Genomic DNA, 57,671 nt, shown 5'->3' on the forward strand with positions numbered 1-57,671 from the left:
TACTGCAGCGGTTACCTCCCGTGGCTTCAAAGAGCAGGAGCTGACAGAAGTGGGCGAAATCATCGCTTCTGTACTGAAGGATCCGGAAAACGAAGCAGTGCTCAAGGACGCACGCAGCCGCGTGGCGAAGCTGACTGCTGCCTTCCCAATGTACGAAGACGAATAGGCGCGAAGCCCTGTTTTGGGGCTGTCCATCCATTGCGGAGGGCGGCCCCTTTTTGCGGGCAGAAAGAGAAAAAACGGCTTCGGGCGCGCTGCGTAAAGCATAATGATCTGGCGTGCCTGCGTCGTCCTGCCATTCCTGCCGGCTAAATCCCGTCTTGCAGAGAGGGGCCTGGTACGGTAGAATACGCAAAGGAAACGAAGCTGAGGAGCGTGATAGTGATGGCAAAAGTATACGTGTTCGACCACCCGCTGATTCAACATAAACTTTCTTACATCCGTAACGAAAAAACAGGCACGAAGGAGTTTCGCGAGCTGACGAATGAGATCGCCGGTCTGATGGCGTTCGAAATCACCCGTGAGCTGCCGCTGCAGGAAGTGCAGGTTCAGACGCCTGTCGCTGAAGCAACGTGCCATACGATTGCCGGAAAGAAGCTCGGCATCGTGCCGATTCTCCGCGCCGGTCTCGGCATGGTGGACGGCATGCTGGAACTTATTCCAGCTGCTAAAGTCGGCCACGTCGGTCTTTACCGTGATCCGGAAACACTGAAGCCCGTCGAATATTACGTGAAGCTTCCGAAAGACACGAGCGAGCGTGACTTCATCGTCGTCGACCCGATGCTGGCTACAGGCGGGTCTGCCATTGAAGCGATCAACGTCATGAAAAAGCGCGGCGCTCAAAACATCAAGCTCATGTGTCTCGTCGCTGCACCAGAAGGCGTCGAAGCAATGAAGGAAGCCCACCCTGACGTCGATATCTTCCTCGCAGCGCTTGATGAAAAGCTGAATGAAAAAGGCTATATTGTTCCAGGTCTCGGCGACGCCGGCGACCGCTTGTTCGGAACAAAGTAAAAGTCGCAAGGCAGAAGCTCTGTACGAGGGCTTCTGCTTTTTTTTGACAGGAGAAACGGTTAATCAAAGTGTTCAACTTTTCCTGGCAAATCATTAACCTTGCGTGTGAAAGCTTCAACTTTCCCTTTGAAAGCTTTATCATTGGCAGGTAACTGTTTACGAGCATCAACTTAAGACTGTTATAACGAAAAAAGCATCATTTGCTCCCGGCAAATGATTAACTTCGGCATGCAAGCGTTCAACTTTTTCTGCGCCGCCAACATGAGCGACTGCTGCTGCGTCCACAAACCGTGTTCTTCTTCCAAAAAGCACTTTACATACCCTCTTTGCTAAATCGTAAACGACATTTCCGCTCATTTACCGAATGGATTTTCCTGTAAGCGGACAAACTTCCTGCTATCACAGGCGGAGAGCCTGATTCTTCACAAAAAATTCACATTTAATTTTCTCCCACATATAAAAGACATTTTTCACAATCTTATGTATAATAGGAGGCGTGCGAAAAAGGTTAAGGACGGAATCCGGTGGGTTCTGAAGAGGCGGTCGGACATTGCACAAGCCCTTGATACGTCGGCGTTGTTGACGTTTTCACTGTATTGACAGACAGGGGGGCGTGTTGTACGATGACTAAGGGTATCGGGTGAACAACCCATTTTTTGTGAGCGGGGAGTCATGCGGTATGCCGAACGAGCCAAAGCGATCACCTTATCGATCCGTTTTGAAAGCCTTTGCGCTTATGTCGACGATATCTTCCTACATTATAGGAGCGGTATTGTTAGGTGTCTTTGGTGGCAGATGGCTTGATCAATGGCTAGGGACCGGCAGCGTATTTCTGATCACCCTGCTTCTGGCGGGACTGATCACAGCGATGTACGGCATTTACACCACAGTGATGAGATTTACGGAGGACAACGATGACCATGATGTATAACCTTGCCAGACGCTACACAATTTACACGGCGGTTATCATCGTCCTGTTGCTCATGACTGCTGCGGTGACGTCGTTTTCGACGTTTTTCCTTGGAATGGCATTCGGCACGGCAGTAAGCCTGTTGAATCTCATCAGTACATATTTCCAGACGAAGCGGGTTCTTGATTCGCACGCTTCGGGCAGGTACAGGTTTTCTATCGGAACGCTCGGCAGGATGGTTGGTGTCATCATCGCATTAGTTATTGCGCAAGCTTTTCCCCAGTATTTCGATATGATTGGTGTAATTGCAGGCCTCGCAGTTACGTATGTCATTCTTCTGATTGATCCCATTTTCCAAAAAAAACATTTCCAGTAGTGCGGCTTTTGCAAAGCGGAACCGTCTGAAATGCATCAAAGAGAGGTGAATTTACGATTGGATAATCAATTCTTAACGGTCGATCTGTTTGGTATTCCATGGATGACGGTCAACGTGCCGAACATTCTGCTGATTACCGCAGCGATGGCCATCGTCTTTTTCGTCGTATTCTTTATGACACGACGCATTGAGATGTATCCGACCGGCGCGCAGAATGCCATTGAGTATCTCGTGCAGTTTATCAAAAACATCATCAGCAGTACGATGGACTGGGAACGCGGCAAAAATTTCTTTATGCTGGGCATCACGCTCATCCTTTACGTGTTCGTAGCGAACATGATGGGTGTTCCGTTTGAGCTTGCGACTGCCGGAGAGCACTACGTCTGGTGGAATTCCCCGACATCAAATCCGGTTCTGACCCTTTCACTGGCCCTGTTCGTAATTCTGCTTACGCATTATTACGGCATTAAGCTGAAAGGACCGAAAGAATACGGGAAGGATTACCTCCGTCCCGTCGGCTTCTTATTACCATTTAAGCTGATTGAGGAGTTTTCCAACACGGTCACGCTTGGTATGCGACTTTTCGCAAACATTTATGCGAAAGAAGTTATCATCGTCATGCTCGTCGGCCTTGGTACGTCAAGTTTGTTCTGGGTGTTCGGTGCGTTTCTGCCGCTCGTTATTTTCCAGGCATTCAGTGTCTTTATTGGTTCCCTTCAGGCCTTCATCTTTGTCATGCTGACGATGGTGTACATGGCTCACAAAGTAAACGAGGAACACTAATTTTCGTGAATAATGACCCTGCAAGGGCGTATTCTTCATACATCTATCACACATAATTCTAAGGAGGATTTTCAGAATGATTGAAATTGGTCTTATTGGTATTGGTATTGGTCTAGCAGCTGGACTTGCAGCTATCGCAGGTGGTATCGGGGTTGCTATCGTTGTTGCAAACACGCTTCAGGGTGTTACTCGTCAGCCTGAGCTCCGCGGTCCGCTTCAGACAGTTATGTTCATTGGTATCCCGCTCGTAGAGGCCCTTCCGATCTTTGCGATCGTTATCTCCTTCCTGCTCCTTGGTCAAATGTAGGTTTAACACATTCAATCTGGCGGAGAAGTTTTAACTCGCTTCGCCATTCCTTATGTAGATAGAGGGATCCAGCGCGTCTGGATTCCCTTTTCCCACAAGACAGCTTAGGAAAAAGGAGGCGACCCTGTTGTTTGATATCAATGAAATTGAATGGATTAATGCGCTTTATCAAATAGCAGCATTTTTCGTTCTGCTTCTCCTGCTAAAGAAATTTGCCTTCGGTCCTGTTATGGGAATGATGGAAAAGCGGGAAAAACATGTAGCTGACCAGATCGCTACGGCAGAAAAGAACCGCGAAGAGTCTGAAAAGTACCTGCAGGAGCAGCGTGACGCCATTCAGACAGCGCGTGAAGAAGCGAAAGAAATCGTGGAAAACGCGAAGAAATCAAGTGAAAACCAGGCTGCGGACATCATGCAGAACGCACGCCGTGAATCAGAACGAATGAAAGAAAACGCGAAACAGGAAATCAACACAGAAAAAGCACAGGCTATCTCCGCGCTTCGTGAGCAAGTTTCCACCCTGTCTGTCCTTGTCGCATCCAAGGTAATCGAGAAAGAACTGGATGAACGGGAACAGGAGAAACTCATTCAGGAAACACTTAAAGAAGTTGGCGAAGACCTATGATGAGACATCCAATCGGTGTGCGTTATGCCACTGCGCTGTTTGAACTGGCGCAGGAGCAGGGGACGCTGGACACGACTCTGGAAGATCTTGATACCGTAGCACAGGTTACGCAGGACACGAACCTTCTTGACGAAGTGTTCCGCCATCCAAAGATGACGAACATCCGTAAAAAAGAGATCCTCGACCAGGCCTTTTCCGGCAAAGTCAGCCAGCAGGTAGTGAACCTGCTGAAGGTTCTCGTGGACAACCAGCGCGAATCGCTGTTTTCAGCCATTGCGGACAACTTCAAGGCGCTTACATATGAAGCGCAGGGCGTTGCCGAAGCGGTCGTACATTCAGCAAAGCCGCTCAGTGAAGCTGAAAAGAACGCAGTTGCAGACGTATTTGCAAAGCGTTCCGGCAAGCAGAAGCTGACGATCCATAACATTACGGACAAAGACGTCATCGGCGGGCTGCGCGTACGCATCGGAGATACTGTGTATGATGGCACTGTCGCGAATCAGCTTGCACGCATTCATGAACGCATGACTGCAGGCATCAGTAGATAGGGGTGAACGATATATGAGCATCAGAGCCGATGAAATCAGTTCGCTGCTGAAGCAGCAGATTGCAGGCTATGAATCTGAAATGGAAGTAAATGATGTCGGTACCGTCATCCGTGTCGGGGACGGGATCGCCGTTGCTCACGGCCTGGAGAACGTTATGGCCGGAGAACTGCTCGAGTTTTCCAATGGTGTCATGGGTATGGCCCAGAACCTCGAGGAGAACAACGTAGGTATTATCATTCTCGGACCGTATGTTGATATTCGTGAAGGAGACGAAGTCAAACGTACAGGACGAATCATGGAAGTACCGGTAGGGGAAGAGCTCCTCGGACGCGTTGTAAACCCGCTCGGTCAGCCGCTTGACGGCAAAGGCCCGGTAGCAACATCTAAAACACGTCCGATTGAAAGCGCTGCTCCTGGTGTTATGGACCGTAAGTCTGTACATGAGCCGCTTCAGACGGGCGTAAAAGCAATCGATTCCCTCATTCCGATCGGCCGCGGCCAGCGTGAGCTGATCATCGGGGACCGTCAGACTGGTAAAACAGCGATTGCCATGGATACGATCATCAACCAGAAAGAAGAGGACATGATCTGTATTTATGTCGCAATTGGTCAGAAGGAATCAACGGTTGCAGGCGTGGTAGAAACACTTCGCCAGCACGGCGCACTCGATTACACGATCGTCGTCACAGCAAGTGCTTCCCAGCCGGCACCGCTTCTTTACCTCGCGCCGTACGCCGGGGTTTCCATGGGTGAAGAATTCATGTACAACGGCAAGCACGTGCTTGTTATTTACGATGACCTCACGAAGCAGGCAGCAGCCTACCGTGAGCTTTCCCTCCTGCTCCGCCGCCCGCCGGGTCGTGAAGCATTCCCAGGGGACGTTTTCTATCTTCACTCTCGTCTGCTTGAGCGTGCTGCAAAGCTCAGCGACGACAAAGGAGCAGGCTCTCTGACTGCACTGCCGTTCATTGAAACACAGGCAGGCGATATCGGAGCCTACATTCCGACAAACGTGATCTCGATCACGGACGGTCAGATCTTCCTGCAGTCCAACCTCTTCTTCTCCGGGGTACGCCCGGCCGTTGACGCAGGTCTTTCCGTTTCACGTGTAGGTGGTTCCGCCCAGATTAAGGCGATGAAGAAGGTAGCCGGTACACTCCGTCTCGACCTTGCCTCTTACCGTGAGCTTGAAGCTTTCGCTCAGTTCGGTTCCGACCTCGATGCCTCGACAAAGTCGAAGCTCGACCGCGGTGCCCGTACGGTAGAAGTGCTCAAGCAGGGCCTCAACCAGCCGCTTCCGGTTGAAAAGCAGGTCTTCATTCTATTCGCACTGACGCGAGGACATCTCGACGACATCGAGGTGGAAGATGTACGCCGCTTTGAAGCGGAGCTGTACACGTTCCTCGAGCACAATAAAAAAGATCTTCTGTCTCACATCAAGGACACCGGCGCGCTCGCAGATGACGAAGCGATGACAGGTGCGATTGACGAATTCAAGAAGACGTTCCAGTCCTCAAACTAATGTAAAGACAGCGGGGGAGGCATTCCTCCCCGGCTTTTCCGCAGTAAAGGTGGTGAAGAACGTTGGCATCTCTGAAGGATATTAAAACACGGATCGGCTCCACGAAAAAGACGAAGCAGATTACGAAAGCCATGGAAATGGTCTCCGCTGCCAAGCTTAATCGTGCCCAGGGGAAAGCTGAACAGTTTCAGCCGTACCAGTCGAAAATCCGTGAGGTAGTCGCAAGCATCGCCAAGGGCTCCGAAGACGTGTCCCACCCGATGCTTCAGGAGAGACAGGAAATCCGCAAAACCGGCTACATTGTCATCACGTCCGACCGCGGACTTTGCGGCGCGTACAACAGCGGACTTCTCCGTGAAACGTACCAGCTGATCCAGGAGCGTCATAACTCCGAGGATGAGTACGGTCTCGTTGTCATCGGAAAAGTCGGCCGCGACTTCTTTAAGAAGCGCAACATGCCGATTGTCCAGGAAATCGTCGGTCTCGCTGACCAGCCGGAATATGCGGAGATTAAAAATATAGCGGAAACAACGGTGCAGATGTTTACCGATGAAGTGTTTGACGAAGTGTTCATTCACTACAACCACTTTATCAGTGCGATCAGCCAGAAGGTAACAGAAGCGAAGCTGCTTCCGCTGACAAGCCTTGTAGAGGAGGCTGAGGAGCCGAAAGAGGAATCTTCCGGACGCCTTTCCTACCTGTACGAGCCGGATGCCGAAACGATTCTCGAAAAGCTGCTCCCGCACTACGCAGAAAGCCTGATTTACGGCTCCCTGCTTGATGCAAAGGCCAGTGAGTTCGGCGCCCGAATGTCCGCAATGCGCTCTGCAACGGATAACGCAGACAACCGCATCAGCGAACTGACACTCAGCTACAACCGCGCCCGTCAGGCAGCGATCACGCAGGAAATCAACGAGATCGTCGGCGGAGCCGCAGCACAAAGCTAAGACAGCTAAGGTGGAGGAGGAAAGACCATGATGAAAGGACGCGTCACGCAGGTTACCGGTCCGGTAGTAGACGTTCAGTTTGAACGAGGCCACCTGCCTGAAATTTATAACGCCATCACGATTTCCGAGCAGGCGCAGACAGAAGGCGAAGTCAGCATTGAACTGACGCTGGAAGTTGCGCTGCACCTCGGAGACGATACAGTCCGCACGGTTGCGATGTCCTCTACAGACGGACTCGTCCGCGGAACAGAAGTACTCGACACGGGAAGAGCCATTTCCGTACCAGTCGGGGACGCTACGCTCGGCCGCGTCTTCAACGTACTCGGTGAAAACATCGACCTCGATGAAGAAATCGCAGCAGACGTACCGCGCAACCCGATTCACCGTCAAGCTCCTGCTTACGATGAGCTACAGACGGAAACGGTAATTCTTGAAACAGGTATCAAAGTCGTTGACCTGCTTGCCCCATACGTAAAGGGTGGTAAGATCGGTCTGTTCGGCGGTGCCGGAGTAGGGAAGACCGTTCTGATCCAGGAGCTTATCAACAACATCGCTCAGGAGCACGAAGGTATTTCCGTATTTGCCGGCGTAGGGGAGCGTACCCGTGAAGGGAACGACCTCTACTTCGAAATGAAGGATTCCGGCGTTATCAACCAGACGGCGATGGTTTTCGGCCAGATGAACGAGCCGCCGGGTGCACGTATGCGTGTAGCCCTGACCGGTCTCACAATGGCAGAGCATTTCCGTGATAACGAAGGAAAAGACGTACTGCTCTTTATCGACAACATCTTCCGCTTTACTCAAGCCGGTATGGAAGTATCCGCCCTCCTTGGACGTATGCCTTCCGCGGTAGGGTATCAGCCGACACTCTCTACGGAGATGGGTCAGCTGCAGGAGCGAATCACGTCGACGAAGAAAGGTTCTGTTACATCGATCCAGGCGATCTACGTCCCTGCCGATGACTACACAGACCCTGCACCAGCAACGACGTTCGCACACCTTGATGCAACGACGAACCTGGAGCGTAAGCTTTCCGAGATGGGTATTTACCCGGCGGTGGATCCACTCGCATCGACGTCCCGAGCACTTTCCCCGGAAATCGTCGGCGACGAGCACTATGCGGTGGCACGTGAAGTTCAGGAAACGCTGCAAAAGTACAAGGAGCTTCAGGATATTATCGCAATCCTCGGTATGGACGAGCTGTCTGAAGAAGACAAGCTGACTGTATCCCGTGCGCGCCGTATCCAGTTCTTCCTGTCGCAGAACTTCCACGTAGCCGAGCAGTTCACCGGGCAGAAAGGTTCTTACGTACCGGTTAAAGAAACAATTAAAGGCTTCCAGGAAATCCTCGAAGGTAAGTATGACGATATTCCGGAAGATGCCTTCCGTCTCGTCGGCCGTATCGAAGAGGTTGTCGAAAAAGCGAAGCAGATGTCCTAATACACGGCCTCACGTCCGGCACGAGCTGCCGGCACGATGCCATCAGCAAATCGAAGCGCCCGCTTCTGCTTAACGGCAGAAGGCGGCCTTTCGAGAAGGAGGGTGACCGGTGAGTACGATGCAAGCGAACGTCGTCACTCCAGACGGCACCGTATTTGACGGAGAAGTGAACATGATCAGCGTGAGAACGATCGAAGGCGAGCTCGGCATCCTGCCGCGCCACCTTCCGCTCGTGACTCCGCTCGATATCGGACCAGTCCGCCTCAAGCAGGATGGCAAGGTCCAGCTCATCGCACTGAGCGGCGGCTTCATGGAAGTCCGCGGCGATGAGGTCAACGTGCTTGCTGAATCCGCAGAGCTGCCGTCTGACATTGATATTACCCGGGCCCGCGCCGCGAAGGAACGCGCCGAGCGCCGACTCCAAGAGGCGAAAAAGGAAAACATTGATTTCCGCCGCGCCGAGCTGGCATTAAAGCGCGCGTTGAACCGACTCGACGTCGCCCAGGGTTAAAAAGAAGACCGGACGCCTTACCAGGTGTCCGGTTTTTTAGGCTGTTGAAAAAGTCTATTAGCTGCCATGTTTATTCGTTTAGTTGTATTTCCTCTCTGTTTACCGGAGGAAACTTGCCGTGGGCTGGTCTTCAGCTATTTCTCAGGGTGACCCTCGTATGCGTTGATGCCGTTAGCAGATCTGAACGGCACGGAATCTTCAGGCTGCGCGGCTTCCACGGGCACGCCGGACACATCGGGAAAACGGCTCTGATTCTTAGAGAATAATGTCATAATAGGCAGACGCGACTATTTTATAACTTTTATCATGAATTCTGGGAAGTACTAGCACTCCTATTCAACATCGAAACGTCTCATTAGGAAGGTTCTATCTGTATGGAAGCCGATTGTGCAGTCATAACCAGGCATTTGAAACGCACAGCCAGCTGCCGACATCGAAGGACCTCGACTCCTGGAGGATCAGAACGTGGCGAAGATCCAGCGCTTCCGAAAGCAGGAGGAAGCGGTTAGCGTGTGCCCGTTCCCTCCGGAAAGCGAGTGTCCGCAGATACAGGCAGATTCAACGTTATTCACCTATAATCATGCTATCAACACTCTGAAAACCGGACGCCTTACCAGGTGTCCGGTTTTTTCTATGCGCTGGGATATGATAACTTGCCCTGGAGAATGATAACTTCATGAGAGGAAATGAAAAGATTTTCTGTATAGCGAACGCCGAATGATAACCGTAATACGTTTCCCGTCCAGATTGAAAAGTTTGAGCCTCCAAATGATAAGATTACAGCTCCGTTTAATAAGTTCAACGCCGGAAATAATAACTTTCCGGCAAAGCAGCGGGCGCTGAGATTCGCCAGAAGAATAACCGCTGACCGTCCCCTTCCCCTGTGAAAGAAAATATTCCAAACTTCCCGTAAAATATCCGATAAAGTGAAACGTCTCGAACCATAACTCGTCTAATGAGATGCAGAATCAGGATGAAACGCTTCCTTTGCCTCATACAGCGGCTTCTTTCAGCAAATATTACATTTTAATAACAAAAAGAGGGTTAAATTTGCTGGAAATAGTGAATGAGAGTATTAAGTGCTTTTTAGGCAAAATAGCGCTGTTTTCTGGCTTTTCTGTGCAACTATCAGCAAAATTGGTAAATGTGTCCGAAAATCGTTCCAAATACCTAGCATTTTCTCGCGATTTATGCTTATAAGCGGTTTTCGCCAAGACATTTTTTCGTTATGATAGAGGTTGTGCCAGTCTGGGGTTCGTGCAGACTTTCACAAGAAAACGCACAGCAGAGCGTATTCGGAGGGTATGAGATGATGTTTGAATCACTGGGACAGCAGTCACTGTTCAGCATTTTAATCAGTCTGATGGTGCTTGTCATCGTCTGGTGGTGTATCCAGTCCTTTCGATTTGATGTGTTTGTCAAAGATCCTGACGGGATCAAAGTGAAAACATTGATGATTCTTACGACGCTTGCACTGACCCATCTGGTAACCGGATTTATTCTGAACTACCTGAACTGGGCAACATCCCTGCGCTATATGTTTTGACCGGCCGACTTGAGACCCGTACATATAAACGTACGGCACCATCATGAACCGGGGAGCATGCCGGCTGCATCAGCTACTATGATGCCGGAACAATGCATTGTTGTACAGGGGTACAGCATTGCTCAAACAACGCGCAGAAAAAAATCAGCTTTAAAATGAACCAGACACTGTCTTTAAACGTTGTAATTAATAAGAAGCGACACGACTACCAGTTGTAAAACGCAACATGGATACGGAGGGGAAAGCATTGGAAAAAATTATTGTACAAGGCGGCCAGCGTCTGAGCGGTTCCGTGCGAATTGAAGGAGCCAAAAACGCTGTACTGCCGGTTATCGCAGCATCCATTCTTGCCAGCAAGGGAACGAGCAACATTTACGACGTTCCGGCACTTGCAGATGTGTATACGATCAGTGAGGTGCTCCGCAATCTGAACGCTGATGTCGACTATAATGGAACGAACCACATTCAGGTAAACGCAGAACGCGACCTCGCAGTGGAAGCACCGTTTGAATACGTGCGGAAAATGCGCGCATCCTTTCTCGTTATGGGGCCGCTTCTCGCACGTGAAGGCCACGCCCGCATTGCACTTCCAGGCGGATGCGCAATCGGATCCCGTCCAATTGACCAGCATCTGAAAGGCTTCGAAGCAATGGGAGCGGAAGTGGAAATCGGCAATGGTTTCATTGAAGCGAAAGTGGACGGACGACTCAAAGGCGACAAAGTGTACCTTGACTTCCCCAGCGTTGGCGCAACGGAAAACATCATGATGGCAGCTTCTATGGCTGAGGGCACGACGATCATTGAAAACGCAGCAGAAGAGCCGGAAATTGTCTGCCTTGCGACGTACCTGAACGCGATGGGAGCAAAGGTTCGCGGTGCAGGAACAGGCACGATCCGGATTGACGGGGTAGAAGAACTTCACGGAGCGAATCATACGATCATTCCGGACCGTATCGAAGCAGGAACGTACATGGCAGCCGCTGCTATCACAGGCGGCAACGTGCTGATCGAAAACGTTCTGCCGGAACACCTTCGTCCGGTCATTGCAAAGATGACAGAGATGGGGGTTCACATCGAAGAAGAAGGAACCGGTCTTCGCGTGATCGGACCGGATAAGCTGAAGGCAGTCGACATTAAAACAATGCCGCATCCGGGCTTCCCGACTGATATGCAGTCGCAGATGATGGCGATGATGCTGATCGCAGAAGGCAACAGCGTGATCACGGAAACGGTATTTGAGAACCGCTTCATGCACGTGGAAGAATTCCGCCGCATGAACGGAGATATTAAAATCGAAGGCCGTACGTCAATCGTAAACGGACCGGTTGCGCTGCAGGGAGCAGAAGTAGCCTCTACGGACCTCCGCGCAGGTGCTGCACTCGTTCTCACAGGTTTGGTCGCAGAAGGCCGGACGCGCGTGACGGAGCTGAAGCATATCGACCGCGGCTACGTTGGCTTTACGGAAAAGCTTCTCGCTCTCGGTGCAGACATTGAACGAGTGGGAGACATGGAAGAAGTACAGGAAGAAGCAGCGGCTACGGTTGAAGCGTCAGAGGAAACGGTCAGTTTTAAGGCGTAATATCATTCATACCGCACTTATTCTTTAGAGCCCGGGCCAGGTGCCCGGGCTTTTCATTTCCCCGGAAATATTGCCAGGAACAGCACAAAAAGAGCCAGACGAGGTGCATCACCTCCGTCTGGCTTCTTTTTCGTGCGTTTACATGCGATCCTGCAGCTTTTTCGCGATGTCATAGAAATAATCAACGTCATAGCCTGGTGCGAATTCTTCTGTCTTCGCTTCGAAGTCCGGCTTTTCGCCACCCTCCGGCATGCCAATTTCCACTTCCAGCGGCTTGCCGTCATCCGGATGGTTCCCGACCCAGATTTTATCGATGTCGCGGTAGTCATCCGGGCTGAACGTAAACAGCTTACGATGAAGTCCCTGCATTTCAAATGCCTCGGCTTCTGCATATTTACTGTTGTCGAGATCCGGGATCGGCATCATCTTCTTCACGTCTACGCCGGTCAGCTCTTCAAGGGCTTTTGCGTAAGCGAGCGTATGCACACCGCCGCGTACGAGCAGGTAGCCAATCATTTCCCGCGCGACCGGGTGGCTCGTCATCTCATACACGCGCATTTTATGTGTACGGGCTCCGCACTCCAGGAAGAAGTTGTGGAGAAGGTCCAGCACGAGCGTGCCGCTGTTAAATACGTAGTCACCCTGCCAGGGAATGTTCATGGAGTTTCCGGGAATGCTGGTCTGTGCGTTAACGATAAAGTGGTGGAGGTTCGGCCCGTCAAGGCCGTTTGCGAGCGGAGCATCCGGGTCCGGACTATCATCCGTCGCGCCTTCCATGAGAGAGTTAATCGTTGCGGAAACGAGCTCTACGTGTCCGAGCTCCTCACCGGAAATACTGCTGATCAAATCATAAAACGGCTTCAGCTTCTTTTTGCGCCGGAAGTTAAAGGACTGAGTCATGTAGTTCATCAAAGTCGACATTTCGCCAAAACGTCCGCCCATCAGTTCCTGAACGGCTGCCGCGGCTTTCGGGTCTGCTTTGTCTGGCATCGGAAGATCAATTTGCAGCTTGTCAAAACGTTGGAACATTGTCTTCACTCCTTTATAGGTTATCAAACACGAACGGTTTACTAGTACCCGATCTTTCATATAAATAACGAAATTTTCTGAAAATCCATCTTTTGGCATAGGTGCCAATTCCAATACAGGCAGCTGCAGACGGAACAAAAGACCCGGGTATTTTCGGTAAAAGAAATAGCTGTCGATTCCCGTCTTATGGTAAAATGATAGAATGAGCGGATTTGTGTGCCTGCATACACGTCCTGTCTATAGAGCGGGAGTACATATTTATTAGGAGGCTTAGCTACATGTTTGGACGAGATATCGGGATCGATTTAGGAACTGCTAACGTATTAATACATGTGAAAGGCCGGGGCATCGTTCTCGATGAACCGTCCGTCGTTGCAATTGAAACCGGTTCCGGGCAGGTGCTCGCAGTCGGAGAAGAAGCATTTAACATGGTAGGCCGCACGCCTGGAAACATTGTCGCGATTCGTCCGTTAAAAGACGGTGTTATCGCGGATTTTGATACGACAGAAGCGATGCTGCGCCACTTTTTGCAAAAAATTAACATGCGTGGCTGGTTTTCCAAGCCGCGGATTTTAATCTGCTGTCCGACAAACATCACTTCGGTCGAGCAGAAGGCGATCCGGGAGGCTGCTGAAAAAAGCGGCGGCAAGCAGATTTATATGGAAGCAGAACCGAAAGTAGCCGCAGTCGGCGCCGGGATGGACATCTGGCAGCCAAGCGGAAACATGGTCGTCGATATCGGAGGCGGTACGACGGATGTAGCGGTGCTGTCAATGGGGGATATCGTCACAGCGGAATCGATCCGCGTAGCAGGCGACCGTTTCGATCAGGACATTTTAACTCACATTAAGAAGAAGCATAAGCTCATGATCGGGGAGCGCACGGCAGAGCTGATTAAAAAAGAAATCGGCACCGTTTCCCCGCAGGGACGCGATGGAGATATGGAAATCCGCGGCCGTGACATGGTCACCGGGCTTCCGAAAACGATTATGGTTACAGCGCAGGAAGTAAAACAGGCGATGTCAGAATCCGTTTCCCACATCGTTCAGGCAGCAAGAACGGTCCTGGAAATTACACCGCCTGAACTTTCTGCCGATATTATAGACAGAGGGATCACGATCACAGGCGGAGGAGCCTATTTGCACGGCATCGATGAGCTGCTGAGTGATGAGCTGCTCGTACCGGTTTTTGTCGCAGAGGAGCCAATGCAGTGTGTCGCAAAAGGCACCGGAATTTTACTTGAGAACCTCGATAAAGTCCGCCGCAACCGCTGATCCAATAAGGAGGAATCTGTCACGATGCTAAGAGGACTTTACACGGCGGGGGCCGGGATGATTGCCCAGCAGCGCCGCCAGGAAATGCTGACCAATAACATGGCCAATGCCGAAACGCCCGGATATAAAGCCGATCAGGCTTCGATGCGGACATTCCCGAACATGCTTCTCGAAGCAAGAGGAGGAAACGGCCCGCACGGCCAGATCGGAGCGCTCTCAACCGGCGTATATATGCAGGAACGAACGCCGAATTTCCGGCAGGGTGACGTGCAGGAAACGGGAAACAGCCTCGATGTGGCGCTGCTTGAAGGAGCGCTTCCAGAAGGAGCTGCGCTTATGTTCGAAACAGTGTCGGAAGATGGGGCACGCTATACGCGGAGCGGCAGCTTTACGGTTGATGCAGAAGGGTTTCTAACGACTCCTTCCGGTCACTACATTCTCGATACGGACGGAAATGAAATAGAAGCCAGCAGCGAACAGATCACAGTGACGCCCGAAGGCCATGTGCTCGATGCGGATGAAAATGAGATCGCACAGCTGAGTATCGTGGTGATTCCGGAGGCGGCCCAGCTCGTCAAAGAAGGCGAGGGACTGTTTGCGTATGAAGGGGAAGAAGCAGCTGTGACCGCGGTCGGGAACGAGGAAGCACCGTACACGCTCGAACAGGGCTTCATTGAACGGTCCAACGTCGACTCAAGACAGACGATGACGGAAATGATGAACACGATGCGAACGTTTGAAGCAAATCAAAAAATGCTGCAGGCCTATGATCAGAGCCTGGAGCGCGCCGTTAACGACATCGGCCGCGTTCAGTAGCGAAAGGCAGGGATTTCATGAACCAGTCGATGATAAATTCAGCGGTGACGATGGGACAGGTCCAGTACAAGCTGGACAACGTCGGTCATAACCTGGCAAACGCCGACACGACCGGCTTTAAGCGCAGAGATACTTCCTTTGCCGATCTGATGTTCCGCCAGGTGCAAAATCAGCGCGTCGGTCCGTATGAAGAAGGGCGGGATACTCCTGCAGGCATCAGACGCGGCAGCGGAGCCGGTGTCGCTCAGACGGCCATTCGCTTTGAGCAGGGAACGCTTCAGCAGACAGGCAGGGATCTGGATGCGGCCATTACCGAACCAGGGTTTTTCTTTGAGCTTGCAGCAGCTGAAGACGGCACGCGCCGATTTACGCGGGACGGCGCGTTTTACCTGAGTCCGGCGGAAGACGGAACGAATCAGCTCGTGAATGGAGAAGGCGAGTATATTCTCGGAGCAGACGGAGCTCCTGCAGCGATTCCTGAAAACTATGCCGGGTTGCGGATTGATGAAACGGGTGGTATCTTTGTAACGGATGAAGATGGCACAGAAATCGCAGCTGGTGCCCTGCAGACAGTCGAAATCACAAAACCGCAGCTGCTGGAACAGCAGGGCGGAGGCATCGTTTCTTTCCCGGATTTAGAGGAGCTTGGGGCAGCTGAAGCGGACGTTCTGGCTGACGGAAACGGGGCACAGGTCGTCCAGCAGCAGGCGCTTGAAATGGCAAACGTCGATACGGCAAAGCAAATGAGTGATATGGTTGCCGCGCAGCGCCACTATCAGTTCAACGCGAGTGCTGCAAACATGACCGATCAGATGATGGGAATGGTCACGAACCTGCGTTAACAGGAACAGCTTGAAAGACAGGGAGCATCGATACGTATGAATGATGAAACCAAATACCGCACGTCCAGCGGAAAAGAGGAAGAACAGCACGATAAGCCGGCAGAGCCTGCGGCGAAAGAGAAAAAGCAGCGAAGCGGATGGTTCTGGCGGCCGATCCGCTGGGTGCCGATCTGGCTGCGTATCGTGCTCGCACTCGTTTTAATTGCCGTATCCGGCGTGGTCGGTGCGATGATCGGCTATACGATCATCGGCGAAGGGACCGATCCGATGGAGATTTTTGAGCCGGAAACGTGGCAGCATATTTATGATATTATTTACGGAGACACAGAGGGTGACGGCGGCAGCTGACACCCTTTTATGCGTCTAATGAACCGAAAGGATGGATACAGATGCTTTCAACAGAAGAAATCAAAGAAATTATTCCGCACCGCTACCCTTTTCTGCTTATCGACCGGATTCTGGAGGTCGAAGAAGGAAAACGGGCAGTCGGCCTGAAAAACGTTACCGCTAACGAGGAATTTTTTAACGGTCATTTTCCGGACTATCCGGTGATGCCCGGCGTACTCATCATTGAAGCGCTCGCTCAGGTCGGAGCGGTAGCTATTTTAAAGAAAGAAGAAAACCGCGGCAAGCTGGCCTTCTTTGCAGGGATCGACAGCTGCCGGTTTAAAGGACAGGTAAAGCCGGGTGATCAGCTGGAGCTGGAAGTCGAAATCACACGGCTGCGCGGGCCGGTCGGCAAAGGAAAAGCCCAGGCTAAAGTAGACGGTAAGCTCGTTGCAGAAGCAGAGCTTATGTTTGCGTTAGGAGACAGCTGAATAAACGTGACAGAAGCCGGGGAGCCATCCCCCGGCTTTTTGCGTGCTGCTTAACAACCGTCGAAGGAAGAAAGTCCGGTAAACGGAATCCGGAGAAACGTATCGTAAACCGAACACAAACGAGGAGGAAAGCAGGCAAAAATGGGAAACGAGACTGGCTGGAAGAGCACCTGTTCCCGCTTTCCTGAGACTTTGGTACTTTATGAGAGGAATGTGGGAGATTGTCCAATCCCGGTTAGATACGTTTTACAGAAGGGAGGGAAGGTAATAGACAGAACAGAGCGCTCGGGAGAGAAGAACCGGCGCCTGTGATAAAAAATGCAATTATTCCAAGGAGGAATTTATAATGAAGAAGAAAATGATGATCAGTGCACTATCCAGTATGTTCGTAATCGGTACACTCGCAGCGTGCGGAGACAACGCTGAGAACGACCCAGCCAACGATCCTGCCGGCAACAACAATGGCATGGAAAACAACGGCATGGAGAACGACATGGAAGATGACGGCATGGACAATGACATGGATAACAACATGGAAGACAATGGCATGGAAGATGATGCTGAAGATAACATGGAAAATGACGGTATGAATGATGATATGGAAAATGATATGAACAATGACGGTATGGAAAATGATGACATTAATGACGACATGGACAATGATATGGATGACGACATGAATGATGATATGGACGATGACATGAACGACGATATGAACGATGAGGACAACGAAGATTACTAAAATCGAGTCCTTCCTAAGAAAATGAGGGAACGCATATGAAGCTTGTGTCTTTTGTATCCTTTGCTGCAGCAGCTCTGCTTACTCTGGCTGCCTGTGGTGACGGAGCCGAAAATCTGGAGTCGGAAAACGTCAATGAAGATCCGATGATTGATGACGATGCTGACATGAACGAAGGTCTCAACGAACCGGTCAATGAAGCAGACGAAACATGATGATTCATTCACCGGGTTGTTAACAGCCCGTTGAGATAAATTTTTCTTAAATTCTACAAAGGAGTGGTAAACATGAAAAAGAAACTGATGGTTACAGCACTTGCATCTATGTTTTCAGTCGGAGCACTTGCCGCCTGCGGAGATATGGAAGGAAATGAGATCGAAAACGAGCCAATGGAGAATAACGGCATGGAAAACGACGGCATGGAAGATAACGACGCGGATATGTAAAACCTTTAGCCTCTCCTTTTGTGGAGGGGCTTTTTAGTTTGTTCGGAAAGGGCTGTCCGGTGATTTCCGCTGCGCGGGTAAAAACATAGCAGCGGGTCACCTCGATAGATGCGGGAGCTGGCTCCGGGCTTTGGGAAAGTGTTTAACTTTTGCCGCAAAAAGCATTAACCTCGCTCCCGAAATGAAGCTAGTAAAGCTTCAACTTTGGCTGCAAAAGCGTTAACCTCGGATGGGAAATGTTTACGAGCATCAACTTAAGACTGTTATAACGAAAAAAGCATCATTTGCAGCGGCAAAACGTTCAACTTCCGCCTGCAAAACGTTAACTTTATCAAAAACAGGAAGACGGGACTTCTACCATTGCTTCCTCAGCATACGATTATTCGTATACTTTCCCACGATTGGACGTGCATTTTTTCACAACATTGTCGCAGATCGTGGAACAGTTTGCAAAAAACACAGAATCTATTGAAGCAGGTCCTTCTGCACGGTATGATAACGTCAGTCCACGCAGGACATGCGGCGGATGAGCGTTATAATCAAGATCCAAACTCAGGAGGAATTAACAATGAAGAAAAAGTTAAGCCTATCTATTCTTACAAGCGTATTTGCAGTTGGGATGCTCGCAGCATGCGGCGGCAATGATGCAGACAACGGACTTGAAAACGATCCAGCTGAAAACAACACGACTCCGGTCGAGGATAACGCAGATGTAGAGGACGACATGGAAAACGATCCTGCAGAAGAAAACAACGCAATGAATGAAGAAGACAACATGGAGAACGACCCTGCAGAGGACAACATGGAGGAAGATGACGCCATGAACGAAGAAGATCCTGCAGAAGATAACATGGAAGAAAACGAAATGGAAGAAGACGCTGAGTAAACTCAGCTGTTTTTCTCCCCCTGCGTCTTAACCCCTTTTGACGCAGGGGGTTATTTGTGTTTAAAAACGACTGTGCCGTGGGCGTTTCTGCGGGCTCATACCCTCTTAACCATCATAATCAAACCTCAAAATCAGCAACAAACTTCCTGTTTTTAGGACCTCATAAATATTCTGAAAATGGGACGTTTGGAACTGTTAAGACCTGGTCTAAATCACCGATAATAGAAGAGGTTTTATCTTTTCATATATATTTTGATCGAGTTCTATGCCAATTTATGTCGCTCAACTGATGGAATTTTCGTAATAGCTGAAGGAGGATTGCCGAATGAAAGTGGAAATGAGCAGTGTCAGAACAGCCGTCGTCTCAACAGTCGCAGCTACCGGTGTTATGTTTGCCGCCCCAGCCGTCACAGAAGCAGCTTTTGGAGATCAGACGCTCCGTGTGGGGATGTCGAACAGTGATGTCAGCACGCTGCAGGAAAAGCTTAAAGAAAAGGGCCACTATACATACACCGTAGATGGCGTCTTTGGGCCTCTTACCAGACAAGCAGTCAGAGATTTTCAGCGCGCTAACAACTTGCAGGTAGACGGGATTGCCGGTCCGCAGACGTTCGGAGCACTAGGAACGTCAAGCTCTTCCAGCTCCAACAGCAGTTCTAACAGCTCCAGCAGCTCGTCAGGCTCATCCTCCCAGAAGAGCATTTCCAGTGCGTCAGCTGCGCAGATGAATGCGTCGCAGGTGCTGCGTCCGGGATCATCAGGCAGTGCGGTGGAGCAGTTGCAGATCAATCTCGGCAAAATTGGCTTTTATAAACAGTCGCAGACGACGGGAAGCTACGGTAACTCCACAAGAGACGCCGTCCGTGATTTTCAGCGCGCCCGCAATCTGTCCGTAGACGGTATTGCCGGACCACAGACGCTTGGCCAGCTGAATCGGGAAGTGAACGCCTCATCAGGCTCCTCTTCTTCAGGCAGTTCGTCATCCGGAAGCAGCTCGACGATTTTAAGATCCGGCTCATCCGGCGAACAGGTGCGCAGCCTGCAAAACCGGCTGAAGGAGCTGAACTACTTCAGCGGCAGCGTAAACGGAAGCTATAACTCGGCTACACAGCAGGCTGTTCGCGATTTTCAGCGTGCCGCAGGTATCGGAGTAGACGGTATTGCCGGCCCGCAGACGTTTGGTGCTCTTGAGAATGCTAGTCCAAGAAGCTCCGGTTCATCGGGTAACGCATCGTCCGGTTCTTCCAGCTCCGGAAGCTCGACAAGTACCGCAACGCTTCGCTCTGGCTCAACGGGTGAGTCAGTTCGTTCACTTCAGAGAACTCTGACCGACCTGAACTATTACAGCGGGCCAATTTCATCAACGTTCGGACCACAGACGCAGCAGGCGGTCCGCGATTTTCAGAGGGCTGCGGGAATCGGCGTGGACGGTGTGGCAGGACCGCAGACGTTCCGGGCGCTTGAAAATGCGAGTCCGAGAAGCTCGTCAGGAAGCAGCGGCGGCAGCAACGCCTCAAGCGGCTCGTCTTCTAATACAGTGCTTCAGCACGGCGCCCGTAACGATAACGTGCGTGAGCTTCAGGACCGCCTGAAAGCAGCCGGATTTTTCTCCGGTACATCGACCGGCTATTTCGGGGATGTCACAAAACGTGCCGTTACTCAGTTCCAGCAGCGCTGGGGACTGACGGCCGACGGCATTGTCACGACCTCCACGTGGAACAAGCTGGAGGAGGTTTCCTCGATCCACCAGGGGAACGCAACTCCAGGAAGCTCTGGCGGAGGCTTTAACGTCACTAACCTGATCGCAGACGCTTCGGCGCTGATCGGAGTGCCGTACCGCTGGGGCGGTACGACGACTGCCGGATTCGACTGCAGCGGCTTTATCCAGTACGTGTTTAAGCAGAACGGCAAAAACCTGCCTCGTACCGCTGCGCAGCAGCATGCAGCCGGTTCACACGTATCAAGCTCAAACCGCCGCGTCGGCGACATCGTCTTTTTTGAAACGTATACGTCCGGTCCGTCCCACAACGGGATCTACATCGGTAATGGCCAGTTTATTCACGCCGGAAGCTCCACAGGCGTTACGATCGCAAGCCTGAGCTCGAGCTACTGGAGCCAGCGATACCTCGGCACACGCCGCCACTAAAATTAAAAAAGAAGGCCTCTCAGCGCTATCAGCAGCTGAGGGGCCTTCTTCTACATAAACATATAAAAGGAAAAGGCAGCCATACACCTTGGGACGGAGGTGCAGGCTGCCTTATTCCTTCGCCAGAATAACTAAGTATTGCCGGCATTTTTTCTATCAAAAATGATAGGGGGGAGAGATGAAAGTGGTGGTTTCAACTCTTAGTAGAGGTGTTCCCCGGGACAGGGGTTATTAAACATAAAACGGAAACTTTTCGCGAATTAATTTTAAAACAGTTTTATCAAGCATGCTGCAAAGAATCTGCAGACAGGAGGTTTCGCTTTTATGAAGCAGGTGTAACGTTACGTTGCAACCAATTCGCAAGTGGCGAAGGACATGCCGAGTTGTAGATGGTATCTCTGACTGCAGTGCAATGTACAGCGTAGGATGATCCGTGTGGTGCGGAGAAAAAGCGTGCTTGTGCGACCGGCACATCGTATTTCTTCCTGTCATTTCCTGAATCCGCTATACTAAACAGAGATACTTTTTGAAGCAGGGAGGCAGCTATGTATGACTGATTATTCGATCCGAACCTTGACAGGAGAAGACATTGACCTTTACCGAAGCATGGATACCGGCATAGAAGATGATTATGTCGCCCGAATATTTTACCGGCTGACAGGCGGACGGAGTGAAATGTACGGCTTGTTTACAGATGACCGGCTGATCAGCACGGCCGGCTATACGGTCTTTGCAGGGCGCTACGCAATGCTGGGACGTTTACGGAGTGACAGGCGCTACCGGGGCCGATCGTTTGCGACAACGCTCATGAGCCACGTTAAAGAGGAAGCACTCGCCCAACCTCACATTCACTGGGTCGGCGGCAACACGGAAGAACAAAACACGCCAGCCAGAAAAGTGCTCGCCAATATCGGTCTGAATCAGCAGGCGACCTTGCAAATTGCAGCAGCCGATGATGTAAGCAGGCTTGCAAACGGCTATACACCATGGCAGCAGATCACGGATGGAGAGCGAAAGCGGAGCTGGCTTAGGGAAACGTTTCTGGAAGCGGGTGGTGTTTTTCCATACGAATGCTACTATCCGTTTCCCGCAACAGATGCGCTCTTCAGTCATGAGAACCTGAACACATGGCGCTTTTACGAAAACGATGCGGGAACCCGCTACATGCTGACGAAAATCGATACGAAAGACCGCTCGTATCTGCACGTCGTCTACCCATGGAACGACTATAACGATCAGCCGGGTCTGTGGGAGACGATTGCCTCTGCACACGTACAGAGCGAGCAGCAGCTGCAGGAGCCCCTTCAGGTGTGGCTCGACATCCAGGAAGCCGACGCTCTGCCGGCTGGCCATCCGTTTGAGCTGCGATCGAGGTGGACGCTGTATGGACATATGAAAAAATAAGACTACCTTGAAAATAGCTCGTTCAACCAACGTACATCAAGCTGTTTCACTCTCGGCGAAGGCTTACCCAAGGCTTGTTCTCGACTACTATTGGCGAAAGAGCGTGTCGCCAACATGGACTCTCGCACTGCGCTGATCCTTTGGGTGTCCTCGCCTTCGTTCCACAGCGTTCGTGATGTTCATCTTTCATGGTGCAGGTTGTCATTGCAGGAGTGGCTCTGTTACGATTCATTGTTGGTAGAAGGCCGCGTCACTGCAGCTCGGCAAGCTTGTCGTGGACGAGGTCCTCCGCTTCCTCGCTACGCTGCGGGACCTTCCCGGCTCACAGGTGTCCGCCGATTTCCGCTTCGCTCTTGCTTTGCAAAACAAAAGCCATCGATGGTTTTTTTCTCTGACTCCTATATCCCAAAAATGAAAAACGCTTTTCAAGACGCCTGTGGAAAACAAAAGCGTGAAGAACGTCCCGGACGAAAGAAGGGTTAGCTGAAGGATTTCTCCGTAGCAAGCAAAGAAAAATGAGCCACAGGCATACTTCTTTCATCTTAGCACCAGGCTTTAACAGAGCAAAAATAAAAAACAGCTCCCGCCGGAGTAAAATGTACCCTATAGAGTAGACACTTAAAAAAAGTCTACCTATAGGGTGCTTTTTTGTATAATAAATAACATTACTACTAGAGAAATACATGATGAGATGGGAGTACATAATGAGTAAAAAGGACTTTACTAAAAACGAGATTAAGCGATTATCATCAAATAAGTACGTTAGATCTGTTAGTTCAAAAAGCATCACTTATACAGATGAATTTAAACACATATTTATAGCGGAAAAAGAGAAAGGGAGGTTTGCCAGAGACATATTTGAAGGATGCGGATTTGACGTTGAAGTTTTGGGAACAGAAAGGGTTAAATCAGCGAGTAAAAGGTGGCAAAAAGCTTACAATCAAGACGGATTAATGGGACTACGTGACACGAGAGCTGAAAATTCAGGGCGTACAAAGGAAAAGGAGCTTTCCATGGAGGAAAAGAATGCTCGCTTAGAAGCTCAAATTAACTTACTAAAGGGGGAAAACGAACTTTTAAAAAAGATTCGGTTCGCGGAAAGGGGGATGAAGAAATAGTCCTTCCCCCTAGCCAGAAGTATATCCTCATTCGTACCGTGATTGAAAAGTATCAACTGAAACAGATGGTTACCTATCTTTGTGAATTAGCGGGTGTCTCAAGAAGCGGGTACTATCATTACTTTTCATTAAAGTCACAGGAACACAGGAAACAACGAGAGAAAGCCGATCAAAAAGTGAAGAAGATCATCCTAAAAGCTTTCCACTTTAAAGGTCGTAAGAAGGGGGCACGTCAAATTAAAATGACATTGGCGGGTCAATTTAGTGTTGTCTACAATTTGAAGCGGATCCGACGAATCATGAAGAAATACAACATTATTTGTCCTATTAGGAAGGCCAACCCTTATAGACGAATGATGAAAGCTACACATGAACATCGGACAATGCCAAACTTATTGAATCGGGAGTTTAGGCAAGGTGTTCCAGGAAAAGTCCTCTTAACAGATATCACCTATTTATTTTACGGTAAAAATCAAAAGGCTTACTTATCAACCATAATAGATGGTACCTCTGGACAAGCTTTGGCTTATCATGTGTTAGACCGCCTAACGATGGACTTAGCTACAGACACACTTTTAAAGTTAAAGAAGAATAGAACCTTCAAGAAAGCAAAGGATGCTTTTATTCACTCGGATCAAGGCGTTCATTACACCCATCCTGCCTTTCAAAAGTTAGTGAAGAAGATGGGGTATCATCAGTCAATGTCAAGAAGAGGAAACTGTTGGGATAACGCCCCTCAGGAATCTTTCTTTGGCCACCTTAAGGATGAAGCCTCTATTAAAGAATGTTCAACTCTAGATGAAGTAAAAAAAGAAATGAAACGATATATGACCTACTACAATCACTATAGATACCAGTGGAATAGAAATAAGATGACCCCTGTTCAGTACAGAGATCATCTTATGAAGGCTGCCTAGGCTTTTTTTAAATGTCCTTTACAAAGGGTACACTTTAGATTGAGGCTGGGAGCTCTTTTTATGAAAGCTTAACGGAAATACTGAATGAACCCGTCTCGAATTGCCTCTGCTGCACGCTGGCGATATGCGTCAGAGCGCAGCTTTTCCGCATCAGGGGCGTAATCCTTAAAGCCGATTTCAAGCAGTGCGCTTGGAATCTGTGTCTCGCGAATCACGTGGTAATTTCCGTGATCGACTCGGCGGTAATGGGTCCCCATCTTCGCAACCGTATTGTCCTGCATCACGTGAGCGAGACGCTCGCTGTTTGATGCCTGGAAGCGGCTGTGCCAGAACGTTTCCGTTCCTCTGGCCGAACCATTGAATACGTTCGTGTGAACACTCAGAAATGCATCTGCGCCGGAGCGGTTCGCGATAAACGCCCGCTGGCTTAGAGACAGGAAGATATCGGTGCGGCGAATCATAATCACTTCAGCACCTGCTGCACGAAGCAGTTCTTCCGCACGGAGACTGATATCGAGTACGACATCCTTTTCCCGCATGCCGCCGCCAATACCGCCCGGGTCCTGAGCGCCGTGGCCGGCATCAATAATGACCGTTCGGCCGGCAAGCGGTCCGGAGCTTGCTGGTGTTTTCGTAGCCAGCTGAACATACCCGGCAGAGACATAACCGGTTTTATTGCCATCATAGCGGATCTGGTGCCAGCTGTTGGCAGACCCGGAGCTGTGTGTCGACAAAATTTCAACTCGCGTGTTCGAGCCTAGGTTGTCTAAAATACCGTGTGACGTTCCAGGACCGGAGCGAACGTTTAAAGAAGAACCGTTCGTATAGGCAACCTGGTGTGAGCCGTTGAAATCTCCGCCAGGATCCGGAGCAGTGCTTGTGTCGATAAAGCTGCCGGATACGAAAGCAGTGCCGCCGTTGAAGCTGATCTGGTACCAGCCGTTTTGTTCACCGACGATCGTAACGACCGTTCCATTCGCCAGGGAACCGACAACGCCGTGATTTGTACCAGGGCCGCTGCGGACGTTCAGGGAAGTTGCGGTTACAACTCCTGTCATTGAAACATCTTCAAGCATCGTGGAGATCGTTTCAAGCGTCGGATCATCGCCGATCCCGTTCACAACGAGACCATTGGATGACTGAAAATCGCGAACGACTCCTGCCGTTACGGATCCATAAGACCCAGACGGATTAGAAGGGAAGTTGCCATATCCGAGCTTCGTCAAATTAAGCTTCAGCTCTCTGATATGATCCCCGCTTTTGCCGTTTGAGTAAGCAGAATTCAAAATGCTGGATACGCTGTCGAGCGTGTTCTGGTTAGGGATACCTGTCACGCTGAGGCCGTAATACTGCTGGAAGTCCTCTACAACACCCATAGTCACCGGACCGAACCGGTCAGAAGGGGAAGAAGGGAATGTTCCAAATCCGAGTTTAGTCAGATCAAGCTTCAGTTCACGGATATGCTCACCGGAAGCTCCATCGTAAAACGCTGTGCTCAACGCTTCCTGAATCGCGTTCAGCGTAGCCTGATCCGGAATCCCCGTTACAGAAAGTCCGTAAGCTCGCTGAAAATCTTCGACGACACCCATTGTTACCGGACCGAAGCGGTCAGAAGGTGAGGATGGGAATGTGCCGAATCCGAGGTTTGTCAGGTCAAACTTTAGTTCGCGAATGTGTTCCCCGGATGCGCCATCATAAAATGCAGTCTGTAATGCCTGCTCAATCGCATTCAAGGTTGCCTGATCCGGAATACCTGTTACAGAAAGGCCGTAAGCCCGCTGAAAGTCTTCCACAACGCCCATCGTTACCGGACCGAAGCGGTCAGAAGGAGAAGAAGGGAAGCTTCCGAATCCAAGCTTTGTTAAATCAAGCTTCAGTTCACGAATGTATTCGCCGGAAGCGCCGTCGTAAAAGCTGCCTTGCAGCTCAGCGCTCATCAGGTTCAACATCTCATCAGTAGGAAGTCCAGTCACTGGTAAACCGTAAGCCCGCTGGAAATCTTCGACGACGCCCATCGTTACCGGACCGAAGCGGTCAGAAGGTGACGATGGGAATGTACCAAATCCTAATGCTGTAAGCTCTACTTTCATGCCGCGAATATATTCCCCGGCAGCACCATCATAAAATTCACCGATTGACGTGACAGTGTAATCCAGACCGCCGACCCCGTCATTCAGTTCTGCTTCCATCATACGAAGCATTTCATCAGTCGGAAGACCGGTTACTGGAAGGCCGAAAGCCTGCTGGAAATCTTCGACGACACCCATCGTTACCGGACCAAAACGGTCTGATGGAAAGGTTGGGAACGTTCCAAAGCCTAAAGCAGTTAAGTCCAGCTTCATGCTGCGAATATATTCACCCGAAGCCCCGTCGTAGAATTCGCCGATTGATGTGGATGTCTGATCAAGAGCTCCGTAGCTGCCATTTAATTCAGCTTCAATGATGCTGAGCATCTCGTCAGTCGGAAGGCCAGTGACTTCTAGTCCGTAGGCCTGCTGGAAATCCTCTGTAACGCCCATTGTTACCGGACCGAATCGGTCAGAAGGAGAAGAAGGAAAGCTGCCAAATCCGAGAGCAGTTAAATCCAGCTTCATGCTGCGAATATATTCACCCGAAGCACCATCATAGAATTCGCCGATGCTCGTAGAAGTTGAATCATTCTCCATCGAGAACATTGAGAATGCGGAAAACGTTTCTTCTTCCACTTCTTCAAGGCCGTCTTCTTCGTTGGAGTCTTCCAGCCCGTCTTCGGAAGTAACGTCCTCTTCGGAGCTTTCGTCTTCTTCAAGGCCGTCTTCTTCGTTGGAGTCTTCCAGCCCGTCTTCGGAAGTAACGTCCTCTTCGGAGCTTTCGTCTTCCTCAAGGCCGTCTTCTCCGTTTGAGTCTTCCAATCCATCTTCAGAAGTGACGTCCTCTTCGGAGCTTTCGTCTTCCTCAAGGCCGTCTTCTCCGTTGGAGTCTTCTAATCCGTCTTCAGAAGCAGGGTCCTCTTCAGAGCTTTCGTCTTCCTCAAGGCCGTCTTCTTCGTTGGAGTCTTCTAATCCGTCTTCAGAAGCAGGGTCCTCTTCAGAGCTTTCGTCTTCTTCAAGGCCATCTTCTTCGTTGGAGTCTTCCAGCCCGTCTTCAGAAGATGCGTCCTCTTCGGAGCTTTCGTCTTCCTCAAGGCCGTCTTCTTCGTTGGAGTCTTCCAATCGATCTTCAGAAGCAGCGTCCTCTTCGGAGCTTTCGTCTTCCTCAAGGCCGTCTTCTTCGTTGGACTCTTCTTCCTCTTCTACTGCGGCTGCCCACACCGCTTCTGCTGTCGTTTCATTGCCGGCAGGATCAAGAAGGCGGAATGTGACGGTCGTATCTTCGTCTGTTTCCGGGAGTTCTGCTGAGAAGCTGCCGTCTTCTGCTATGTCGACGGTGAGTGCGTCAAAAGCGTCTGCCTCAGCTGTGAGCTCAAGGTGTCCGGCGTGAAGCCCGTAAGCTTCCAGCTCAGAAAACGCGGTGCCTGTGCCTGTCTCTTCTTCATTAAGTAACAGCTCCGGCTGTTCACTGAAGTGAATGAATGAGCCGTAACGAACGTCCTCGTCTTCCATGGAGCCGATGTAGTACCGGCCGTCTTCAAGTTCGAGCTCGACCGTTTCTTCTTCTTCAGTCAGGTCAAATGACCAGCTGAACCCTTCTTCGTCTTCGGTTACCGCCATCTCGCCTACAAGCCCGTTCTCGTCAAACAATCCCAGTGCAGCTTCATCCGGAGTCTCTTCAAATGAAATATGTAGCTCTTCTTCAAGCTGCTGGTTGAACAGGGCCGGGGTGACGTCTGCTTCTGCTGTTTCCTGGTCCGGAAACAAATCGTTCATCACTTCTTCGGCCGAGCCGGCAGATGCAGGCAGGGCGGAAGTCATAAACAGCAGGGAAGCAAGTCCGGTGATGCCGGCTTTTTTTGCCAGATGTTTCTTCAATCGATCCGCTCCTTTCGTTCGTTTATCAAAGTGCTGTGAATGTCTTGTGTGTCTAGGCTGGATTCATTGTTGCGCGCAGGCAGAAATACGGGATATATTTCAGCTACGATAGTAAGTTTATTACATTCGACAAATTAATACATGCGACTTTTCTTGCGATTCTCCATTGTAATGAACTTGTAACATAAGCACGTATCATTTCGGTTACATTCTCCTGCTAAAGGCAGGAAAATTCCTTTTCCTATGATATAATATGACGTTGGAAAGTTTGCAGCGAACAGAGCTGTACTTTAAACGTGGGAGTTTTCTATGAGACATACAGTTAAGGTGCTGCATATGACGACGCTGCACCATCCATTAGATCCGCGAATTTACTATAAACAGTGTGCCTCTTTAAAACGGGCAGGCTATGACGTAACCCTTCTTGCCCCGGTACCGACTAATACCGAGGAGGGAGATGTGCCGTTTGAGCCGCTCCCGAAATACACGAACCGCTGGAAAGGCCTGCTTTTCGGAACGATTCGTGCCTATTTCCGCGCAAAGAAACAGAAGGCGGACGTCTACCATATTCACGATCCGGAGCTTCTGCCTGTCGGCTGGCTGCTGAAAAACAAACGAAATCACGTCATTTACGACATTCACGAAGATTATGAAACCGGCATCGTACAGCGACAGTACTTCACCCGCCCGGTCCGCAAATTCATTGCATCGGTCTATAAAAAGGTCGAAGCGGTTTGCACGCGGCGGATGGAGCTTATTCTTGCCGAGAAATACTACTTGGAAAAATACCCGCAAGGTCTTTGCGTATTAAATTATCCGATTTTACAGGAGAAGCTGACGGACATTGACCGCTCGTTTCAGCAGGCAGACGGGCTCCTCTATACGGGGAACGTAACGAAGGACCGGGGAGCGATGCAGCATGCAGCACTACCCGCACTGGATAAGTCGCTCCAAGTTCATCTTTACGGCTACTGTCCGGAAAGCCTCGCAGCTGAGATGAAGCAGCGCGCAGGAGCACACGAGGCGCGTCTTCATCTGCACGGGGCCGGAAGCTACGTGCCGAAAGCAGAGATTGATGCGGCTTACGCCCAAAGCGGATGGCTCGCAGGCATCGCGCTTTTCCCGCCAAGTGACCATTACATGAAAAAAGAGCTGACGAAGTTTTTCGAATACATGGCCGCCGGACTGCCTGTTATTTGTTCGGATTACCCGAAATGGCAGGCGTTCATGGATACATATCAGTGCGGCATTTGCGTGAACCCGGACAGCAGGGAAGAGATCCGCGATGCAGTGGATTATCTGCGTGAACACCCGGAGGAAGCAAAAGCGATGGGGGAACGCGGCAGGGAAGCCGTCCAGAGGCACCTGCACTGGGGTCATGAGGAAAAGAAACTGACGGCTTTATATGATAGACTTAACGGAATTGAAGCAGGTGAATCCAGTGACAATTAACCAACCACTCGTCTCCGTCATCACCCCGGCATATAACGCAGCGGGCGTGATCGGTGAAACGATTGAATCTGTACAGAAACAGACGTATACGAACTGGGAAATGCTGATTGTGGACGACTGTTCAACGGATGAAACGAGAGAAATCATCCGCAGCTATTCCGCTGAAGACAGCCGCATCCGTCTGATCGAGCTCCCTGTAAACAGCGGAGCAGCCGTCGCGAGAAATACCGCGCTTGAGCAGGCCGCCGGCACCTATGCCGCTTTCTTAGACAGCGACGACCAGTGGCTGCCGCATAAAACAGAGCGGCAGCTCGCCTGGATGCAGAAGTACGGTGCAGCTTTCACTTTTTCACAGTATTACGTCATTGCAAGCGACGGCACGGACCTGGGGCTTGGCGATCTGATCCCGGCCCGCGTCGGCTACAGCGATCTGTTAAAGCAGAACATGATCGGCTGCCTGACGGTGATGGTCGATCTGGAGCAGACCGGCCCGCTTAAAATGGTGGATATCCGCACCCGGCAGGACTACGTGCTCTGGCTGGAGCTCTGCCGCAGAGGCTTTACCGCCTATGGCATCAGTGAGCCGCTTGCCGTCTACCGCAGACAGGAAGCATCGATTTCGAGCGATAAGAAAAAGATGGCGAAGCAGAACTGGAAAGTTTACCGGAACATAGAAAAATTAAATCTGCTCGCAAGCAGCTACTATTTTATGCACTATGCGTGTAACAAATGGAAAAAATACCGACGTGCGTCAACGTCAGGAAACGGCGGTGTCAAGTAACGTGATGCGACAATACATGGATGAAATCATGAAACGAAAGGATCTGATCGTTTATCTGATCAAATCCGGCCTGAAAGCAGAGCACCGGAACAGCTATCTCGGCTACTTCTGGTGGCTGCTCGACCCGCTTCTCGGCGTGGTCGTTTACTACTTCCTGATCAGCTTTATTCTCGGACGAGGTGGCGAAAACTTCGCTGTCTTCCTCGTCATCGGACTCGTATCGTGGCGCTGGACGAATACCGTTATAAACAGCTCGGCGCGATCGATTTTGCGCTACTCCTCGATCATTAACCAGGTGTACTTGCCAAAGTCGATATTTCCGATTACCAAAACGTTTTCACAGATGGTTAACTTTTCGTTCGGACTCGTCATCGTGGCGATCTTTCTCGTCGTCTTTGGCGTCATGCCAGGCTGGCAGGCGATTTATCTGCCAATTATTATTATCGTACAGCTCGTATTTCTGCTTGCGATCGGTCTGTTTCTCGCGTACATATCCGTTTTTATCCGGGATATTGAAAACCTGCTCACGCACGTAACGCGAATTTTATTCTACTCGTCCCCGATTATCTGGGAGGGCGGGCGTCTTCCGGACGAGTATCAGTGGGTGGTCGATATTAATCCAATCGCCCACATCGTCAACTCGTACCGGGACGTGCTCATGTACCAGCAGTCGCCGAACTTTTTTGCACTGTCGATAATCCTCGGCGTGTCCGCGCTGCTCGTCTATGCATTCCTGTATTACTACAGCCGCAACGAGTACAAAATCATTAAAGCACTTTAAGTGAGGGTGTGACAGTATGAGTGACAACCAGGCGCCGGAAAACCGCGAAGTCGTGATCGAAGCGAACGATCTCGGCGTGAAGTTTCATTCCGGCAACCGCACCGACGACTATAAATCCTTTGCCCTCCGTTTTTTAAAGCGGGAAAAAGATCCCGATGCCGGTGAAGAATTCTGGCCGCTTCGGAATGTAAGCTTCAAAGGCTATAAAGGCGAAATACTCGGCATCATCGGGTCAAACGGCTCCGGAAAAACGACCATATGCAAAATGCTCTCCGGCATTCTGGAAAAAGATGAAGGAGAGCTGACGGTGAACGGACGCGTTTCTGCTCTGTTTTCCATGGGAATGGGCTTTGATAAAGAGCTTACCGGCAGGGAAAATGCGTATTTAAACGGGATGATGCTCGGCATCTCCAAACACCGCATCAACGAATTCATCGATGATATTCATGAATTTTCAGGCCTCGGCAAGTTTCTCGACCGCCCTACTAAAACATACTCCAGCGGAATGAAGGCACGCCTCGGATTCAGCGTCGCCGCTCACCTGGAGCCGGAAATATTAATTCTCGATGAAGCGCTCAACACCGGTGATGCAGCTTTCGGACAGCGGGCGGCAGAAAAGATGAAAGAGCTCGTCGAAAAAGCGAAGATGGTCATTTTGGTAACGCACAGCTTGAAATATGCGCGCCGGAACTGTGACCGGCTCATTTGGCTCGATAAAGGCGTCATCCGCGCAGACGGGGATCCGAAGCGCGTCACGAACCTGTACAAGGAATCGGTACCGGAGCGGAAGCCGCGTGCGCAAAAAAGGCTCGACATCGAAAAAACGCAGACGACGATCAAAGACCAGACGATTGTGCGGGCTGACAATATCGGTGTACGTTATGACGTCAATAAAGAGGAATTCTGGGCCTTAAAAGAGAATTCATTCACGATCAAAGAAGGCGAAGTTGTCGGCATTATCGGTCATAACGGAGCGGGCAAAAGCACGCTTTGCAAGCTGATGACGAATATTCTCACACCTGATGAAGGAAAGCTGGAGCTGCACGGCGAAACAACATCGCTGCTCGGTTACGGCACCGGCTTTAACACGCAGCTGACTGGCCGGGATAACATTTATTTAAACGGGATGCTGCTCGGTATTCCGAAGAAGAAGATCGATGAAGACTACGATCAGATCGTCGACTTTTCCGGCATCCGCCGGGCGATTGACAAGCCGGTCAAGAACTACTCAAGCGGGATGCAGGCGAGGCTCGGCTTCAGCATAGCGGCTACACTCAAGCCGGATATTTTCATCCTTGATGAAGCGCTCTCAACCGGTGACATTGCCTTCAAGCAGAAAGCGAGCGAAAAAATCCAGGAAATGATCGAGATGGCGAAGTGCGTCATTATCGTTTCGCACAGTATGGGCTTCGTGGAGAAGATCTGCACGCGTGCGATCTGGATGGACCAGGGCAAGATTTTGTACGACGGTGATCCGAAAGAGGCTATCGCCCGCTACAAGGAAAAGTACAACGTGCAAAAGAAGACGAGACTGAAACCGCGGAGCTCCTGATGCCGCGCCATTCCATGAAAGCAGGTGACCCGATTCATGAATAAACTGCAGACGATGAAAAAAAGCGTGAGTGCCAAGATGACAAAAGAGCAGAAGGACAAACTGAAGCAGGTCGTTCCGTTTCTCGGCCTCCCGACAGCGAAAGTGGAAACGCTCAAGTGGAAGCTAAACAATCTCGGCTTCACCGAGCGGGCGCTTCATGATCTGGAAGCCCTTCATGAGAAGGCAAAGCGTCCTGCACTGAAGCGCTATGCGGCATTTGAGCTGGCGCTCTGGCACGTGAATCAGTACACGAAAGAAGGAGCAGAAAAAGCACTGGATTACCTGCTCGATATGCTGCAGACCGAAGAATCGGAGGAAAAAATCCGCCGCGCGTCCATTCTGGCTGCAGAGGCCATGATGCAGCTTGGAACACGCGACCGGGCTGAAGCAGTGCTCGATGCGCTGATCAAGAAAAAGCCGCACCCGGATCTGTATCTCGCTCGTGCAAACACCATAAAAGAGACGGAAGCCCGGATTCCATATTTGAACAAGGTGCTTAGTGACGCAGGTCTGATGAAAATTCAGCTCGATCCGGCTGTTCGCAACCAGCTGTCCGCATATGACGCCCTCGAGCCGCGCGCGAAAAAGCAGCTCGTCAACCAGCCGGCGCTTGATAACACGAAGGTAACCGTGCTCGTACCGGTGTATCATGCTGAAGCAACGCTCAAGACAGCGATTCACTCGCTGCAGGCACAGACGTGGACGAACCTGGAAATTCTTATCATTGACGATGCTTCTGCCGATGGCACGGTCGAAGCAGCAGAAGCTTTTGCAAAAGAAGATAAGCGGGTGAAGGTGCTGCAGGTGAAGCAGAACGGCGGCCCGTATGCCGCGCGTAACCTGGCACTGAAGCAGGCGACCGGTACGTTTGTCACGGTGAACGACGCCGATGACTGGTCACACCCGGAAAAAATCGAAAAGCAGGTGCTGCATCTGCTGGAGCACGAGGACGTCGTAGCCAACATGTCGCAGCAGGCGCGTATGTTTGAAGATCTGTCACTGCACCGCCGCGCTCGCCCCGGGGAATACCTGTTTAACAACATGTCATCGTTTATGTTCCGCAGAGAGCAGGTGCTTGAAAAGCTTGGCTCATGGGACCGTGTGCGCTTTGCAGCAGACTCTGAATTTATTTTCCGCTGCCGACGCCTGTTCGGCGAGCAGTCTGTCGTGGAGCTTGCGACCGGCCCGCTTTCCTTCCAGCGCCAGTCCGATCAGTCGCTCACAGGCAACGAAGCGTTCGGGCTGCCTAACTACAAAATGGGCGCTCGCCGCGAATATGAGATGGCCCACGACTACCATCATAAACATGCAGACACGCTCTACTACGATCCGGAGCAGACGGAGCGCCCGTTTTCCGTACCGGAACCGATGCGTCCAGAGCGGGAATCAAAAGAAGACGGCTGGCGAACCTTTGATGTCGTATTTGCGGCTGATTTTCGTTCCGAAGATGCGCTCGCTGCTGACGAGCTGAAAGCCGCTGAAGCAGAGAAAAAACGAGTCGGCTTTGTGCTGCTTTACCGCTACGACAGCTCGCCATTTACGCACGTGCATCCACGCTGGAGAAAGCTGATCAACAACGGCGCAGTGGAAATGCTCGTCTACGGAGAGAAAATCCGTGCCGGTGAAGTCCGCTTTTCCGATACGGAAGCCCTGCTGGAAAAACAGCGCTTTGTTCCGCTTATGGAAGCCCAACAAGCGATCGTGACCGGCCAAGTGGCTGATAAATCGGCCGTAGAAGAAGCTGTTCGCCGGCTGACCGGTGCGGCGCCTGAATGGAAGCAGTAAAGGAGGGATTTTGTGAGTCAGTCTCCGCTTTCGCGTCTCCGGGCGCGTGTATTAGGCAGTAAAATGACGCACCTTGAGCAGGAAAATCAAAAACTGCGTGAGCAGGTATATAAGCAGAAAGCACCTGCGCCCAAAGCGCTGCCGGATGAAACGAACGATCTTGCCCGCGTCCGTGAGACGGTGCGGGAGTCGTACCGGGAAGGCACGCTGATGGAGCTCGCGCAGGAGCTTGCGGTAAAGAAGCAGCTGCATGACCGCTTCAGCAGAGAAGCGATGCTGGAAGCGCTCCGTCAGGTCGCCAGAGAAGGAACAGCAGCAGAAGACCAGATGCGTCAGCTGCTGCTTCCTGCTTTTACAGCTGCGCAACTGCCGGAGCGGTTTGCACGCGGAATTGAGCACCGGGACATTCCCTCCCTGGAGCCGCTCTCCTCCTTTCGCGGCCAGCTGACGGCAAGGACGAGGCGGCTGCAAAAGGGTCACGCTCTGCCGGAATGGACAGTGGACGATAAGGAGAAGGCTTATAAGCTTGCTCGTTCGCTCGATATTGCCGTGCCGGAGGTGCTCGCAACGTCCGTACCGCTCGAACAGCTGACGCTCGCCCCCGGAACCGTCGTAAAACCGGCTGACGGGGCAGGCGGGCGCGGGGTTTACGTGCTGCGAGCCGAAGATGACATTTTAAACGTCAAGACGTCTGAGGTGCTCCCCTCTATGGAAGCACTCCGCCGCGAACTGGAGCAGGATTTAGCGAGCGGGCGCGTTGCCGAGGACAGCTGGAGCGTTGAAAAAGTCTACTATGCTGATAAAGAAACGAAAGAACCGGCACGCGATATGAAGTGCTACACGTTTTACGGGAAAACCGTTCTTCTCCTGGAGATTACCCGTAGTCCGGAAACGGCCTACTGCTGGTGGACGCCGGAAGGTGAGCCAATTGAGACGGGCAAGTATACCGGTCAGCTCATGGATGGCGACGGACCGGATCTACGGGCCCTTGAAGCCGCCTCCAGGCTCGGAAAAGCTATTCCGGCCCCGTTTTGCCGGTTTGATTTTCTGCAGACGACCGACGGCCTTTTATTTGGCGAATGCACGCCGAAGCCCGGCAACTACGATCAGTTCGACGCCGCAACCGACAGAGCGCTCGGGGAAGCGTTTCTCGAGGCCGAAGAAGTGCTTATGCATGATTTACTGAACGGAGAGCGTTACATACATTGGAGGAATTTGCTATGAACCCGGCACAATGGCCGCCCCACCTTCCTGCAGCTGTCGTTCATCAGGCGCAAGGACCGCTTCTATGCGGGTACTTGATCGCGCTGGAAGGCTGGCGGCGCGGACTGACCCTGCAGTTTCATGCTCATAGAAGCGATGAGTTTGCTGATGTTCCCTTCTGGTATGCGCACCGCCCCGGCAGGCTGTTTACGCTGTCCGATAGTAAACGGACGGTCCGCTTTTTCCGGTCACGCGGTGACGGCGTTTCGCGTGATGCAGTTGAAGCAGGAGCCGACAAAACGCTAACAAAGCAGTACCTGCATCAGGCCGACGTTCCCGCTCCGCGCGGCAGTCTGCTGGAAACAGAAGCAGATCTTGCAGTCGAAGCAGCAAAGCTTGCAGGTCCGTTCGTGCTGAAAGTCAATGACGGCAGTTTCGGACGCGGTGTTCGGACGAACCTTTCCGCAGACGAGCTCGCCGGAGTATACCGGGAGCTGCAACAGGAGCACCCTGGGGAGCCCGTTCTTCTCGAAGAGCACATCGAAGGGCCGGAGTACCGGCTGTACGTTGTCGGTGAACACGTAGCAGGAGCGGTCCGGCGGGATCCGGCATCGGTAACTGGCGATGGCCATGCGACGGTCGAGGAGCTCGTTGCGCGTAAAAACGACGAACGGCGCGGCAATCCGCGGCTTGCGACGGCGTTGATCAAACTCGATGCCGCTGCGGAAGCGGTTCTGCAAGGACAGGGATTAAAGCTGGACAGCCGCCCCTCTGCAGGTCAGGTCGTCGCGCTTCGCACGCAAAGCAATGTCTCACTCGGGGGCGATCCGGTGGACGTACTGGATCAGCTTCCCGATGACATGAAGCAGACCGCCGTCCGTGCTCTGAAGGCGTTTCCCGAGTTTCCGCACGGCGGGGTCGATATCATTCATTCAAATGAGCGAGGGCCCGTTGTGCTCGAAGTGAACCCCACTGCTCAAATCGCCCTGATGGTGTTTCCGATGCACGGGAAAGGTCGCGACATTCCAAAGGCAATTGTCGATTACTATTTTCCAGAATCGAAACAGCATACTCGTGCATCCCACGCGTATTTTCACCTTCAGGACAGCCTGATGGCGCTGGAAACTGGGGCGGCATCCGCTTCTGAAGTGCCAGTATGTCCGGCAGAAGAACCGGAAGGGATACACTGGGTGCTGGAGAAGCCGCTGGATGCAGCGGCACGGCATCAGATCTATGTAGAAGCGATGGAACGCCGGCTTTACGGCTGGCTGAAGCCGAAAGGGACAGACCGCTGGCACGTATTCGCAGCTGGAGACGAAGCAGAGGCATTCGGAGCGTCGCTTCCTGGCGCTAAAGAAGCCGGCAGGGGCCCGGCGTTTATCACGCCTGCCTTCCGCGTGTACGACAGCCGGGAAGATCTACTGCGCGATCAGGCAGAGGTAACGACGCTCATAGGCCGGACAGCTGCCGCAAGACGCCGGACGGAACAGACGCTGAAGCTGCTGAGAACGACTGCCGGACTTCCTGGAAAACTGAAACTGTTCTCAAAGAGGGGGACGTAACGAGATGATACAAACGAAGCCGGTATGGCTCTCGCACTTAACTGATGCGGTTCCGCTTGCGGCGAAGGATAAAAAAATAAGTCTCTATACGATCGCTCTTGAAGGCTGGCGCCGGGGACTCGAGCTGACGTTCTGGTCCATCCGCGGAGAGGACGGCGAATTTCAGCTGCGCTATCAGCTCTCAGATGGCTCAAACGTGCATCAGTTTCAAGGATCAAAAGGCGACTTGATCACCGATGAAGCAGAGGCGATCTGTGACGATAAATCGCGGACGAACGAGGCAATGCGGGCGCACGGCGTTCCGGTCCCTCACGGAAAAACGTTCACGGAAGCAGCAACGGATGAAGCAGTTATCGCGTACGCCAAAGATAAAGGCTTTCCGCTTGTGTTAAAGCCGACGAACGCCTCCGGCGGCAAAGGTGTCATCGTGAACATTCGCGATGAGGCGTCGTTTCAGAAAGCCGTTACTTATGTAAGGCAGGAGTTAGGTTTAAAGCACGTGATCGTCGAGCAGTTTGTCGAGGGAGAAGAATGCCGCGTGATGGTGCTTGATGGAAAAGTGCTCGGCGCCGTGCAGCGCCGTCCGGCGAGTGTCACGGGGGACGGAAAGCGCTCCATCGCCAGACTGATTGAGCAAAAGAACGAAGACAGGCGGGAGGTGCCGCACTTGTATCACCGCCCGATCAAGCTCGACCGCCACTTTTACACGACGATGCACGCTTCAGATTGGACGCTTAGAACCGTGCCGAAAGCCGGGGAAACGATTGTCGTCAAACGCGTCAGCAACATTTCAGCAGGAGGCGATCCGGTCGACGTGACCGACCTGCTCTCAGAAAAAATAAAAGAAACCGCGATCCGTGCCGCAGAAGCGGTTCCCGGACTGCCCCATTGTGGTGTAGACTTAATGGTGGACCCGGACTGGGAGGAAGCAGTCGTGATCGAAGTGAACACGAAGCCGGGCCTTGGCTCACACCTGTTTCCAATCACCGGGATGAGCCGCGATGTGCCGAGAGCGCTGATCGACTTTTATTTTCCAGCCTCTGCAGACGCGCCCCGTGCCGATCACGTCTATTTTGACCTCGGCACGATCGAAGCGGCCGTAAAAGCAGCCGGAGCCTCACGGATCACAGTGGCGCCGGCTCCCGAACAGACAGGCACCATCCAGCAGTCATTTACCTGTGAAGGAGCACTGAAGCAGGATAAGCATGAGCTGGAACGCTTTATGAAAGAGCTCACGCTGTACGGTACGGTCAGAGTAGTAAAAAACAAGACGCTTTACGCGACGCTCCTCGGAACACCGGAAGAGCTGCAGGCAGTGAAGCAGCGGCTGGAAGAGGCAGGCACCGTAACCGTTTCAGAAAGCAGCGGGATGATCGCGGCAGAGCTCGTCTGGCATGATAATACACGTCCTTCCTTTGTGGAAGCCTATATAAAACGACGACAGCTGCTGGAAGAGTGGAAGCTCGAAGAAAAAGCAGCAGCGCGGACGGCCCGGGAAGCAGCCGGCATCCGCACGAGACTGAAGAAACGATTCGGCAGACGATAAGCTGCCCGGACAGGAGGAACCCAACGTGATACAGGAAACAACCTATCAATGGCTCCCACACTTAGAAGGAGCCGTACCGAAAGCAGGGCAGGGTAAACGGATCAGTACGTATACCGTCGCACTGGAAGGGTGGCGCCGCGGCATCCGCCTGCGCTTTTACCGTGAGTTTGATGAAGAAATGAAGCTGAAAGTCCGTTACTCGCTGCGTCATAAAAACAAGGAGCACCACTTCGCCTTATCGAAAGGCGATCTCGTGACGGATGAAGCATTCGATATTTGTGACGACAAGGATTTAACGAAACAGTATTTAACAAAGGCGAACGTGCCAACGCCTCAGGGCGCAAAGTTTTTAGAGGATGCCTCGAATGAAGACATTCTCGCATACGGTAACGAACTCGGCTATCCGCTCGTCTTAAAGCCCGTCAGCGCGAACGGCGGCAAAGGGGTCTTTGCGAACGTCCGTGAAGAACAGGTGTTAAAAGAGGCGATCGAGTACGTACGCGATGAGCTTGGCTACAAAGAAGTCATTATCGAAACGCACATCCCCGGCGAAAAAGAATTCCGCGTCATCGTTCTCGGTGAAAAAGTACTCGGGGCGATGCACCGGATCCCGGCAAACGTCGTCGGTGACGGACAGCGCACGATCCGGAAGCTGATCCAGGATAAAAACAAATTCCGCAGACTGAACCCGCACTTAACGAGCCGGATGATCCGGATTGATAAAGAAGTGCTCTATATGATTGAGCAGGCAGGCTATGAGCTGGATTCGGTTCTCGAAGAAGGCAAGCGCATTTACCTGCGTGTCCAGAGTAACCTTTCAAACGGAGGAGACTCCGTTGATGTAACCGAGGAGCTGTCTCCGGCCCTCGAACGGATTGCGATTGAAGCAACGAAAGCGATTCCTGGACTCGCTCAAAGCGGTGTGGATATCATCGTTGATGACGAAACCGGAGCGGGCTCTGTGATCGAAGTAAATTCGCGGCCGGGACTTGGTGGCCACTTGTTTCCGATGATCGGAACGCCGCGTGATTTTGCGAAAGCGTTTATCGACTATTACTTTCCTGAGACGGCTGACTATCCAAGATCAAACCTTTATTTTGACTTCGATAACGTGATTGCGCCGATTAAAAGCCGCTCCGCGACGATGGTGGAAGTACCGAAACCGCCTAAAGGAGAGCTGTACGGCAAGCTTTATACGGTTCGCGGCGAGGTGCAAGGTGTCGGATACCGAGCCTGGGTGAAGCGGGAGGCACTCATGCGCGACCTGCACGGCTACGCACGAAATGAAGCCGACGGTTCTGTTTCGATCGTCGTCTGCCATCCGAATAAAAAGAAAGTGAATAACTTCAAAAAAGTAGTGCTGGAAGGACCGGAACGTGCGGAAGTGCGCGAAATTCTTGAAGAAGAGTGGACAAAGCCTGTCCGTATGGGCTTTCAGACGAAGCAGGCGAAGAAAAGCTATTCCAGAGGGAATTACCGTGGCCTCTCCAGTGCAGAGTACAAGCGGATCGCAAGAAAGTATGACCAGCTTGTCCACAGTACCACGTGGAAAATGACGTATCCAGTGCGGCTGGCCCTGGATATTGCGAAAAAAATCGTCCGGTTAGGACGTAAATAAGATTAAGAAAGCAGCGGCCGCAGCCGCTGCTTATTTGTGTAGGATGAGCCTCCGCTCAAAAAGCCAGACCGGATTCATGTCCGGTCTGGCTTCAACATCATTATTTTATCGTAAAGTGTTTTTTAAACGCCGCAAACTCTTTTCCGTTCAGCATATCACGCTGCAACCTGGCTTCTGCTTCTTTATAAGCTCGTCCAAGCAGCTGATCGTATTTTTTGTTAAACAGATGAAATTTTCCAGGACGTGGGGTCGCTTCACCAAAAACGATGCCGTCGGGACTCTTCAGCATATCCATGCGTATGAAAGGTGCTGGGATCTCCAGGCTGGCCCGCAGCGCTTCGTCTGCATCCTCTTGAGAGAATCCAATTCCTTCCCGCAGTTTCTCATCCTGCCAGCCGGTAACAGCCAGCGTTCCGTCAGCATTCCAGACGCTGAAGCCGGAAGCATCTGAACGATCTGCTTCCAAGACAAACAGAAGCTCTCCGTAAAAGCAGTAAAATTTATAATCAAGCGGCGGTGCAGTAGAACCTTCCTCGCGCAAAATTAACTCTTCTGTTATCCATTCATCCTTTAGCAGCTGGCCTGTCGGATTGCCGCGATAAACTGCCGCAAGCGGCTCGCGCATTTCCTCTATCATTTCCTCCCGGCTGGATAAATACTTGTTATTGCGGGCAGACAATATTTTTGAGTCATTGAAAATGAGATACACACCTCTGGAGCCTGTTGATTGAACAGGCTTAATCACGATCGGCGCCTCTTTGTCCTTTATCTCATCAAACGTATAAATACGAGAGGAGCTTTTCGGCCTGCGAAGACCGATTTCATCAGCGAAACGGAACGCCTTTGTTTTACGATCGAGCTGCCATGCGTGATTCTGATGACCGAGCTTTCTCAGCGCTGACTGTTCCACCATAATATCCTTGAATGAAAAGGAATTAAGCATCGGAATTTTCTTCCGCTCAAATTTTTTCAGAAACCCGTGAGAAATAAACCGCTTCTCCAGAATGGCGGACAGGGTCTCAAGCTTGTCCTTATCTTCAATCACGGATTTATTTTGTGCGAATGTCTGGTAATAATCTTTCAGGTAAGTCTCTATTTTTACCTGAATGTCTTCTAACTGCTTCACTTCGTCTTTAAAGGTCTCATTCTCTGAAAGGTCTTTATCTGTATTGAGCGCCGGATCCGGCAGCAGCTGTGCAACTTCATCTGATGTTAATTTAATGTTTTTAAGGCCTTTTGGAAGCACATAGGCAGGACCGTGATCTTTATCACAGATTACCTCTTCATCATCTCCGATATACTGCTTCTCATTAAGCGTGTGCAATAGTTCGGCTGCTTCTCCTCTGTCTGCAAAACGGGTTTTGAAGCCGGTGCGCCGGTTGTCTGTGACGATCGGATAAAAAACAGGTGTAAATGACCATCCGCTTTGTTTGTCATAGTCAGCTGTAAGTTCCACAATCAGGCTGAAAGGTGGGGCGTTCATTTTGTCATAGCGGCCTGGCGAGTTAAAAATGTAGTTGCCGATCGAATAAGCGATGACGCCGTTTTCGTATTTTTCAATGTGATTCGCCATGTGAGTCCCATGCGCAAAAACAAAGTCAGCACCAGCATCAATAAATTTACGGCATTTTACCTCGTAAGCAGGCTTCACCCATTTATAATCAGAGCCCTGCCAATGAGGACAGATGACGATGCAGGCTTCCGGATGGGCAGCCCGTGTTTCTTCAATCTTTCGAAGCATGCGGTTTTCATTCAGCGAGTTCACTCCGGGAGAATCTTTTTTCGCCATGAACCCATAGTCTTCCCGGTATCGTCTAGAAGCTCTCATACCTGTAAACACAAATACATTATTTTTCTTAAGCCCTGCCTTCACTTCAATTTTCAGTGGTCTGACCGCTTCTGACAAAGAAGAGCCAGCACCGAAATGCTGAATGCCTGCTGATTTCAATGTGCTAATTGTATTTAAAAGAACGTCTGGTCCAAAGTCCATCGTATGGTTATTTGCCAGACTCACCGCTTTAATGTTCAGGTCCTTGAGCAGGTTAACGGTGCGTTCAGGATGGTCCCAGTTTGGATACTGTTTCCCTTCTTGAAAGCCGTCCGGATCTTCTTCAAGTACGGTCTCAAGGTTAAGAATGGAGAAATTGCTCGTTTTGAATATAGGAGCTGTTTCCTCTGCGAAAGAGAATGGATCACGCTCCAATCGTTCCTTCTCCGTGATCCTGTTTGGTTTTTGAAGATACCAGTCACCAAGACTTGTATCTCCGGCAAACGTAATCGTAAACGGCTTGCTCATGATTCACAACACCTCTTTAAGTTGATAAAAAGCTTTATCGCTGTGGACGTTCCCAGGTAGGTAGTCTGCACCGTGAGATAATATTACTACACGCTGGAGAGAGAGTCACCAACATTTTTATCAATTACGTATTTTCTGATGAATCTTTCAAATAATCCTATATTCTGCATGTATAACCACGGACAAACCTGCTAACGAAAAAACGAAAGGGTAACCTTCCACCTGCAGGAATTGAAGCAGATGTGATACATATTGCCTAAAAATGCGGTTGCTAAACAGATTGCATGTATTTGTTGGGTAAAGAGTTAGTAAAGCCTGGGAGAGAAGGGCAGAATCGAAAGTATTTTCATAATAGAGCAAAAGAAGCTGCCTGATGTTTCGAGCCACTTCCTCATAACGGAAGCCAACCTGCTCGTGACAAGCAAAAAGCTCCTCATAAACAAGCAAAAGCTCCTCGTAAACGGTGAATCCCACCTCGTAAAAGCGGATGCCATGCGAATAGCGGTTTTCAGTTACGAATAAGGAGTGGATCTCTGAGCAGAGGGCTTCGGCCCAAGCCGAAGCCGGTGAAGGAGGTAGATGCGGCGCACTTCCTCATAACGGAAGACAACTTGCTCATAACAAGCAGAAAGTTCCTCGTAAACAAGCAAAAGCACCTCGTAAACGGTAAATCACTCCTCGTAAAGGCGGAACCCCGTGCGAATAGCGGTGTTTAGTTACGAATAAGGAAGAGATCTCTGAGCGGAAGGCTTCGGCCCGAGCCGAAGCCGGTGAGTGAGGTAGATGCGGCGCACTTCCTCATAACGGAAGCCAATCTGCTCATAACAGGCAATAGGTTCCTCGTAAACAGGAAAAAGCGCCTCGTAAACGGTAAATCCCACCTCGTAAAAACGGACCTCCGTGCGAATAGCGGGAGTCAGTTACGAATAAGAAAGAGATTTCTGAGCAGAGGGCATCGGCCCGAGCCGAAGCCGGTGAAGGAGGTGGAAGAGGCGCACTTCCTCATAACGGAAGCCAACCTGCTCATAACAAGCCAAACGCTCTTCATAAACAAGCAAAAGCACCTCGTAAACGGTGAATCCCACCTCGTAAAAGCGGACCCCCATGCGAATAGCAGTGTTCAGTTACGAATAAGGCCCGGATTGAAGGAGGGCACACTAAAAAACCTCCTCGGCGCCATGCCGAGGAGGAGAAAAATGCGTTTACTTTTCCAGGATACCCGCATATGAAATGAGACTGGAAATGTTGTGCTGCGTGTAGTCGTTACGCAGCTCGTAGTTTTTCAGGCCGGCGTGGAAAGCGCCGAGGCAGAGCCGTTTGTTCATGTAGTACATGACGGACTCCGGCCGCAGCTGCATCTGCAGCTGGAACTTGATGCCTTCATGAATACCGGCTTTGTACGAAGCTGCTTTGTCCTCGTAGCCGTGATCCATCGCCAGGCGGTATGCTGCTCCGAGACCTTCACTGCGGCAGGCCGTCGGTGTGGAACGCGGAGTGCCCGGCTGCTTGTATGAGCCGATCCATTCACGGCTGTACTCGTTTGTATCCAGTCGCTGAGCGTGAATCATGGCATCCGCGATAAAGAAGGAATGCTTCAAGTACATGTCCTTTGGTCGCTCCCGGTAAAGCTCGTTTAGTCCGTACAGAAGCCAGTGGTCGTGTGCAATCGTATCGATTGTTTCTGTCTTGTCACGGTCAGTAATCAAATAGTTGGCTTCATTTTCAGCGAAATCGAGCCATTTCTCGTCTCCGTCAATTTTGTATAGACGAACCATCGCAAGAATTGCTTCACCTGGATAATAATGAGAGATAAAGCCGGTGTTTTCGCCAGTCGCCACTTTTTGTTTGTGCACAGCGAATTTGCCTGACTCATCCTGCAGCTCGCCCATCCACGTTGCCAGGTTCTGCATCAGCTCCAGATGCTTGCGGTCTCCGGTGAGCTCCGTATACTTAGCAAGACAAACGATTGCGAGTCCGTTGCCGCCGAGCTTGGCAGCGCCTTTCTCAACAACTGCCTGTGCCTTGATACCGTTGATTTCAATATCCTCTACTTTTTTCTTGAGGAAGTTAATGCCGCGCTTCGCTGCATCCAGAAGCCTGTCGTCCGGCATCATTTCATGGACTTCAAGCATCGAATATGTCGTGCCCGCATGCCGGAGAATATTGTAGCCGGAAGCCTGGGAGCCATTGTGCGGCTGATAGGCGTACACGATTTTTCCTTTGCTGTTTACAGCTTGCTTAAAGTAGTTGTTTTTCGCCAGCGTGATCGCATTGACGAGGTCGTCGCGGTTCAGGTCGTCAAAGAACCGGTGGCCGCGGTACAGCTTCAAGTAGCCATTTTTATCGTAATAGTGAGCGTGGGTGCGAACTTTATAGACATCCATAAATTCGTTCGTCAAAAGTGTTTTCACAGCTTTTTGATCAAACAGCAGCGGGTGTTTTTCAAATGCGAGAAACGCGTTTTCTTTCACAAGGTGGCGCTCCTGGATCATTTTATACGCCTCTACTTCTTCCGGGAGGAATGAGATGCGCAGGTCCTCGGAAAATGCAAAGCCGTCTTCACCGCGCCGGTAAAGAATTTCATCTTTCTTCACGTTCAAGCGGCTGCCCTGCTTGCGGCCGGGAACGACCTCGCGGATAACGTCCAGCTTGACGGATATCGGCTTCAGGTGGCGCACGCGGTATTCCAGGTACGATTCGATCGCCTCATTGATCGCTTCGGCAGCGGTTTTGCCGCGGCCCATCGTTACGAACGCGCGTGTGTAGCTGTTGCCGACAGAAAGGTACACGATCAGCTCGCCCTCATCCGTGCGGTAGGCGTTCTCCAGTTCTGTGTCGACAGCATCTATTGTTGTTCGTTTCTTAACAGCATCAAAAATCGTTGAAAGTAGTTTTTCCACAGTATTGACTCCTTTTTCAAGAAATACATTCAGAACCTACTTTACCACAAAGGGCGCCGGCGGGGTATGAAACTTTTTCCTATTCCGGGAACATCGCTTTCGCAATCATTTTTGCAACAGGAATGGCCTTGCCTTCCCACGGCTCCATATGCGTCGTAATGTTCGGATCATTATTGATTTCCAGAATGTGTGGCTGCCCGTCATCATCAATAATAACATCGACCCCGCACATGCCTAGACCCGGAATGGACTGTACCGCTTCCTCGACCATCCGCTTGACCACTTGACTGACCTCGTCTGTTGCATCGATTGCTTCCCCGCCTGCTGAGACGTGGGAGACGGGACTTAGGAAAACGACCTTCTCTTTAGCAGGAATGGAATGCAGGTCGAAGCCATCAAGTCTGAGTGATGCTTCCAGTGCAGGGGTGACGTTAATTTCGCTATGACCCAGTACCTTCCGTCTTCGCCGCTCTTCGTTTTTTTGTTCAAGTAGCTTCTGAATAGTGGAAGAACCGTCTCCGCGCACATGCAGACGTCTTCGCCGCCCTACAGCAATTACGTTTCCGTCAAGACAAGTGAAACGATAGATCTCCCCATCTATATGCTGCTCAACGAGTACATCGGGATCCGTGTCCAGTGCCTGCTGAAAGGCCGCTTCAAATTCGCTGAACGTCGAAATGTTCACGGAGACAGATCTGCCTTTCGAGCCGCCGCCGGACTTCACAACGACCGGTAGAAGCTTTTGAGCCCAGTCCCAAGCTCGTTTGAGATCCCCTTCATAAATAACGCATTTTCCGGAGCGGGGAGCTCCCGGCTTCTAAGCAGACCGGTCGTGACTTCTTTTCGCTTGATGCAGCGTACAGCAAGCGGACTGTTTAATGCATCCAGTACCTTGCCGTCTTCTATCGTATACGTGTAACGACCTTTTTTCAGTTCAAATCGTCCGCCATCCAGCCTCGTCCAATCGGCGCCACGTCGAATGCACGCAAGAAACACTCGCCGGTTCGAGCGGCGTAGGTAGACCGGATATTTTTCAGCATCAAAAGAGGTCTGTATCAGCTGCAGCGACGATTTCTCTGTCGTGCTCATCGCTTTGACAAAGCGGAGGTACGAAAGAATGCTGGAAATGTTGTGCTGTGTATAGTCATTGCGCAGCTCCCAGTTTCGCAGATTTCCCCTGAAAGCACCGAGTGACAGTGATTTATTCGGAAAATACAGCACCGATTCCGGATAGAGCTGCATTTGCAGCTGAAAGGAAATTGCCTGATGAATCGATCGTCGGTACCGCCGTGCCCGATCGCGATCTTTTACCTGATCTGCCAGTCTGGAAGCGGCACCGAGCCCTTCGCTTCGGCAGGCAGCAGGTGTTGAGCGCGGACGCGGATTATCCATGTGAAAGTATCCGAGCATTTCTCTGCTCACCTCGTCAGGATCAGTGAACTGAGACTCCGTTATCGCATCTGCAATAAAAAAGGCGTGGCTCCGGTAAATTGCAAGCGGCCTGTATTGGTAAAGGTTGTATATACCATACAAAAGCCAGTGGTCATGTGGAATCGTTGCTTTATCTGCTTCTCTGTCCCGTACTTCGATAAGATAGCGGGTTTCTTTTTCCGCGTAATCGAGCCATCGGGAGTCTCCGTCAGTTTCGTAAAGGCGCACCATGGCAAGAATTGCTTCTCCTGGGTAGTACCTCGACTCAAAATCCCAAACCTTGCCAGTCGAGTACTCCTGCTTATGAATGCTGAAGCGCGGAGCATCCCGCTGCAGCTCTTCCATCCACGTGGCAAGGCTTTGCATAAACGGCACGTATTTCCGGTCTCCGGTTACTTGCGTATATTTGGCGCAGGCAACGATCGCTAGGCCGTTACCACCGAGTTTAATTAAATCCTCTTCCACAATCACGTTAACCGCGATGCCATTTATCGTATGCTCATGTGAAAAAGACGTCAAATACTCCAGGGCTCGTGCCGCAGCATCAAGAATGTCTTGATCTCGGTTCCACTCATATAGCTCGAGCATTGAATAAGCAGTGCCGGCGTGTCTTAAGATGTTATAGCCGTCGGCCTCTGAATCTGTGTGAGGATGGTAGGCATATGTAATGCGGCCATTCGCATCGACAGCATGCTTAAAATAGTTGGATGAAGCCAGTTTCACGGCATATTCCAACTTCTCCTCAGAAAGAGGAAAGCCTTTCCGTTGGCCATTGCTCAGGGAATAGTAACCGGAGGAATCAATATAATAGGAAGTTGTGCGAATTACACGTACATTCGCCGGTGTTTTGATGCTGCTTTCCATCGCAGCAGTTTGCGGTCGATACGACAGTGCATGCCGGAGGCCGGACTCGTTAACTCTGCCGCGCTTAAGAATTTGATATGCCTGAACCTCTTCCGGAATAAACAACATGTCAGGACGGTCGTCCAGTATGATACCGTCCCGCCCTGGTTTAAAGGAGATCCGCTCATCCTGCTGCTGAAAAGTGGTTGGAACAGATCTTTCCCGGATTCTCGTGACGACATCCAATTTTAATGAAAGAATTGGTGTATGCTGCGGCCTTGCTTCAAATGCTAGTTGTATTGCTTTTGCATAATCCGAATGAACACCAAACGTAATGGTGGAGCGGTCATCCTGACTTCCATATGTAAGGTAAACAATATAGCCATTGCTCCCGGAGTATGCTCGTGCCGGCGGCTTAAGTTCACCATTTACAGCAGACCGGTTTTCCGTAATCGCCTGCCAAAGATTCTTCATTGTTTGTCTCATGCTAATTTCCTCCTTGTACAGCTGTCGCTGAGTGAATGAGAACGGTCTTCTTTTCAAACCTTATCAAAAGAAACATGATGAAAGAAAGAAATAACTCGAGAGAGAGGGACATCCTTCCATGAAGCAGGTACACTATAGAAGTGCAGTAATGTTAAAAAACATAAAAAAGTCTCTTTATAATCTATGACAATTGTCGATATAATTTTCTGAGAAAGGAGAGAGGCATAGTATGAAACAAAAACTGAAAAGCAGTACCATCTTTTTTCTAGTATTTCTGCTGTTATTCAGTTCGTTTGGAACTGCACTTGCAGAAGGCAGTGACAGCGAGGATACGCAGGAAGACACAACGTTAACCGACGATGTCATCCATGACCTTACAGAAGAAGAATTTGACGAACTCCGATGGATCATATTCCGTGAACAGCTGCTGCTGTATGAGTTTGATCCGGAAGCAGAGCCATCAGACGAAGCTATATATACGACAGAAGAAGAGCTTGCTGAAGCACTTCATCAATTCCAGGCCGATCACGATCTCGAAGAAGCTTCTACATATACGGAAGAAGCCTGGGAGAAGATGAACGAGCTGTTGGAAGATCAGGGTTACCTCCTTTTTGTCGGACAAAACGAAGAGGAAACAGCGGAACTGAAGCATCTGTTAAAGGAGCTGGATCCTCATGAGGAGCGTTTTCAGGAGGAGGAGCTTACGACCTTCTATGGCATCATCACCGCAGCGGCAGTGAAGAGCTACCAGGAAACGAGAGAGCTGACCCCGCACGGAGCAGTCGATGAAGAAACGTATTCACAGCTCTCCGATGAGTGGGCGCTGTTCCGCGAAGAGCAGGAAGCAGCCCGTGAAGACGAAACTGATCTCGACTTGGAAGGCCGCGAAGAAGAAGTAGAGGAAGACGAGGCCCGCGAAGAAGATACGGAAAGCGAAGAAGAGTCCGACCTTGATTCGGAGGCTCGTGAAGAAGAAGCAGAAGAAGAAGCGGACAGCGATGAAGAATCTGACCTTGACTCAGAAGCGCGAGAAGAAGAGGCAGAGGAAGACGAGGCCCGCGAAGAAGAAGCGGACAGCGATGAAGAATCTGATCTTGATTCAGAAGCTCGTGAGGAAGAAGCAGAAGAAGACGAAGCCCGCGAGGAAGAAGCGGACAGCGAGGAAGAATCTGATCTTGATTCAGAAGCTCGTGAGGAAGAAGCAGAAGAAGACGAGGTCCGCGAGGAAGATGCGGACAGCGACGAGGAATCAGACCATGATTCAGAAGCACGTGAAGACGAGACTGACGAGGGTGCTGGTGAAGCAGCAGAAGAAGACACATACGAGCAGGACGGTGCAGATTCGTCCTCTGATGAGAACGAAGCAGGCGAGAGTGCAGAAGAAGCTAAAGAGGATCTTACAGAAGAAGAGCAGGCTGAGCCTGAAGAGGCAGAGGAAAGCTTTTCCTCCATGTCCACTTTCTCTACAGCTGATGAAGGTCTTGTATTTGAAGATGGAGACGAAGCTCCTGAAATCCGGGAGATGAAGCTGGAGCTGACAAAGCTGGGCTTTGGTACCTTCCCGTCCGATCCGTCAGAGCGATTCGGTCCGGTTACGATGGGCGTCGTCGCTGACTTCCAAAGCTACTTTGGTTTAGAAGCAGACTGTCAAGTCGACCCGGAAACGTTCGAGCGGATTTCAGAGGAAGCCGGCACGTACTTTCAGGATTTTCAGGAAGGCGAAGGCATTCAGGAATTTAAGATGATGCTCACATCGCTTGAGTATGGCTCCTTTCCGTCATCGCCGTCCGACCGGTTTGGTCCGGTCACGACAAGCGTCGTCAAAGACTTTCAGGCTGATAATGGATTAGTCGTGAACGGTCTCGGTGATTCAGTGACCATGCAGACGCTTCATGCGATGGCGGAAGATGTTGTAGAAGGGTCTTCACTGGAGCTTCCGTACGTGAACGGAGATGAAGGTCCGGCTGTGCGGGACTTGAAGCTGATGCTGACAAAGCTTGGCTTCGGCAGCTTCCCGGCTGATCCGTCCGAACGCTATGGACCGGTGACGATGAGTGTCGTGGAGGATTTCCAGCGCTACTTTGGTCTTTCCGTAAACGGCATCACCGATCAGCAGACGCTGAACCGCGTTGAGCAGGAGGCAGGCACTATTTTTCAGGACGGCAATGCCCATAGCTCGATCGTTGACTTAAAGCTGGATCTGACTCGTCTTGGATACGGCACGTTCCCGTCTAACCCGTCCAATCGCTACGGTCCGGTTACTTCCGGAGTTGTGAAGGAGTTTCAATCCTCCGAAGGACTGGTAACGAGCGGCATAGCCGATTCCCGCACGATGGAGCGGCTGGAGCAGCGGGTTGCGGAACATTACGACGCTACGCTCACCCTGCCATATGAAGACGGAGATCAAGGCTCTGCGATCGTGCAGCTGAAGAAAGATCTGACGACGCTTGGCTTCGGCACGTTCCCGTCCAGTCCTTCTGTCCGCTACGGGCCTGTGACAATGCGGGTCGTGGAAGACTTTCAGGAATATTACGGACTGCCGATCACCGGAATAACGAATCAAACGACGGCGAACCGGATTCAGTCGGAGCTGAACTCCCGCTACCGGGACGGACAGGCTCACGCGGATATCGTGACGCTGAAGCTGAACCTGACGAAGCTAGGATTCGGCACGTTCCCGACAAGTCCGTCCAATCGCTACGGAGCCGTAACGTCTTCAGTCGTCCGTGATTTCCAGGAGGCAAACGGTCTCGTAGTAAACGGTATCGGAGACTCGGTTACAATGAGTCTTCTGGATTCGCAGGTTGGAGAGAGCTTTATCGGAAAAGCAGTTGTGACGGCAAATTCAAATTTAAACGTCCGCCGCGGACCGAGTACCAACTTCTCGGTCATCGGTCAGCTCCCAACTGGAACCGTCGTTGATGTGATCAGTGAAGAGAATGGCTGGTACCGAATCAGCCACAGCTCGATTACAGAGCAGCCGGCTTACGTGAGCGGCATGTATCTGCAAATGGAAACAGACGGCCTTTCCTATCCGTACCAAAACGGAGACCGGGGAGAAGAAATTGTGGAAATGAAGCAGAACCTAACGAAGCTCGGCTTTGGCAGCTTTCCATCCAATCCTTCTGAAGGATACGGCAGTGTGACCGAGCGCGTCGTGCGTGAATTTCAGGATTACTACGGCCGCACGGTAAACGGGCGTTTCAGCCAGAGTGACGCCGACTTTATTGATTCGATTTTCAATTCCAACTACATTGACGGTGCCGCTCATGAAAACGTGCGCGAGCTGAAGCGGAATCTGAGTCGATTAGGATTCGGCAGCTTTCCATCCAGCCCTTCAAACCGCTACGGTGAAGTGACAGCCGCTGTCGTTCGTGACTTCCAGCGACATCATGGACTTGTCGTAAACGGGATTGGTGATCCACGTACAATGCAGCAGATCAACGATGAGATGGCGAAAATCGGCAACAGCATTGAATACCGCAACTATCAAATGACAGTTTCTCAAATGTTAAACAGACAGATGCCGCTTCGTCCGCAGACCGATCTTTACGGTGGCGGCTGGCAGAATGCACTGGAAGCAGACGTCAGACGATATGTTGATCCGAATCGCTTCACACTGGAGCCAGGACATCGCGACATGTTCCAGTTCCTGGTACTGTCTCAAACGTCCGGCGTGCCGGCGTCGCAGCTGAACAATATTCTCCGCAATCGCGGTATTCTCCACAACACCGGGAATGCGTTTAAGCAGGCTGCAGAATCGCAGGGAGTCAACGATATTTACCTGATTTCCCACGCGCTTCTGGAAACGGGCAACGGAACATCCAGACTTTCTGACGGCTCTTTTGAAGTCGGACAGATTAATTCCAATATGTGGGTGTCGGTGCAGCCTCAGTCGAATGGCAGCGTACGAAAGTATACGCTGGAACGGCGCTTTAACAGTGCAAACAATTCGTGGAGCTGGATAAGCCGCCGGGACGACAGTTACGATACGAGCCGTCTCGATATGAAGAAAACGTATAACATGTTCGGAATCGAAGCGATTGACAGCGATCCGTACACGCGTGGTTCAGTAAGAGCTTATCGTGAAGGCTGGTTCACACCGCAGGCTTCCATTCAGGGCGGTGCCCAGTTTATCTCGAATAACTACTTGAACCGCGGCCAGGACACGCTGTACAAAATGCGCTGGGATCCTGATTTCCATGAAGCTGCGTTAAACAGCAGCATCAGCATCAACCGAAGCTCGTTTTACCAGTACGCGACAGATATCGGCTGGGCCTATAAGCAGACTCGCATGATCAAAGAGCTGTATGACCAGATTGACAATCCGTATCTGCCGTTTGAAGTGCCGGTATACCGTTAACAAAAAAGTTGAAATAATCTCAAAGAATTTGTGATTTATAGGAAAATAGACGATATAATAAAGGCAGAGGATGTTCACAATAGTGAAGCCTCTGCCTTTTTCGTATTAAAGAAGTGGGATGGTGTTCAGAATGAAATCAGTTGGAGCAGTCGTGTTAATTGTCATTGGGATGCTGGTATCGTTGCAGACGGCTGTAGCCGCTGAGGCTTTTTTGGACCCGGACATTCCGGTAGACAGCGGACAGATGGTCGAAGTGATCGTCGATTTAACCGAGGAACCGGTACATATTCAGGAAAAAGAGGCAGAGGAAAGCGGAGAAACGTTTTCTGCACTAGAAACAGAAGCCCGGCAGCAGCAAGCTTCGGCACTGTTTGAAGCATACTTGGAGCAGGAAGACATATCGGTTGAACACATAGAAAAACTGGAGAAGGTGCTTTACGGCTTTGCGATCACGATGCCTGCCAATCAGGCTGCATCTTTTACAAAGCTGGAGTACGTAGACGGCGTTTATTTAAGCCAGCTGTATGAAGTGGCGCTGGAAACAGATGTCGACTCCCAGGAGCAGACGGAGGCGCTGGAAGCAGAGATGGAAGCACTGGCCGAGCTCGGTCTGACCGGAAAAGGCGTCAAAGTGGGCGTTCTCGATTCCGGGATCGACTACCATCATCCGGCGTTAAAGCACGCCTACCGCGACGGCGCCAACTTCATCCGGGACGGCAGAACCGATCCGCTTGAAGGCCACGGGGTAAACTCTACGCACGGAACAGCCGTGAGTGCCGTTATCGCCGGAAAAGGCGACGTGCAGGGAATCGCACCGGACGTCGATTTATACGTCTACCGGGTGTTGAACACGATTAATCAAGGCTATACCGGCAGCATTCTGACTGCGATGGATCAAGCTGTAGAAGATGGCGTGGACGTGGTGAACATGTCGTTCGGACAAGAATCCAATATCGCTGATACGCCGCTGACAAAAGCGATCAGCAACATGATCGATGCCGGCATCGTCGTTGTGGCAGCTGCAGGAAACGACGGCGAAGATGGTATGGGCACAGTGAACAATCCGGGCACATCCCCGCTTGCCGTAACGGTCGGGGCATCCTATCTGTCACGAGGGCAGGAAGTCGTAGCAGATTTCTCCTCGCGAGGGCCGCTTACCGATACGTATGACATAAAGCCGGATCTGACGGCACCTGGCGCCGCGATTTACACGGCGCTCTCCAAATCTTCCGCCGGCGGCAGTTACACAAAAGCCTATTCGTTTTTCTCGGGTACAAGCTTTGCTTCGCCGTATACGGCAGGACTCGCAGCCCTTTTGCTCGAACAGGATCCGAGCCTTGCGCCTGATGAAGTAAAAGCTCGTATGATGAATACTTCTGATGCGATTAACGGCGTCTCGGTTAACGATGCCGGGGCCGGCAGGATTGATCCGGCCGGAGCGTTGCAGACGGACGTGATAGCATTCGTTCAGGACAGCCACACGTTTACGGAAGAAGGAAAAGAAAAGCAGCGCGCACACCGGAACGGAAGCATGAACCTGAAGACGATCCGGGCAGGCGGAACGTTCAGTCGCACGACAGTCGTGACGCTTGAAAATGCGAGCTCGTCGGCTGTCACCTTTCAAACGGGCGTTGAGGAAAAGGCGATGCGCGGCATGAAGATGAGCCTGCCGAAGGAAGTCACCGTGCCGGCGGGCGGGAAAAAAGACGTAACCGTGACGCTTTCTTCTGCTAAGCCGACATCCGGATACATGGAAGGGTGGCTCACGTTCCGCTCCGATAACGCAGAGGACCTGCGCATTCCATTTGGCGGCCAGGTGGAGACGATTTCGAATCCGGTAAAGGAATTTAAAACAGACCGAAACCTTGTCAGCCGCCACGTTCAGCCGGAGCTGCAGTGGAACATCGACAGCAGCATGAAAGCGGAACTCAGTCTGCTCACGAAAGACGGAACGAAGCTCGGGACAATCAAACCTGGCAGCGGCGCGAAGCTGAAGTGGGATCTTCGGTACACAGACACAAATGGAGCTGCCAAACGTGCCGGGACCGGAACGTATCAGCTGAAGCTGGAGGCCGTCAGCGGAGAGAACCGCTACAGCCGCACGCTGACAATCGACGTGTATGAAGAGAAGCCGGCGATCTCATTGGAAGCGACGCAGCTGGATCAAAATCTGATTCGTGGAGCCGTCGCCTCCCGGTTTTCGGACAAGCAGGAAGCAGACACAGCTATAACGCTTACGTTTGAGCTCAGCCAGAACGGCAGCCGCTATTCATCTGGCACCGCATCGGTTCAGGCGGACGGCAGCTTCCGCATCCGTAACCGGCTGCAGGACGGCGAGTCCGAGCTCACACTCACCGCGGAAGACCGGCTTGGGAACAAGCAGACGAACTCCTTTACGGTTACAAAAGAGCAGGAAGTGTACCAGCTGAACGACAGCGGCTCCGGTGTAGAAGCCCTGCAGGACGCGATGAAGCATCTAGGGTTTGATGCGGGAGAATCCGGTACGTTCGGAGCCGCGACACAAGCCGCACTGGAGGAGCTGCAGCAGTATTACGGCCTTGCAGTCACCGGCGAAGCCGATACAGAAACGATCCGCCTGATCGCATCGATCACTGACGGAACATACGCGACGCCGTCTGATACGGAAGACGTCCGCACGTTTAAGCAGCGTCTCACGCACTTAGGCTTCGGTACGTTTCCGGAGCGTCCGTCACCGCGCTACGGCCCGGTAACAGAAAGGGTCGTAGCTGATTTCCAGCAGCACTACGGGTTAGTCGTCAACGGCTACGGCGATCCGGTGACGCTTCAGAAAATGGACGAGCTATGGGGGCAATCCTTGAAGGACGGCGATGATAATGAAAACGTCCGGTCGATGAAAATCAGCCTGACGAGCTTAGGCTTCGGCACGTTTCCGGAGCGTCCGTCACCGCGCTACGGGCCGGTAACAGAAGGTGTGGTACGGGCATTTCAAGAAGCATCTGGATTACGAGCATCCGGGACAGCGAACCCGATCACGCTCGCTGCCATCGAGCAGCAGCTCAGCTCCTTCTGGACCGACGGCGATGACGATCCGGCCATCACCGGCTTGAAGCAGCAGCTCACGGCGCTTGGCTACGGCAGCTTTCCGCAGCGCCCTTCCACGCGCTATGGACCTGTTACGACCCGCGTCGTGGAAGCGTTCCAGCAGGATCAGGGCCTGACGGTAACCGGGAATATCGACCGGGTGACCGAGCAGACTATGAACAGACTGCAGGAAATCGTTTACACAGACGGGGCTGACGCTCCGGGTGTGCGTGACGTGAAACAACAGCTGACTGCTCTTGGATTCGGCAGCTTTCCGCAGCGGCCGTCGACCCGCTACGGTCCTGTAACGATGAGTGTCGTTCAGGACTTCCAGGCTCATTTCGGCCTAGAGCAGAGCGGCTCGATCACGAGACGCGATCAGCAGGTGTTGGATCGCGAAACAGCGACCGTTCTGCAAAGCGGCTTTTCCACAACGGAAGCACGGGACATGAAAGTGAAGCTCAGCGCAGCCGGCTATGGCACTTTTCCGGCTGACCCCTCCGACGTGTTCGGACCGGTAACAGCATCCGTGGTCTCTGACTTTCAAGCCTCCCAAGGGCTTCCGGTCAGCGGGATTATGGACAGCGTCAGCCTGGAGCGCCTGAGAGAGCTTCAGTAAAACGAAGCACCGCGGCAGCAACGAGCCGCGGTGCTTTTCATTTCGCAGTTATAGTATAAGGTATACATCAAAGCGGACGTTCCCTCATAAGCCGAGTCCCGTACGAATAGAAACGTTTACGTAACAAGGAGAAACGTCCTCATAAACGGGTAGAACCTCCTCGTAAAGGAGGGAAGACACCTCGTAAAAGCGGACCCGCACCTCGTAAACGGTGTATCCCGTGCGAATAGCGACCGTCACTTACGAATAGGCTCGGAGCGGAGGGCTTCGGCACGGACCGAAGCCAGGGGTTGAGGTGGATGATCACTTTCACGTAAAGGAAGCAAGGTTCCTCATAAAGCAGCGGAATCCCCTCGTAAAGAGGAACTACCTCCTCGTAAAAGCAGATCCACACATCGTAAACGGTGTATCCCGTGCGAATAGCGACCGTCACTTACGTCTAGGCTTGTAGCGGAGAGCTTCGGCACGAGCCGAAGCCAGGGGGGTGAGGTGGATGATCACTTTCACGTAAAGGAAGCAAGGTTTCTCATAAAGCAGCGGGATCCCCTCGTAAAGAGGAACTACCTCCTCGTAAAAGTGGAATCGCACCTCGTAAACGGTGTACCCCGTGCGAATAGCGGCTTTCACTTACGAATAGGCCGCAAACGAAAGCTTCCCCCCTCTGCCGAATACCGCTAAAATCCACCTTGCAACATTTCCCTCCAAATCCCGTCTATTACAATGACGTATCGATTTTCCGCAAAGGATAGCATACGCCCCGTAAAACGACTATAATGAAACATATCATGAACAGCGTTGCGTCATGGACGGTAACGGGGGATAGAAAGAGGTTTTGACATGTATAGCATGGATGACACG

General features: G+C 51.4%; 46 protein-coding genes (2 of these 46 cut by a window edge). 39 read left to right on the forward strand and 7 right to left on the reverse strand.

Going from position 1 to position 57,671, the window contains the following annotated elements:
• Together glyA and upp are read left to right on the forward strand one after the other, a co-directional pair.
• Positions 1 to 166: the 3' portion of a serine hydroxymethyltransferase gene (glyA, locus tag HCN83_RS07330; RefSeq protein ID WP_168005909.1), read on the forward strand. The gene continues 1,100 nt to the left of window position 1, outside the view; the window shows 166 of its 1,266 coding nt (coding positions 1,101-1,266); its start codon lies off the left edge, out of view; the stop codon is at positions 164 to 166.
• Between the two features lie 218 nt (positions 167 to 384).
• On the forward strand, positions 385 to 1,014 hold the full coding sequence (gene upp / locus HCN83_RS07335) for a uracil phosphoribosyltransferase (RefSeq protein ID WP_168005910.1): 630 nt from the start codon (positions 385 to 387) through the stop codon (positions 1,012 to 1,014).
• 165 nt (positions 1,015 to 1,179) lie between these two features.
• On the opposite strand, the gene HCN83_RS07340 is transcribed toward upp, so the two are convergent.
• Positions 1,180 to 1,371: a hypothetical protein gene (locus HCN83_RS07340; RefSeq protein WP_168005911.1), complete on the reverse strand. Its 192-nt coding sequence runs from the start codon at positions 1,369 to 1,371 to the stop codon at positions 1,180 to 1,182.
• A gap of 322 nt (positions 1,372 to 1,693) precedes the next feature.
• On the opposite strand from HCN83_RS07340, the gene HCN83_RS07345 reads away from it, so the two are divergent.
• The 12 genes from HCN83_RS07345 (at position 1,694) to murA (ending at position 12,108) form a co-directional block, all read left to right on the forward strand.
• Entirely contained in the window at positions 1,694 to 1,945 is a 252-nt protein-coding gene (locus HCN83_RS07345; protein ID WP_168005913.1) for an AtpZ/AtpI family protein, read from the forward strand.
• Positions 1,929 to 2,300 carry an ATP synthase subunit I gene (locus HCN83_RS07350; protein ID WP_168005915.1) on the forward strand — a complete coding sequence of 124 codons (372 nt, stop codon included), beginning with the start codon at positions 1,929 to 1,931 and terminating at the stop codon, positions 2,298 to 2,300. Before HCN83_RS07345 ends, HCN83_RS07350 begins: the two co-directional genes overlap by 17 nt.
• 57 nt (positions 2,301 to 2,357) lie before the next feature.
• A complete protein-coding gene (gene atpB, locus HCN83_RS07355; RefSeq protein ID WP_246238137.1) occupies positions 2,358 to 3,083 on the forward strand; it encodes a F0F1 ATP synthase subunit A in 726 nt (241 codons plus the stop codon).
• A 76-nt stretch (positions 3,084 to 3,159) separates the two neighbouring features.
• Positions 3,160 to 3,390, forward strand: coding sequence for a F0F1 ATP synthase subunit C (atpE, locus tag HCN83_RS07360; protein ID WP_205774536.1), 231 nt, complete (start codon positions 3,160 to 3,162; stop codon positions 3,388 to 3,390).
• Between the two features lie 127 nt (positions 3,391 to 3,517).
• On the forward strand, positions 3,518 to 4,015 hold the full coding sequence (gene atpF / locus HCN83_RS07365; protein WP_168005917.1) for a F0F1 ATP synthase subunit B: 498 nt from the start codon (positions 3,518 to 3,520) through the stop codon (positions 4,013 to 4,015).
• On the forward strand, positions 4,012 to 4,563 hold the full coding sequence (locus HCN83_RS07370; protein ID WP_168005919.1) for a F0F1 ATP synthase subunit delta: 552 nt from the start codon (positions 4,012 to 4,014) through the stop codon (positions 4,561 to 4,563). Before atpF ends, HCN83_RS07370 begins: the two co-directional genes overlap by 4 nt.
• A gap of 13 nt (positions 4,564 to 4,576) precedes the next feature.
• Complete coding sequence (gene atpA / locus HCN83_RS07375; RefSeq protein ID WP_168005921.1) at positions 4,577 to 6,085, forward strand: F0F1 ATP synthase subunit alpha; 1,509 nt, start codon at positions 4,577 to 4,579, stop codon at positions 6,083 to 6,085.
• A gap of 62 nt (positions 6,086 to 6,147) precedes the next feature.
• Positions 6,148 to 7,032, forward strand: coding sequence for an ATP synthase F1 subunit gamma (gene atpG / locus HCN83_RS07380; protein ID WP_168005923.1), 885 nt, complete (start codon positions 6,148 to 6,150; stop codon positions 7,030 to 7,032).
• Positions 7,033 to 7,059: 27 nt separating this feature from the next.
• Positions 7,060 to 8,472 carry a F0F1 ATP synthase subunit beta gene (atpD, locus tag HCN83_RS07385; protein WP_168005925.1) on the forward strand — a complete coding sequence of 471 codons (1,413 nt, stop codon included), beginning with the start codon at positions 7,060 to 7,062 and terminating at the stop codon, positions 8,470 to 8,472.
• 118 nt (positions 8,473 to 8,590) lie between these two features.
• Positions 8,591 to 8,983, forward strand: a complete 393-nt coding sequence (locus tag HCN83_RS07390; protein WP_168006024.1) for a F0F1 ATP synthase subunit epsilon — start codon at positions 8,591 to 8,593, stop codon at positions 8,981 to 8,983.
• A 1,312-nt stretch (positions 8,984 to 10,295) separates the two neighbouring features.
• On the forward strand, positions 10,296 to 10,529 hold the full coding sequence (locus HCN83_RS07395; protein ID WP_168005926.1) for a DUF1146 family protein: 234 nt from the start codon (positions 10,296 to 10,298) through the stop codon (positions 10,527 to 10,529).
• 247 nt (positions 10,530 to 10,776) lie between these two features.
• Positions 10,777 to 12,108, forward strand: a complete 1,332-nt coding sequence (murA, locus tag HCN83_RS07400) for a UDP-N-acetylglucosamine 1-carboxyvinyltransferase (RefSeq protein ID WP_168005927.1) — start codon at positions 10,777 to 10,779, stop codon at positions 12,106 to 12,108.
• A 138-nt stretch (positions 12,109 to 12,246) separates the two neighbouring features.
• Here murA and HCN83_RS07405 read toward each other — a convergent pair whose 3' ends face one another.
• The gene (locus tag HCN83_RS07405) at positions 12,247 to 13,137 is read right to left on the reverse strand and encodes a manganese catalase family protein (protein ID WP_168005928.1); all 891 of its coding nucleotides are present in this window, start codon (positions 13,135 to 13,137) and stop codon (positions 12,247 to 12,249) included.
• Between the two features lie 278 nt (positions 13,138 to 13,415).
• Between HCN83_RS07405 and HCN83_RS07410 the strand changes: the two genes are divergently transcribed.
• From HCN83_RS07410 to HCN83_RS07465, 12 genes are all read left to right on the forward strand, one after another.
• Complete coding sequence (locus HCN83_RS07410; RefSeq protein WP_168005929.1) at positions 13,416 to 14,411, forward strand: rod shape-determining protein; 996 nt, start codon at positions 13,416 to 13,418, stop codon at positions 14,409 to 14,411.
• Positions 14,412 to 14,435: 24 nt separating this feature from the next.
• Complete coding sequence (locus HCN83_RS07415; RefSeq protein WP_168005930.1) at positions 14,436 to 15,227, forward strand: flagellar hook-basal body protein; 792 nt, start codon at positions 14,436 to 14,438, stop codon at positions 15,225 to 15,227.
• A gap of 29 nt (positions 15,228 to 15,256) precedes the next feature.
• Positions 15,257 to 16,069 (forward strand): flagellar hook-basal body protein, encoded by an 813-nt coding sequence (locus HCN83_RS07420; RefSeq protein WP_246238138.1) that lies wholly within the window; start codon positions 15,257 to 15,259, stop codon positions 16,067 to 16,069.
• A gap of 36 nt (positions 16,070 to 16,105) precedes the next feature.
• Positions 16,106 to 16,417, forward strand: coding sequence for a DNA-directed RNA polymerase subunit beta (locus tag HCN83_RS07425; protein ID WP_168005932.1), 312 nt, complete (start codon positions 16,106 to 16,108; stop codon positions 16,415 to 16,417).
• A 41-nt stretch (positions 16,418 to 16,458) separates the two neighbouring features.
• Positions 16,459 to 16,887, forward strand: a complete 429-nt coding sequence (fabZ, locus tag HCN83_RS07430; RefSeq protein ID WP_168005933.1) for a 3-hydroxyacyl-ACP dehydratase FabZ — start codon at positions 16,459 to 16,461, stop codon at positions 16,885 to 16,887.
• 346 nt (positions 16,888 to 17,233) lie between these two features.
• Positions 17,234 to 17,629, forward strand: a complete 396-nt coding sequence (locus tag HCN83_RS07435) for a hypothetical protein (protein WP_168005935.1) — start codon at positions 17,234 to 17,236, stop codon at positions 17,627 to 17,629.
• 35 nt (positions 17,630 to 17,664) lie between these two features.
• Positions 17,665 to 17,841: a hypothetical protein gene (locus HCN83_RS07440; protein WP_168005936.1), complete on the forward strand. Its 177-nt coding sequence runs from the start codon at positions 17,665 to 17,667 to the stop codon at positions 17,839 to 17,841.
• 72 nt (positions 17,842 to 17,913) lie between these two features.
• Positions 17,914 to 18,072, forward strand: coding sequence for a hypothetical protein (locus HCN83_RS07445; RefSeq protein ID WP_168005937.1), 159 nt, complete (start codon positions 17,914 to 17,916; stop codon positions 18,070 to 18,072).
• A gap of 568 nt (positions 18,073 to 18,640) precedes the next feature.
• On the forward strand, positions 18,641 to 18,958 hold the full coding sequence (locus tag HCN83_RS07450) for a hypothetical protein (protein WP_168005938.1): 318 nt from the start codon (positions 18,641 to 18,643) through the stop codon (positions 18,956 to 18,958).
• A gap of 325 nt (positions 18,959 to 19,283) precedes the next feature.
• Positions 19,284 to 21,104, forward strand: a complete 1,821-nt coding sequence (locus tag HCN83_RS07455; RefSeq protein ID WP_168005939.1) for a peptidoglycan-binding protein — start codon at positions 19,284 to 19,286, stop codon at positions 21,102 to 21,104.
• A gap of 549 nt (positions 21,105 to 21,653) precedes the next feature.
• A complete protein-coding gene (locus tag HCN83_RS07460; RefSeq protein WP_168005940.1) occupies positions 21,654 to 22,508 on the forward strand; it encodes a GNAT family N-acetyltransferase in 855 nt (284 codons plus the stop codon).
• Between the two features lie 704 nt (positions 22,509 to 23,212).
• Positions 23,213 to 24,543 (forward strand): IS3 family transposase gene (locus HCN83_RS07465; RefSeq protein ID WP_425483603.1). Its coding sequence is split into 2 segments (ribosomal slippage): positions 23,213 to 23,594 and positions 23,594 to 24,543, totalling 1,332 coding nucleotides; the frame shifts between segments, so codons are not numbered across the junction.
• A 68-nt stretch (positions 24,544 to 24,611) separates the two neighbouring features.
• Here HCN83_RS07465 and HCN83_RS07470 read toward each other — a convergent pair.
• Complete coding sequence (locus HCN83_RS07470) at positions 24,612 to 28,490, reverse strand: peptidoglycan-binding protein (protein WP_168005941.1); 3,879 nt, start codon at positions 28,488 to 28,490, stop codon at positions 24,612 to 24,614.
• 309 nt (positions 28,491 to 28,799) lie between these two features.
• Between HCN83_RS07470 and HCN83_RS07475 the strand changes: the two genes are divergently transcribed.
• Genes HCN83_RS07475 through HCN83_RS07515 form a run of 9 tightly spaced genes read left to right on the forward strand, consistent with a single transcriptional unit; the run spans position 28,800 to position 40,812 of the window.
• Positions 28,800 to 29,942, forward strand: coding sequence for a glycosyltransferase family protein (locus HCN83_RS07475; RefSeq protein ID WP_168005942.1), 1,143 nt, complete (start codon positions 28,800 to 28,802; stop codon positions 29,940 to 29,942).
• Entirely contained in the window at positions 29,932 to 30,723 is a 792-nt protein-coding gene (locus HCN83_RS07480; protein ID WP_343033671.1) for a glycosyltransferase family 2 protein, read from the forward strand. The genes HCN83_RS07475 and HCN83_RS07480 overlap by 11 nt, the downstream gene beginning before the upstream one ends.
• Before the next feature lie 4 nt (positions 30,724 to 30,727).
• Complete coding sequence (locus HCN83_RS07485; RefSeq protein WP_168006026.1) at positions 30,728 to 31,504, forward strand: ABC transporter permease; 777 nt, start codon at positions 30,728 to 30,730, stop codon at positions 31,502 to 31,504.
• A gap of 16 nt (positions 31,505 to 31,520) precedes the next feature.
• Complete coding sequence (locus HCN83_RS07490) at positions 31,521 to 33,056, forward strand: ABC transporter ATP-binding protein (protein WP_168005944.1); 1,536 nt, start codon at positions 31,521 to 31,523, stop codon at positions 33,054 to 33,056.
• Between the two features lie 36 nt (positions 33,057 to 33,092).
• Positions 33,093 to 34,883: a glycosyltransferase family 2 protein gene (locus tag HCN83_RS07495; RefSeq protein ID WP_168005946.1), complete on the forward strand. Its 1,791-nt coding sequence runs from the start codon at positions 33,093 to 33,095 to the stop codon at positions 34,881 to 34,883.
• Positions 34,884 to 34,895: 12 nt separating this feature from the next.
• Complete coding sequence (locus HCN83_RS07500; RefSeq protein ID WP_168005948.1) at positions 34,896 to 36,107, forward strand: ATP-grasp fold amidoligase family protein; 1,212 nt, start codon at positions 34,896 to 34,898, stop codon at positions 36,105 to 36,107.
• Entirely contained in the window at positions 36,104 to 37,648 is a 1,545-nt protein-coding gene (locus tag HCN83_RS07505; RefSeq protein ID WP_168005950.1) for a hypothetical protein, read from the forward strand. Before HCN83_RS07500 ends, HCN83_RS07505 begins: the two co-directional genes overlap by 4 nt.
• Positions 37,649 to 37,652: 4 nt before the next feature.
• Positions 37,653 to 39,194, forward strand: coding sequence for an ATP-grasp domain-containing protein (locus HCN83_RS07510; RefSeq protein WP_168005952.1), 1,542 nt, complete (start codon positions 37,653 to 37,655; stop codon positions 39,192 to 39,194).
• Positions 39,195 to 39,219: 25 nt separating this feature from the next.
• Complete coding sequence (locus HCN83_RS07515; protein WP_168005954.1) at positions 39,220 to 40,812, forward strand: acylphosphatase; 1,593 nt, start codon at positions 39,220 to 39,222, stop codon at positions 40,810 to 40,812.
• A 100-nt stretch (positions 40,813 to 40,912) separates the two neighbouring features.
• Here the strand turns inward: HCN83_RS07515 and HCN83_RS07520 are convergent, their stop codons facing one another.
• Complete coding sequence (locus HCN83_RS07520; RefSeq protein ID WP_168005956.1) at positions 40,913 to 43,108, reverse strand: CapA family protein; 2,196 nt, start codon at positions 43,106 to 43,108, stop codon at positions 40,913 to 40,915.
• A 770-nt stretch (positions 43,109 to 43,878) separates the two neighbouring features.
• Between HCN83_RS07520 and HCN83_RS07525 the strand changes: the two genes are divergently transcribed.
• The gene (locus HCN83_RS07525) at positions 43,879 to 44,337 is read left to right on the forward strand and encodes a hypothetical protein (RefSeq protein WP_168005958.1); all 459 of its coding nucleotides are present in this window, start codon (positions 43,879 to 43,881) and stop codon (positions 44,335 to 44,337) included.
• Here HCN83_RS07525 and HCN83_RS07530 read toward each other — a convergent pair.
• The 3 genes from HCN83_RS07530 to HCN83_RS07540 all read right to left on the reverse strand — a co-directional run bounded on the left by HCN83_RS07530 (position 44,311) and on the right by HCN83_RS07540 (position 48,768).
• Complete coding sequence (locus HCN83_RS07530; protein ID WP_168005960.1) at positions 44,311 to 46,008, reverse strand: hypothetical protein; 1,698 nt, start codon at positions 46,006 to 46,008, stop codon at positions 44,311 to 44,313. The genes HCN83_RS07525 and HCN83_RS07530 overlap by 27 nt on opposite strands.
• 79 nt (positions 46,009 to 46,087) lie before the next feature.
• The gene (locus HCN83_RS18740) at positions 46,088 to 46,693 is read right to left on the reverse strand and encodes an ATP-grasp domain-containing protein (RefSeq protein WP_168005962.1); all 606 of its coding nucleotides are present in this window, start codon (positions 46,691 to 46,693) and stop codon (positions 46,088 to 46,090) included.
• A 35-nt stretch (positions 46,694 to 46,728) separates the two neighbouring features.
• Entirely contained in the window at positions 46,729 to 48,768 is a 2,040-nt protein-coding gene (locus tag HCN83_RS07540) for a hypothetical protein (protein WP_168005964.1), read from the reverse strand.
• 229 nt (positions 48,769 to 48,997) lie between these two features.
• Here HCN83_RS07540 and HCN83_RS07545 point away from each other — a divergent pair, with 229 nt between their 5' ends.
• The 3 genes from HCN83_RS07545 to HCN83_RS07555 all read left to right on the forward strand — a co-directional run.
• Positions 48,998 to 53,131, forward strand: coding sequence for a peptidoglycan-binding protein (locus tag HCN83_RS07545; RefSeq protein WP_168005966.1), 4,134 nt, complete (start codon positions 48,998 to 49,000; stop codon positions 53,129 to 53,131).
• A 130-nt stretch (positions 53,132 to 53,261) separates the two neighbouring features.
• Positions 53,262 to 56,813 (forward strand): peptidoglycan-binding protein, encoded by a 3,552-nt coding sequence (locus HCN83_RS07550; RefSeq protein WP_168005968.1) that lies wholly within the window; start codon positions 53,262 to 53,264, stop codon positions 56,811 to 56,813.
• Positions 56,814 to 57,650: 837 nt separating this feature from the next.
• Positions 57,651 to 57,671 carry the 5' end (the start) of a sugar transferase gene (locus tag HCN83_RS07555; protein WP_168005970.1) on the forward strand. Its footprint extends 1,389 nt past the window's final position, so 21 of the gene's 1,410 nt are visible here — the first part of the coding sequence; it begins with the start codon at positions 57,651 to 57,653; its stop codon lies beyond the right edge, outside the window.

Origin of the sequence: Alkalicoccus luteus (assembly GCF_012034335.1) — a bacterium.
GTDB lineage: Bacteria > Bacillota > Bacilli > Bacillales > Salisediminibacteriaceae > Alkalicoccus > Alkalicoccus luteus_A.

Coding starts and splice junctions, on each gene's coding strand:
- upp (WP_168005910.1), top strand. CDS start 385: ATGGCAAAAGTATACGTGTTCGACCACCCGCTGATTCAACATAAACTT.
- HCN83_RS07340 (WP_168005911.1), bottom strand. CDS start 1,371: ATGAGCGGAAATGTCGTTTACGATTTAGCAAAGAGGGTATGTAAAGTG.
- HCN83_RS07345 (WP_168005913.1), top strand. CDS start 1,694: ATGCCGAACGAGCCAAAGCGATCACCTTATCGATCCGTTTTGAAAGCC.
- HCN83_RS07350 (WP_168005915.1), top strand. CDS start 1,929: ATGACCATGATGTATAACCTTGCCAGACGCTACACAATTTACACGGCG.
- atpE (WP_205774536.1), top strand. CDS start 3,160: ATGATTGAAATTGGTCTTATTGGTATTGGTATTGGTCTAGCAGCTGGA.
- HCN83_RS07370 (WP_168005919.1), top strand. CDS start 4,012: ATGATGAGACATCCAATCGGTGTGCGTTATGCCACTGCGCTGTTTGAA.
- atpA (WP_168005921.1), top strand. CDS start 4,577: ATGAGCATCAGAGCCGATGAAATCAGTTCGCTGCTGAAGCAGCAGATT.
- atpD (WP_168005925.1), top strand. CDS start 7,060: ATGATGAAAGGACGCGTCACGCAGGTTACCGGTCCGGTAGTAGACGTT.
- HCN83_RS07390 (WP_168006024.1), top strand. CDS start 8,591: ATGCAAGCGAACGTCGTCACTCCAGACGGCACCGTATTTGACGGAGAA.
- HCN83_RS07395 (WP_168005926.1), top strand. CDS start 10,296: ATGTTTGAATCACTGGGACAGCAGTCACTGTTCAGCATTTTAATCAGT.
- HCN83_RS07405 (WP_168005928.1), bottom strand. CDS start 13,137: ATGTTCCAACGTTTTGACAAGCTGCAAATTGATCTTCCGATGCCAGAC.
- HCN83_RS07410 (WP_168005929.1), top strand. CDS start 13,416: ATGTTTGGACGAGATATCGGGATCGATTTAGGAACTGCTAACGTATTA.
- HCN83_RS07415 (WP_168005930.1), top strand. CDS start 14,436: ATGCTAAGAGGACTTTACACGGCGGGGGCCGGGATGATTGCCCAGCAG.
- HCN83_RS07420 (WP_246238138.1), top strand. CDS start 15,257: ATGATAAATTCAGCGGTGACGATGGGACAGGTCCAGTACAAGCTGGAC.
- HCN83_RS07425 (WP_168005932.1), top strand. CDS start 16,106: ATGAATGATGAAACCAAATACCGCACGTCCAGCGGAAAAGAGGAAGAA.
- fabZ (WP_168005933.1), top strand. CDS start 16,459: ATGCTTTCAACAGAAGAAATCAAAGAAATTATTCCGCACCGCTACCCT.
- HCN83_RS07435 (WP_168005935.1), top strand. CDS start 17,234: ATGAAGAAGAAAATGATGATCAGTGCACTATCCAGTATGTTCGTAATC.
- HCN83_RS07440 (WP_168005936.1), top strand. CDS start 17,665: ATGAAGCTTGTGTCTTTTGTATCCTTTGCTGCAGCAGCTCTGCTTACT.
- HCN83_RS07445 (WP_168005937.1), top strand. CDS start 17,914: ATGAAAAAGAAACTGATGGTTACAGCACTTGCATCTATGTTTTCAGTC.
- HCN83_RS07450 (WP_168005938.1), top strand. CDS start 18,641: ATGAAGAAAAAGTTAAGCCTATCTATTCTTACAAGCGTATTTGCAGTT.
- HCN83_RS07455 (WP_168005939.1), top strand. CDS start 19,284: ATGAAAGTGGAAATGAGCAGTGTCAGAACAGCCGTCGTCTCAACAGTC.
- HCN83_RS07460 (WP_168005940.1), top strand. CDS start 21,654: ATGACTGATTATTCGATCCGAACCTTGACAGGAGAAGACATTGACCTT.
- HCN83_RS07475 (WP_168005942.1), top strand. CDS start 28,800: ATGAGACATACAGTTAAGGTGCTGCATATGACGACGCTGCACCATCCA.
- HCN83_RS07485 (WP_168006026.1), top strand. CDS start 30,728: ATGCGACAATACATGGATGAAATCATGAAACGAAAGGATCTGATCGTT.
- HCN83_RS07490 (WP_168005944.1), top strand. CDS start 31,521: ATGAGTGACAACCAGGCGCCGGAAAACCGCGAAGTCGTGATCGAAGCG.
- HCN83_RS07495 (WP_168005946.1), top strand. CDS start 33,093: ATGAATAAACTGCAGACGATGAAAAAAAGCGTGAGTGCCAAGATGACA.
- HCN83_RS07505 (WP_168005950.1), top strand. CDS start 36,104: ATGAACCCGGCACAATGGCCGCCCCACCTTCCTGCAGCTGTCGTTCAT.
- HCN83_RS07510 (WP_168005952.1), top strand. CDS start 37,653: ATGATACAAACGAAGCCGGTATGGCTCTCGCACTTAACTGATGCGGTT.
- HCN83_RS07520 (WP_168005956.1), bottom strand. CDS start 43,108: ATGAGCAAGCCGTTTACGATTACGTTTGCCGGAGATACAAGTCTTGGT.
- HCN83_RS07540 (WP_168005964.1), bottom strand. CDS start 48,768: ATGAGACAAACAATGAAGAATCTTTGGCAGGCGATTACGGAAAACCGG.
- HCN83_RS07545 (WP_168005966.1), top strand. CDS start 48,998: ATGAAACAAAAACTGAAAAGCAGTACCATCTTTTTTCTAGTATTTCTG.
- HCN83_RS07550 (WP_168005968.1), top strand. CDS start 53,262: ATGAAATCAGTTGGAGCAGTCGTGTTAATTGTCATTGGGATGCTGGTA.